Consider the following 56,943-nt stretch of genomic DNA (forward strand, 5'->3'; position numbering starts at 1 on the left):
ACGGCTGCGCCTGGCGGAGCGGGTCGTCGCCGACGAGGCGACCGTCGCCCGGCTCGTCGCGGCTGCCGCTGACGCACGCACGGCAGCCCAGGACGCCCGTGACGCCGAGCAGGACCTCGTCGCCCGGCGCCTCGAGCAGATGGCCGCCGAGCTCGCGGAAGGGCTCGTCGACGGGGACTCGTGTCCCGTCTGCGGCGCGCACGACCACCCGGCCCCGGCGACCGCCACCGCCCGCGTCACCGCGGAGGAGCTCGACGCCGCTCGACTGCGTCACTCGACCCTCGTCGCCGAGCACCAGCGCGCCGAGTCCACGGCCGCCAGCGCCCGAGCCCTGCTCGCCGACGCACTCGACACGCTGGGCGTCCAGGCCCCACGCGAGCTCGACCTCGAGGCAGAGGCCGCGCTGGTCGCATCGGCCGAGCAGCGGCGCGACGAGCTGCGGCATTCGGCCGGCGCACGAGCAGCGCTCGAGCGAACGCTCGCCGCCGCCCGGGCCGAGGTGGCGCGCGTCGACGAGGCCGTGGCGGCAGCGGGCCGCGCCCTCGCCAAGGCCACGACCCTCGTCGAGCAGGCGACCGAGGCACAGACAGCCGACGACGCCGCCATGTCGCAGCTCACGGAGTCGCACGCCGCGTGCCCGTGCTCAGGTGGCCCGGACACGGAGGCATTGGAGACGGACGTCGCGGGTCGAGCGCAACCCGCGGAGGTGGTCGCGCAGCGCCACCGCCGACTGGTCGATGAGGCCACGGGTTGGGCCGAGGCCGTCGAAGGCCACAGCACGGCCGTCGCGCGTCACGAGGAGGCCGTGGTCGCCGCAACCGCGGCTGCCGTCGAGGCCGGCTTCGAGTCCGTCGAGCAGGCCGCTCACGCCCTCGTCGCGCCGGCCACGCTCGAACGCCTGGGTGACCGGGTTCGCGACCACGACCGTGCCCGGTCGACGGCGCGGGCGGTCCTCGACGACCCGGAGGTGCAGGCTGCCGAGGCTGCCCCAGAGCCCAACCTCGACCTCGTCGTCGCGGCCGCACAGCAGGCCCGAACCGCGCTGCTCGAGGCGCAGTCGCTCCAGACGAGGGCGGCCTCCGCCGCGAAGTCCTTCGCGGCGGTTCGGGCGAGTCTCACCGCCGGCCTCGACGTCGCCGGGCCGATGCTCGAACGCCACCACCGGGTCAAGGACCTCGCCGACACCTTCGCCGGCGGCGGGATCAACAACACCCTGAGGATGCGCCTCACCTCCTACGTCCTGGCCGCGCGGCTCGAGAAGGTCGCCCAGCTCGCCAACGAGCGGCTGAGGGTCATGGGCGACGGCCGCTACCGGCTCGAGCACTCCGACCGGCTCGCCGCTCGCGGCGCCCGCAGCGGGCTCGGCCTGCGGGTCCTCGACCAGTGGACCGGCGTCACCCGTGAGACGTCGACACTCTCCGGCGGGGAGGCGTTCATGGCCTCGCTCGCCCTGGCGCTCGGCCTCGCCGACGCGGTGCGCGAGGAGTCCGGCGGGTTCGACCTCGGCACCCTGTTCGTCGACGAGGGGTTCGGGACCCTCGACGACGAGAGCCTCGAGCAGGTCATCACCGTCCTCGACTCGCTCCGTGAAGGCGGACGGGCCGTCGGTGTCGTCTCGCACGTCGGCGAGCTCCGCAGCCGCATCACGAGCCAGCTCGTCGTCCGCAAGACGGCCAGCGGCAGCACCGTCGCCGTCTCGACCCCTGGCGCCGAGAGCGCCGCCTGACCCCGGCACCCGAAGGGACCTTCATGGAGACACCACCCACTCCGGGACGGCACTCCACCGGGCCGGTCATCGTGGCGCTGACGATCCAGGACCGGGTGCGGTCCTTCCGGTTCTTCCAGGAGGTTCTCGACCTCGAACCCGTCGGCGAACCGGCCGACGACGGTGTCCCGGAGCCGCTCGTCCTGGCCGTCAACGATGCTGTCCACGTCATGCTCATCCCGCCCGGCGGGTTCGGCTACGTCATCGGAGCACGCCCGGTCGCCGAACCCGGCGTCACCGAGTGCATCCTCACGCTCCCCGTCAGCACGGCCGCCGAGGTCGATGCCGTGCTCGAGCGGGCCCGGGCGGCCGGAGCCGAGGTCGTCGCCGAACCCTCACGCTTCCCGTGGGGTCACCAGGGCACCTTCGCTGACCTCGACGGACACGTCTGGGCCGTGGCGTCGGCCTGAGCCGCACCGCGCGACCCCGAGGGGCAACGCGGCGCGGCGGCACGGCATACGGGGACGACTCAGTCCTCGAACGCCTCGGGCGGCGGGCACGAGCAGACGAGGTGGCGGTCGCCGTAGGCACCGTCGATTCGGCGCACCGGAGGCCAGTACTTCGCGAGCGGGTCGACGCCCTTGGGGAAGGCCGCCTCCTCCCGCGAGTAGTCGACGTCCCACTCCCCCGCGAGCGACAGCGCCGTGTGCGGCGCCCCCCGAAGGACGCTCGCGTCGGCGTTGCCGGCCGACCCCGCCGCGTCGATCTCCGTGCGGATCGCGACCATCGCGTCGCAGAAGCGGTCGAGCTCGGTCTTGTCCTCGCTCTCGGTCGGCTCGACCATGAGCGTGCCCGCGACGGGGAACGACATGGTCGGCGCGTGGAAGCCGTAGTCGATGAGGCGCTTGGCGATGTCGTCCACCGTGACACCCGTCGCCTTGGTGAGGGGGCGGACGTCGAGGATGCACTCGTGCGCGACGAGGCCGTCCTCGCCTGAGTAGAGCACCGGGTAGGAGTCGCGCAGGCGCGCTGCGACGTAGTTCGCGTTGAGGACGGCGACCTCGGTGGCCCGCTGGAGACCGGCCGCCCCCATGAGGCGCACGTAGGCCCACGAGATCGGCAGGATCCCGGCCGACCCGTAGGGGGCCGCCGACACCGGGCCGACTCCGGTCTCGGGACCGGCCTCAGGGTCGAGCGGGTGGTTGGGCAGGAACGGCGCGAGGTGCTCGCGCAGCGCCACCGGGCCGACGCCCGGGCCGCCACCCCCGTGCGGGATGCAGAAGGTCTTGTGCAGGTTGAGGTGCGACACGTCGGCGCCGAAGCGACCGGGCTGGGCGAGGCCGACGAGCGCGTTCAGGTTGGCGCCGTCGACGTAGACCTGGCCGCCGGCGTCGTGGACCATCGCGCAGAGGTCCTTGATGGTGTCCTCGAAGACGCCGTGCGTCGACGGGTAGGTCACCATGATCGCGGCGAGGTCGTCCCGGTGCTCCTCGACCTTGGCCTTGAGGTCGTCCATGTCGACGTTGCCGGTGATCGTGTCGGTCTTGACGACGACGACCTTCATGCCGGCCATGACGGCGCTGGCGGCGTTGGTGCCGTGCGCGCTCGCCGGGATGAGGCAGATGTTGCGCTCGGAGTCACCGCGCGAGCGGTGGTAGGCCGCGATGGCGAGGAGGCCGGCGAACTCGCCCTGCGACCCGGCGTTCGGCTGCAGCGAGACGGCGTCGTAGCCGGTGATCTCGCAGAGCCACTGCTCGAGCTGGTCGACAAGGGCACGGATCCCCTCGGTCTGGTCGAGCGGTGCGAACGGGTGGAGGTTGGCGAACTCGGGCCAGGTGATGGCGAGCATCTCGGTCGTCGCGTTGAGCTTCATCGTGCACGAGCCGAGCGGGATCATGCCGCGGTCGAGCGCGAAGTCGCGGTCGGAGAGCCGGCGCAGGTAGCGCAGCATCGAGGTCTCGCTGTGGTGGCTCGAGAACACCGGGTGGGTGAGGTAGTCCGAGGTGCGGTCCAGCGCCTCGCCCCAGCCGGGCTCGGCGATGTCGACTCGCGTCGGCTCGTCGACGCCGAAGGCCCGGGCCACGCCGGCGATGTCACCGAGGTCGGTCGTCTCGTCGACCGACACGATGACGGTGTCGGCGTCGTGGCGCCAGAGGTTCGTCCCCTGGGCCAGCGCGGCCGCGACGACCTCGTCGGCGCGCCCGGGCACGGTGACCGAGAGCGTGTCGAAGCGAGCACCCTCGGCCACGTCGACCCCGCCCTCGGACAGCGCGGCCGCGAGGGCCTCGGCGTGGGCGTGGATGCGCAGCGCGATCGCGCGCAGGCCACGCGGGCCGTGGTAGACGGCATACATGCTCGCCATGACGGCGAGGAGGACCTGCGCCGTGCAGATGTTGGAGGTCGCCTTCTCGCGACGGATGTGCTGCTCGCGGGTCTGGAGGGCGAGACGGTATGCCGGGGCGCCGGTGGCGTCGACCGAGACACCGACGAGGCGGCCGGGAAGGGTCCGCTCGAGGCCGGCCCGCACCGACATGTAGCCGGCGTGGGGGCCACCGAAGGCCATCGGCACGCCGAACCGCTGCGTCGTCCCGACGGCGATGTCGGCGCCCCACTCCCCCGGCGCGACGGCGAGGGTCAGCGCCATGAGGTCGGCGGCGGCGGTGACGAGGGCGCCCGCCTCGTGCGCGGCCAAGGCGAGGTCGCGGTGGTCGAGCAGCCGTCCGTGCAGGTCGGGGTACTGGACGAGGACGCCGAAGACCGCGCGACCGCCGGCCGCCTCGGTGAGGGCTTCTGCCGTGGAGACCCCGGACAGGTCGGCGACGACGAGCTCGATGCCGAGCGGCGTTGCGCGGGTCCGCATGACGGCGAGCGTCTGCGGGAAGACCGCCTCGTCGACGAGCAGCACGGCGTCGGACGCGGCCTTGCTCGAGCGGCGCATGAGCGTCATCGCCTCGGCTGCCGCGGTGGCCTCGTCGAGCAGCGACGCGCCGGCGGTCGTCAGGCCGGTGAGGTCGCTGACGACGGTCTGGAAGTTGAGGAGTGCCTCGAGGCGGCCCTGCGAGATCTCGGGCTGGTAGGGCGTGTATGCCGTGTACCAGGCCGGGTTCTCGAGGACGTTGCGCTGGATGACCGGGGGCACGACGGTGCCGTAGTAGCCGAGCCCGATCATCGAGGTGAGCACCGAGTTGCGTACCGCGAGGCCCCGCAGCTCCTTGACGACGGCTGCCTCGGACTCGGCGGGGGTGATGTCCATGCCCCCGGTCGCGCGGATGGCGTCGGGCACGGCGGTCGCGGTGAGGTCGTCGAGGCTCGAGCGGCCGATGGCCGCGAGCATCTCCGTCACGGCCTCGTCGTCGGGACCGATGTGGCGTCCGGCGAAGGCGGGCAGGTCGGTCGGGCTCAGCGTGGTGTCGGTCATGAGGTGAGGCTCCTGGCGCACGGGACGGGCACGGGCCTCCCCATCTGTCACGGGGGTGCCGCTCCAGAGGTGCCTGATCCGAGCGGTCCTTTGCGCCTGAGAGGTTCCGGGGAGTTTGCCCCTTCGGCGCCCCGGTCCCTCTCGGGCCGAGGACTCTCCCGCTCGGTGTGTGCGGCTCGCTCAGGGTAACAAAACGGTGCGTGCCCCGGAGGGCACGCACCGGTGTGCGGGTGGAGGCTGCGCTCAGGCGAGACGCGCGGCGCGGCGTGCGCTGAGCTCGTCGCCCGGGTGGGCGGCGGGGGCCTCGTCGCTGAGACGCTCGCTGGGCAGGTGCGAGAGGTCGCCCTCGACCTCGCGCCACACCTTGCCGACGGCGATGCCGAAGACGCCCTGACCGCCCTGGAGCAGGTCGATGACCTCCTCGTTGGACGTGCACTCGTAGACCGAGGCGCCGTCGCTCATGAGGGTGATCTGCGCGAGGTCGTCGACGCCGCGGTCGCGCAGCACCTGGACGGCGCCGCGGATCTGCTGGAGCGAGACCCCGGTGTCGAGGAGGCGCTTGACGATCTTGAGCGCGAGGATGTCGCGGAAGCCGTAGAGGCGCTGCGACCCGGACCCGGCAGCGCCGCGCACCGACGGCTCGACGAGCGAGGTGCGGGCCCAGTAGTCGAGCTGGCGGTAGGTGATGCCGGCCGCCTTGCACGCGGTCGGGCCGCGGTAGCCCATCTCCTCGTCGAGCTCGGGCAGGTCATCGGTGAACAGCAGGCCCTGCGCCGCAACCGGCACATGCCCCTTGGGGTTCTCTTCGATGGCGTTCACGCCGTCCTCCTGCTGTCCACGAAATGCGCTGTAACTACATGGTCGTCGTTCTCTGAGGGCGACGCTAGGGCTCGCGGAACCCCGGGTCAACTACCACTCGACCCTGACACCATGCGTGTCGTGTGTCACTTCAGTAACACTCACCCTCAACTCGACGGTTGGTCTCCTGTGTCGAAGTCGTCGGCGGAGACGTGGTCGAGGAACTCCTTGAACTTCTCGACCTCGTCGTCCTCCTGCTCCCCCGCCATCGCGACGCCCGCCTCGTCGAGCAGCTCCTCGGAGGTGACGATCTCGACGCCGGCCCGGAGGGCGAGGGCGATCGCGTCGGAAGAGCGCGAGTCGATGCTCGCGCCGCCGCCGGCCTGGCCGCCGTCGATCTCGAGCACGGCGTGGAAGACGCCCTCCTCGAGCGAGGTGATTCGCACGCGGTCGATCGAGTGACCCAGGTCGGTGAGCACGTTCTTGAGCAGGTCGTGCGTGAGAGGGCGCGGCGGGACCACGCCCTGCTGGGCGTAGGCGATGGCCGCGGCCTCGGCCGCGCCGACCCAGATGGGCAGGTAGCGGCTTCCGTCGCGCTCACGCAGGAGGACGATGGGCTGGTTCGTCGGCATCTCGACACGGACCCCGAGAACGTCCAGTGGCTTCACTGCTCCACCGTACGTCGTCAGGGACGGGCCAGACCACCCTTGACCAGCGCGGCGTGGAGCTGGAGGCACAGCCGGGCGACCTGGGCCTCGTCGGCGGCCCTCCCGTCGGCGCGCCGCGTGCTCATCGCCTGCTCGACGAGGCCCACCTCGCGGTCCGCGGCGGTGCGGAACGGACGCAGGTGCCGGGCCTCGATCCCGTATGCCGCGAGCCCCGCTGCCGCGTGCGTCGCCTGGAGGTCGGTGGCCGAGTAGTGGCCGTCGGCGTCGGGGCGCAGGATCCCGAACCCCTCGAGCGAGGTGACGACCTCGGTGTCGAGGCCGGTCGCCTTCGCGAGCTCGTCACGGGTGAGCCGGACCTCCTGCGTGCGGCGCAGCTCGCCGACGTCCGGCACGTCCGGGTCCGACGTGGGCTCGGGCGGCCGCGGCCGGGCGTCGGCCTCGGGAGCGGGCTCGAGTCCGCGGTCGATCGCGTCGAGGGACTCGCGGATGACCTTGAGCGGCCAGAAGCGGTCGCGTTGCGCGCGCAGGACGTAGCGCAGGCGCTCGACGTCCGACACGGCATACGTGCGGTAGCCGGCCGGAGTCCGGGCGGGCTCGACGAGACCCTCGGACTCGAGGAAGCGGATCTTTGAGATGCTGATCTGCGGGAACTCCTCGCGCAGCGCGTCGAGGACCTTCCCGATCGTCAGCGGCCGCTCAGCCCTGCTTGGCGGCATAGAAGACGAGCCGGTACTTGCCGATCTGCACCTCGTCGCCCGTCTGGAGGGTCGACTCGTCGATCCGCTCGCGGTTGACGTAGGTGCCGTTGAGCGAGCCCGCGTCCTTGACGACGAAGTGGCCGTCGGTCCGTTCGAACGTCGCGTGCTGGCGCGAGACCGTGACGTCGTCGAGGAAGATGTCGCTCTCCGGGTGGCGGCCCGAGGTGACGACGTCGTCGTCGAGGAGGAACCGGGCGCCCGTGTTGGGTCCGCGCAGCACGACGAGCAGGGCAGTCCCCGACCGGAGCGCCTCGACGGTCGCCTGGTCGGCGCGGGTGAGGACGTGCTCGCTCTCGTGGACGATGTCGGACTGCTCGAGACCCGGCACCGCCTGGAACTGCATCGTCGTCGACGACTCCGGCTCGCGCGCAGGGGTGTCGCGACTCTGGTCACTCATCGGTGCGGCTCCTCGTCTCGGGTCTCTGGAGGTTTCACCCTAGATGACCACTCGAGGGATGACTAGGCAAACGGCCCCGGGCGGGCTGGGAATCAGCTGAGCTGTTGCTGGTAGGCCTCGACGTCGAGGAGGCCGTCGACCGCGCTGGCGTCGCTCGGGCGCATCTCGTACATCCAGCCCTCACCGTAGGGGTCGGAGTTGACGAGCTCCGGCGAGGCGTCGAGCGCCTCGTTGACGGCGGTGACCTCACCGGCAAGCGGGGCGTAGAGGTCGCTCACCGACTTCGTCGACTCGACCTCCCCGCACGCGTCGCCCACGGCCACGGTGTCCCCGACGCCCGGCAGGCTGACGTAGACGACGTCCCCGAGAGCGTCCTGCGCGAACGACGTGATGCCGATGCGGACGGTGTCACCCTCAGCAGCGCGGACCCACTCGTGCTCGGCGGTGTAGCGCAGGTCGCTGGGGTACTCGAGGTCGCTCATCGGTGAACTCCTTCTGGTCCGTTCAGGACTTCGTGGGGCTGGGGATGGGTCGAGCGTACTGAGGCTCGGAAACGCTCTGCAACGCGGACACCGTGACCTCGTCCTTGGTCTCGATGCTCGCCTCGCCGCCCACGCTCCGGACGGTGTTGGTGACCCCTCCCGGGATCTCCATCGCCGACGCCAGAGTCGAGCCGTCACCGATCGCGGTGATGACGTAGGGAGCCGACACGTCCTTGCCGGAGATGGCGATGCCGCCCTCGCCGTCGGTGAAGTAGGTGTTGGCGACGATGCGCACGTCGTTGATCTCGACGGCCTCGGCGCCGGCGTCGCGCAGCTCCTGAAGGGTGTCGAGGAGCATCGGTGCGGTGACGCCGAACTCGGGGTCACGGATCGTGAGGACGATGCCGGGACCCTTCGCCGGTGCGGTGCCGGTGAGGATGGCGAGCGAGTCGAGTCGCTGCTGGGCCGCGCGGCGCGACTCGGTGAGGCTCGTCGTGTCGCTCTGCAGCCGGTCGCGCGAGAAGCGCAGCGTCTGGATCTCCTCGGCCAGGCGGGCGCCGTCCTGGTCGACGGTGTCGAGGATGCGGATGAGCTCGTCCTCGCGCAGGTCCTCGAGGCCCTCGATCGAGGTCTGCCGGACCTGCGCCGCGATGGCGAAGCCGAGGCCGATGGCCAGCAGGGTCGCGAGGACGTTCGCCTTCGTCGGCCGCGGCCGGGCCGCGAGACCGAGTCGGCGCCAGGCCCGCTCGGAGCTGTCCACGGGGCCGGCGGTGCCGGGGTAGGGCTGGGCGTCGTCGACCGGCTCTCGCTCTGCCGGCGACGGGACCGCAGGCTCCGGCTCCACCGTGGGGTCAGCAGGCTCCTGGGCAGCCCCGGGCGCGACCGTGTCCTCGACCGGTTCGGGCTCGACCTCGACCGCTGCGTCTGCGCTCGCCGGCGGGGCCACGTCCTCGACCGGCTCTGCTGCGACCTCGACCGGCTCTGTTTCGACCTCGACCGTCCCTGCGGGCTCACGAGGCTCCGGCTCGTCAGCCAGGGCGTCCGACACTGGCACGGGTTCCACGGCGGACACGGGTTCCGCGGCAGGCACGGGTTCCGTGGCAGGCACCGGCTCGGGCGTGGGCTCGCGCTCGAGGGGCGCACCGCCGTCGCCCGGTGGGTCCGAGACGGTGGGCTCGCCGTCCGGCTCGACGACCTCGCCCGGAGCTGCGTCGACGATCTCGCCCGGAGCTGCGTCGACGACCTCGCCGGGCGCTCCCCCGTCGCCCTCGGGCACCGGCGTGCCGACGACCGGCGCCTGCCGCGGCGGACCACCCGGGCGCGGCTTGCTGCGGTTCCTCTTCTTCTTGGGACTCATGACCGTCGGCTCACGCGTTGAAGAGGTGGCGACGGATCGAGGCGACGTTGGAGAAGATCCGCACCCCGAGGACGACGACGACGCCGGTCGAGAGCTGGCTGCCGACGCCGAGCTGGTCGCCGAGGAAGACGATGAAGGCCGCGACGACGACGTTGGACAGGAACGAGACGACGAAGACCTTGTCGTCGAAGATGCCGTCGAGCACCGCACGCACGGCACCGAAGACCGCGTCGAGGGCGGCGATGACCGCGATGGGGAGGTACGGCTGCAGCCACAGCGGCACTTCGGGCTGCAGCAGCACGCCGACGACGATGCCGACGACGAGACCCAGGGCGGGAATCACGAGGGTTCTCCTTCGGGCGAGGGCTGAGCTGCGCCGCCGAGCCTATCCGCGGGGGTCGCGGACCTGGTCCCGAGTGTCGCCGATGCCGGAATCGTGACCTCCCTGCGCACGACGGTGCTCACCCGGACGCCGAACGAGTTCTTGAGCGTCGAGAGGTAGGTGCCGCCGCTGCCGTCGGCGAAGGTCGCGGGCAGCGAACCCGGGTCGCCGATGGCGGTGATGACGTAGGGGCGCTTGAGTGGGCGGTAGTCGACGAGGATCGCCTCTCCTGCGAAGCGGATCGCCGCCGTCGTCGTGAGCCGCTGCCCGTTGACCGCGACCGCCTCGGCCCCGGCCTCCCACAGGCTGTTGGTGATGAGCTGGAGGTCGCGGGCGATGACCTTGCCGTCGCTGGACCCGCTGTCGCCCCGGGGGTCGGAGTTCGCCCCCTCGTCCGCGCTGCTCGGCGCGTCGTCGACCGTGACGACGAAGCCGGGGCCACGCACGGGCACCGCACCGGCGACGAGCGAGAGCCGCTGCACCTCCAGGGCCAGCTCCTCGCTGACGTTGCGCAGGGTCTCGGCGTCGAGGGCTGCGATCTCGGACCGCAGTGCCCCGGCCTGCGCGGCCTGCGCGTCGACGGCCGTCTGCTGGCGCTCGATCCGCTCGATGAGGCTGGACTTCGTGCGCTGCTTGGTCGTCTCGCTCCCCCGCAGCTGCATCGCGGCGATGCCGACGAGCGCGCCGATGACGACGAGGAAGACGACGAGCCTCGGCGAGCGCAGGCTCGTCGACCGGGAGAGCCCGGCCTTCTCGCGACGCTCGGCAGCCGCGGCGTAGCCGGGGTCGAGGGGCCGCTCGAGCATCGAGGTGATGAGCGTCATCGACGCGTCGGGGCGGCGCGAGCGGCGCTCCGCCGGCGGGATCGACGCGTGGCTCACGACGCCCTCCGCTGCGCGACGAGCCGGCCCAGCTGGACGGCATACAGGATTCCGGCGACCCAGTAGAGGACGGTGCCCCACCACGCGAATCCCCATCCAACGGGACGCATGAAGGTCGCGAGCCAGCCGTCACCGTCCGCCATGAGCAGCGCGGGGAAGGCGTAGAGGAGGTTGAACGTCGCGGCCTTGCCGATGAAGTGGACGGGCAGCCCGGTCCAGCCGTAGCGCTTGGCGATGAGGACGACGACGGCCATGAAGGCCTCGCGCGCGAAGAGGACGGCCACGAGCCACCACGGGATGATGTCGCGCCACGCGAGCCCGAGGAGCGTCGTCACGATGTAGAGGCGGTCCGCGATCGGGTCGAGGAGCTGCCCGACACGCGACACGAGGCCGTAGCGGCGGGCGATCTTGCCGTCGAGGTAGTCGGTGATCCCGGACGCCATGAGGATGACGAGCGCGATGGCGTCGTGCTCCGTGGCGATCGCCCAGATGAACGCCGGCACGCCGAGCAGCCGCAGTGCCGAGAGCGCGTTGGGGACGGTGAGGACGCGGTCGACAGGGGCGCTGTCGGTCCCCCGCACGCTCTCGCCGGCAGTCATGGGCTCACCCTATGTCGTCGTGTCTACAGTCAGGTCATGAGTTCCACTCTCCTGACGGGCGACGCGACGACCTGGCGACCGCGGCGCACCGGTGTCAAGTGGGGTGTGTACGCCGACGACGTGCTCCCCCTCTGGGTCGCCGAGATGGATGCCGAGCCGTGCGCGCCCGTCGTCGAGGCGGTCGACGCCGCGATGCGTCGTGGCGACACGGGCTACCCGCTCGGCGACGAGTTCGTCGAGGCTGCGGCGGCCTACGCCTCGGACACGTGGTCGTGGTCGGTCGACACCCGCCGCGCCTCGCCGGTGGCCGACGTCATGATCGGCGTCGCCGAGCTCCTGCGCGGCGTCACCGACCCCGGCGGTCCGGTCGTCGTGTCGTCGCCGGTCTACAACGCCTTCTTCGACTTCGTCGAGATGACCGGCCGCCGCATCGTCGACGCTCCCCTGACGACGGCCGGGCGGCTCGACCCCGAGGCGCTCGACCGCGCGTTCGGCGAGGCGCGGGCGGGGGGCGAGCGCACGGCATACGTGCTTTGCAACCCCCAGAACCCCACCGGCACGCTTCACACCCGCGAGGAGCTCGAGACGCTCGCGGCGATCGCGTCTCGCCACGACGTCACCGTCGTCGCCGACGAGATCCACGCGCCGATCGTCCACGACGGCGCGTTCACGCCCTACCTCACCGTCGACGGCGGGGAGCGCGGGGTGAGCCTGGTCTCGACGTCGAAGGCGTGGAACCTCGCTGGGCTCAAGGCCGCCGTCGTCGTCACCGGTGACGAGGCGCCGCCGGCCGCGACGCTGCACGAGGTGCACTCGCACGGCGCCAGCCACATCGGGCAGATCGCCGGCATCGCCGCGTGGACGCAGGGCCGCGAGTGGCTCGCGACCGTCACCGCGGAGATCGACGCGAACCGCACGCTGCTCGCGCGCCTCCTCGCCGAGCGGCTCCCGCAGATCCGGTATGCCGTCCCCGCCGCGACCTACCTGGCGTGGCTCGACTGCCGGGAGCTGGGGCTCGGGGACGACCCGGCCGCGGTGTTCCGGGAGCGTGGGCAGGTGGCGTTCTCGTCGGGTCCGTCCTTCGGCGCCAGCGGCCGCGGGTTCGTGCGGGTCAACCTCGCCACCTCCCCCGCGATCCTCACCGAGGCCGTCGACCGCGTGGTCGGGGCACTGGCGTGACCGACGCACCCGGCCCCGAGGTCACGCGCTGGCTCCTCACCGCGAGCGAGCGCGGCAACCCGCACACGACGATCGACGAGCCGCACCCGGGTGAGCAGGCGTGGTCGACCGGCAACTCGGTGCGTCCGCTCGTGGACGGCGCGAGCTACTTCGCCGAGCTGTTCGACACCATCGAGGCGACCCGCCCGGGTGACCTCGTCCTCTTCGCCGGCTGGCGCGTCGACGGGGACCAGCAGCTCACCGACGACCCGTCGAGCACCCTGCTCGAGGTGCTGGACCGGGCCGAGGACCGGGGCGTCCAGGTGCGTGGGCTCATCTGGCGCTCGCACACCGAGCAGATCGACTTCTCGGCCGAGGACAACCGCGAGGTCGCCGAGGAGCTGGCCGACGAGGACGACGAGCACGCCGAGGTGCTGCTCGACATGAGGGTGCGTCGTGGCGGCTCGCACCACCAGAAGTTCGTCGTGGTGCGCCACGGCGACGACCCCTCCCGCGACGTCGCGTTCGTCGGCGGGATCGACGTCGCGCACTCGCGGCGCGACGACTCAGGGCACCGGGGCGACCCGCAGCAGCAGGCGCTCGCCGACGAGTACGGCCCGAGCCCCGGCTGGCACGACGTCCAGTGCGCCATCACCGGGCCGGCGGTCGCCGACGTCGAGACGGTCTTCCGCGAGCGGTGGGACGATCCCTCCCCGCTGACCCCGGCGTGGCACTCGCGGCTGCGAGACCGGCTGAGCAAGGTCCAGCACGAGCCCACCCCGCTGCCCGAGCGCCTGCCGGCGCCACCCCCGGTCGAGGGCGGCACCCACGTCGTCCAGGTGCTGCGCACCTATCCCCACCGCCACCTGCGCCGGGCCTACCCGTTCGCGCCCAGGGGCGAGCGGTCGATCGCCCGGGCCCACCTCAAGGCGATCGAGCAGGCGCGCCACCTCATCTACCTCGAGGAGCAGTACCTCTGGTCCTCCACGGTGAGCCTGGCCCTCGCCGAGGCGCTCTCGGCCAACCCCGAGCTGCACCTCATCACCGTGCTCCCCCACCGCCCGGACCTCAGCGGCATGGCCGAGCTGCTCCAGCTCGAGGGGCGGTTCGAGGCGATCAAGCAGCTCACCGAGGCGGCACCGGACCGCTTCGCGGCATACGGAATCGAGAACCATGCGGGCTGGCCCGTCTACGTCCACGCCAAGGTCGTCGTCATCGACGACTGGTACGCGACGATCGGCTCGGACAACGTCAACCGCAGGTCGTGGAGCCACGACTCCGAGCTCGCTGCGCTCGTCGTCGACGACGCGGGCACCGACCACTCGCCGTTCGCCCGTTCCCTGCGGCTGCGGCTCGCCGCCGAGCACCTCGACCGCCCGTTGACCGGCCCCGAGCACGACGCCGCCATGGCCGACTGCGTGCCGGCGGCCGGGATGTTCGCGGCCTATGCGGAGGCGGGTGAGCGGCTTCGGGCGTGGCACGAGGGCGGGATGCTCGGGACGAGACCGTCCGGCCGGCTCCGACCCGTCAGGGAACCGGACATCGGCCGGTGGCCCCGCCGGGTGCTCGAGGTGCCGCAACGGCTCCTCGGCGACCCCGACGGGCGCCCGTTCGAGCTCCGTCGCAGGCACGACTACTGACCGTCGCCGCGCTTCGCGGAACCGATTCGGTGACGACGAGAGGCATGGGATATGGTTTCGTTCGCTCGCGCGGCAACGCGGGAGCGAGCCACGGGCTGTGGCGCAGCTTGGTAGCGCACTTGACTGGGGGTCAAGGGGTCGCAGGTTCAAATCCTGTCAGCCCGACCAGCTCCCCTGGGAGACCACGGACACGAAGGGCCCCTGCCGGACCATCCGGCAGGGGCCCTTCGTCGTGTCCGGGCCGAGCCCGAGCGTGCCGTGGCCGCTGCGCTGTCGCGCGCGCGAGGCTCAGGCGTCGACGACGACCTCGGGTCCGATCTCCTTGCCTGCCTCGGGGCGCGTGTCTGCCGCAGGTGGATCGACCTCGATGAGGGGCAGAACGAGGACGACGCTCGTCCCCTCCCCCTCGACGGAGTGCAGCTCGAGCTCGCCGTGGTGGGCCTCGACGATCGCCTTGACGATCGCCAGCCCGAGACCGGTGCCCGGGATCGCCTGCTGGGTGGCGTTGCTCGCGCGGTAGAACCGGGAGAACATCCGCTCCATGTCCGCCTCGGGGATGCCGATGCCCTCGTCCCGGCACTGGATGCGCACCCGCGTCGCCTCGAGGACGGCCGACACGGTGACGACCCCACCGGTGCGCGAGAACTTCACGGCGTTGCCGATGACGTTGGTGAGGGCCCGTCCGAGCTGGAGCGAGTCGCCGGACACCACGCACGGCTCGGGCATGTCGAGGACGTCGATGCGGACGTCGTTGCCCGACGCCTGCGGCTGGAGGTCCTGGGCGACGTCGCGCACGAGGGTGCAGAGGTCGACGGGGAGGAAGCTCGGGTCGAGCCCACGTGTCTCGATCCGGTTGAGCACGAGGACGTCCTCGATGAGTCCGCGCAGGCGCACCGTGTTGCGGTCGATGACGGCGAGGGCCTTCTGCTGCGCGGGGGCCACCTCGCCGAGGTCCCCGTCAGCGAGCATCTCGAGGTAGCCGGCGATCGAGGTGAGCGGCGTGCGCAGCTCATGGCTCACGGTGCCGACGAACTCGTCCTTCTGCCGGTCGAGGGACTCGAGTCGGGCCACGTGCTCGGCCTGCTGCCGCTGCCGCTCCTCCGCCAGGAACGCTCGAGCCGCGTATGCCGTCGCCTGCTGGAGCGCGGTGCGCTCGTGGGCGGTCCACTCCCTCGGCTCGGGCGCGACGAGCAGCATCGCCCCGATGACACCGTCCCCGACCCCCAGCGGGGTTCCGAGCAGCGCACCCATGGGCACCTGCTCGGCGATGCTGCGGAAGAAGGGCCACTGCCGGAGGTCGTCGTTGACGAAGTCCGAGGACTCGAGCAGCCGCCCGGAGAGCCAGAGGCCCTGGGCGACGCTCTCGCGCGTCACCGGAAGCTCGAGGACGACGCCTGCCTCGACGATGGCGCTTTCGGGCCAGCACGCGGCGAGCCGCCACGTCCCGGCGTCTCCCTTGGTCATCGAGTCCGTCGTGAAGATCGCGGCCGTGGTCCCGGTGGCCTCGCTGAGACTGCGTACGGTGAGCGCCAGGGCCTCCTCCGCCGAGACCCGCCCCCGGAGCGCGGTCGCGAGCTCGAGGGTTGCCTCACGCAGCCTGATGGCCTCGCCCTGGTCCTCCTCGAGGCGACGGGTCGTCTCGGTGAGGTGGTTGAAGTCGGCCGCCAGGCCGCGCACGTCGAGAGGGCCGTCGGCCTCGTCCGCGCGAGCGCCGCGGTCGCCGAGCCGCTGGAGGTGGACGACGTGACGGAGGGAGTCGATCGATCCGGTGAGGGACCTCGCGATGCGCCACCCGGCATACAGGGCGAGCGCCGACGCGACGATCCCACCACCGACGAGGAGGATGAGGGCGTCCTTGAGCTGGCTCGTCGAGGCCGCCCGGGTCTCGACCCGCTCCCTGCGCAGCTCCCGGCCGAGCGAGCCGTTGGCCGCGCGGACCCGGTCGAAGAGCTGCTTGCCGGTCCGCAGGTCGAGGTTGCCACCGGCCTCGAGCCGGGTCCGGCTGGCCTCGGCGTAGCGCCACCACTCCTCGATCCACTTCGCCTGCTCGTCGAGGGAGGATGACCAGCGGGCACTCTCGGGGCCGAGTGCCCTGCGCAGCTGCGTCTGGTAGGCGTTCGACCGAAGATGACCCCCGACATAGGGCTGCAGGAGGCCGATGTCGTTCGAGGCGTCGTAGGCCCGCAGACCGGTCTCGGCGTCGGTGAGCGTCTGGAGGAGTGTGGTGTTGGCGTCGGCGGCGGGTCCGAGGACCGTCGCGAGACGCTCGACCTGACGGTAGGCGCCGAGCACCGCCACGGTTCCCGTCACCATCGCCGCGAGCATGAGTCCGACGAGGAGGAAGACGAGCCGGCGCAGACGGCGGGTGACGGTGACGTCGTTGAGGAAGCTCACGGCTTCGACTCCTCACCGAGACCGACGCGGGTCATCGTGCCCCACACCTGCTTGCGGCCACGCAGGCTTGCCCACCACCCCTGCAGGCGCCACCAGGCCGTGAGCTGCCGGTAGCCGATGTTCTCGGCGATGGCGGCCATGAGCATCGTCCCGAGGTCACGCCAGCGGGCGTACTTGCGGAAGGTCATCTCCTCGAGCGTCATCGCTGCCAGGGTCACGAGGATCGCGTAGCCGTAGGCGATGAGCATGAAGAGGAGCGCGAACGGCACGTTGATGACGTCGAGGGCGAGGCCGAGGATGACCAGGAGCAGCCCCGCGAACTCGAGCAACGGCGCGATGAGCTCGAAGAGCCAGTAGTACGGGATGGCCAGCATGCCGACCTTGCCGTAGCGAGGGTTGAGCATCATGTGCTTGTACTTCCACAGCGTCTCCCAGAGGCCTCGGTGCCAGCGGGCACGCTGCTTCTGGAGCACCTTGGCGGTCGACGGCACCTCGGTCCAGCAGACCGGCTCCCCGACGAACTTCACGCGGTAGTCGCGACCCTCGCGCTGCAGGTGCTGGTGCACTCGCATGAGGACCTCGAAGTCCTCGCCGATGCTCTCGGTGTCGAGCCCGCCGACCTCCACGAGGATGTCGCGGCGGAAGACGCCGAACGCGCCGGAGATGAGGACGAGGGCGCCGAGACGGGACCATCCGGCGCGACCGATGAGGAAGGCCCGGAGGTACTCGACGACCTGGATGCGGGGCAGCAGCTGGCGAGGCATCCGGGGCTCGACGAGGCGCCCGGCGACGACGCGGCTGCCGTTGGCCGCGCGGATGACACCGCCGGTCGCGACCATCCGGGTGGGGTCGTCGGCGAAGGGGACGGTCACCGTGATGAGCGCGTCGGGGTCGAGGATGGAGTCGGCGTCGACGAAGACGCAGAGCTCGCCCGAGGCCGCGTTGATGCCGACGTTGACGGCGTCGGAGCGTCCCGAGTTCGTCTTGCGGATGATCGTCAGCGGGGTGCGGCCGTTGCGGGGCACGTGGATCGAGAGGATCTCGGCCTTGACCGGAAGCTCTCGCGGGATCTCGCGGTCGACCTCGACGAGGTCGAAGGCCTCCCTGAGCCGCTCGAAGGTTTCGTCGGTGCTGCCGTCGTCGACTCCCACGACCTCGTGCTGCGGGTAGCGGAGAGAGAGCAGTGACTGGATCGACTGGACGATGCCGGCCGCCTCGTTGTACATCGGCACCACGAGCGTCACCGGAGGCACGAACTCGCTCGCGACGCGCTCTTGGCGCCCGGTCTGCTCGACCCTGCGGAGGTGGTGGACGAAGTCCCAGGCTGCGAGGGCGATGAAGACGATGTACGAGGTGTTGATGAGGACGAAGTAGACGAGCACCGGCCACTGCGCGGCGGCGAGCAGCTCGATGACGACCTCGCGCAGACCCGGGATGATGCCGTCGACGCTCATACGACTCCCCTGTCGCTCGCGCGCAGGTCGAGCATCTGCAGCATGCCGGTCACCGCGGAGCGCGCCTCGGGCGCGACGGCCTCGTCGGCGGCCAGGTCGCGCAGGGCGCGCCGTCCGGCCTCGGTCTCGGCCAGTGCGGTGGCCGCACTGGTGGCGAGGAAGCGGTCGTCGTCGCCGAGCACCGAGACGAGCCCGGCGACGGCCACCTCCCCACCGAGCTCGCCGAGGGCCCGCGCCGCGGCCCGACGCACGACGGCGGGCTCGGACGGCGCGAGCAGCCCCACGATGACGTGCACGTCGGAGGGGCGGCCGACCGCTCCGAACGCCTCGGTCGCGCTGACCCTCACCGTGTGGTCGGGGTCGCTGGCGGCCATCTGGGCCAGGCGCGGTCCCGTGGCGAGGAAGAGGTTGTGTCCCGCGACCCCGGCTGCGACGTTGCGGACGCCGGGATCGTCGTCCTCGAGTCCCGAGACCACAGCCGCCTCGGCCTCGACGCCGAGCTGGGTCAGGGTGCTCAGGGCGACCGTCGCCGGCACACCCGGAGCCGAGCGCCGGCTGCGGACCGCTCGGAGCACGGCCCCTGCCGCCGACGGTCCCGCAGCCGGGCCGAGGGCGCCGATGGCGCGGGCGGCGACGATGCGGACCTCTCCGGACCGGTCGTCGAGCATGCGCAGCAGGTCGTTGGTGTGGGAGGCGTCGCGGAGCAAGCCGAGGATCCGGGTGGCCCGGGCCCGGCGGACGCTCGACGCGGCACCCAGGGCGTTGAGGGCGCTCGCGACTCCGTGGCGTTCGCGCAGCACCTCGACGAGGTCCTCCGCCGGTCTCCCTCGGACCTTGGTGAGCAGGTTGACCACGGCTCGGTCGAGGTCGTGACCGGCGGTGCGGTCCCGCACGAGGCGACGGCGCGCGTCCCCGGACTCGTCCTCCCCCGCACCGACGGCGAGCAGGTCCGCCCGCAGTGGGGCCAGCCGCTGTCTGCTCCGCTCGGCCCGGCGGGCGATACCCACCCGGCTGATGACCACCACGCCGGCCAGGACGACGCAGATCACGATGACCGCGACGAGCACCTCGTCGAGGAAGCCCTGCCCGATCGGCTGCTCGTCCCTCACTGAGAGCGGGCGAGGAGTGCGGCGACCCGGTGGACGAGCTCGCGCGGGCTGAACGGCTTGATGAGGTAGTCGTCCGCCCCCGTCGAGAAGCCCATGTCGACGTCCGTGTCGCGCGACCTCGCCGTGAGCAGGACGACGCGCACGTTCTTGAGCGACTCGTCGGAGCGGATCTCACGCAGCACGTCGATGCCGGAGAGGCCCGGCATCATGACGTCGAGGACCGCGAGCTGGGGAGGGTCGCGCCGGATGTCCTCGAGCGCCTCGACGCCGTTGGTCGTGGCACGGACCTCGTAGCCGGACTGGGTGAGCTTGAGCTCCACCAGGTCACGGATGTCGTCATCGTCGTCGGCGACGACCACTTGCACCGCTGTCGGTGACACGCGAACCCCTCTCGTCGGGCCACCAGTCTATAGTCCCGGACTAGTCCGTGCGCCTCAACAGGCCCAAGTGCGATGGCCCGTTCGGACCGGCCCGCCGCATCGTCGGCGACAGCCCGTCCGGACGTCGCGGTGCCGCGGACGAAAGGGTGTGGAGGGGAGGGGTCAGCGGCGAGAGCGCTTCTCGCGCACCCTCACCGACACCTCGATCGGCGTCCCCTCGAAGCCGAACTCCTCGCGCAGCCGGCGCTCGACGAAACGGCGGTAGCCCGCCTCGATGAAGCCCGACGCGAAGAGGACGAACCGCGGCGGGCGGGTCGACGCCTGCGTCGCGAAGAGGATGCGCGGCTGCTTGCCACCACGGACCGGGTGCGGGTGCCCCGCGACGACCTCGCCGAGGAAGGCGTTGAGCCGGCCTGTCGGGATGCGCGTGTCCCACGAGTCCAGTGCGGTGTCGAGGGCCGGCACGAGGCGGTCCATGTGACGACCCGTCGAGGCCGAGACGTTGACCCGCGGCGCCCACGGGATCTGGACGAGCTCGCGCTCGATCTCGCGCTCGAGGAAGTGACGACGCTCCTCGTCGGTGAGGTCCCACTTGTTGTAGGCGATGACGAGGGCACGGCCCGAGTCGACGACCTGCTGGACGACGCGGATGTCCTGCTCGGTGATCGGGACCGACGCGTCGATGAGCACGACGGCGACCTCCGCCTTCTCCAGGGCCGTCTGGGTGCGCAGGGACGCGTAGAAGTCGGCGCCACGCGTCTGGTGGACGCGGCGACGGATGCCGGCCGTGTCGACGAAGCGCCACGTCGTGCCGCCGAGCTCGATGAGCTCGTCGACGGGGTCGCGGGTCGTGCCCGCGACGTCGTCGACGACGACGCGGTCGGACCCGGCGAGCTTGTTGAGCATGGAGGACTTGCCCACGTTGGGGCGGCCGAGAAGAGCCACCCGGCGTGGCCCGCCGCGCTGGTAGGCGGCGACCGCCGACTTCTCCGGCAGCACGTCGAGGATCGCGTCGAGGACGTCACCGCTCCCCCGGCCGTGCAGTGCGGACACCGGCCACGGCTGGCCGAGGCCGATGTTCCACAGCGCGGCGGCGTCGGCCTCGGTGCGCTGGTCGTCGACCTTGTTGGCGACGAGGACGACGGGCTTGCCGGCCCGGCGAAGCAGCTTGACCACCGCCTCGTCGTCGTCGGTCGCGCCGACGACGGCGTCGACGACGAAGAGCACGGCGTCGGCGAGCTCGACGGCGATCTCGGCCTGCTCGGCGACACGGAGGTGGATGCCCTTGGCGTCGATGGCCCAGCCGCCGGTGTCGACGAGGGTGAACCGCCGGCCGGACCACTCGGCGTCGTAGGCGACGCGGTCACGGGTCACACCCGGCACGTCCTCGACGACGGCCTCGCGCCGGCCGATGATGCGGTTGACGAGCGTCGACTTGCCGACGTTGGGGCGGCCCACGACGGCGACCACCGGGACCGCGACCTCCTCCGCGTCCTCGCCGGCCTCGTCGTCGTCCCGGTCGACGAGCGCGAGGTCCTCGTCACTCAGCTCGAAGTCGTCCAGGCCAGCACGCAGGGCATGCGTGACGGACTCGTCCAGTGACCCGTCTGCGGTCACGGTCTCGTCGGTCTCGGGGGTGTTCATGCGCACCATTCTCCCAGAGGCCGCGCCGTGCTCCGTCCGCTCAGTCCCAGACGTCGGGCGCCACGTCGGTCGGCAGCGCGATGCCGTGCCGCTCGCTCGCCTCGCGCACGTGCCCGGCGAGCGAGACCCGGATCTCCTCCGCCGCCCGCTCGAGCCGCTCCCGACCCGGTATGCCGGCTGCCCTCGTGAGCGCGACCGGCTCGCCGAAGTCGACGACGAGGCGGCTGCGCAGCCGTGGCCACGACGACGCGAGGTCACCGGTGGCCCGGGTTCCGAGACACGCCACGGGGACGACCGTCGCGTGCCCCTGGAGGGCGAGCCAGGCGACACCCTTCTCCGCCCTCGCGAGGTCGCCCCGACCACGCCCGCCCTCGGGGAAGATGCCCACCACTCCGCCGCGCTCGAGGACCCCGAGCGCCGACGTCAGGGCCACGCGGTCGCCGCGTCCCTGCTCGAGTGGGATCTGCCCCGTGAAGTGGAGCAGCGGTCCCACACCGAGCTCGAACGTCGAGGCGAGGACGAGGAAGTGCGCCGGTCGAGGCGCCAGCCCGAGGACGACGGCGCCGTCGAGGTAGCCCGTGTGGTTCGCGGCGAGGATGACCGGACCGGCCGCGGGAACGTTGTGGGCAGCGGCCGCCCGCGCGGCATACAGGCTCTTGACGAGAACCCTGCCGACGCGCCGGCCGACGGTCGCCCGCCACGGCGCGGGACCGAGGCTTTCGTGCGTCACGGGCCGGAACGATAGTCCACCGCCGGTGGCACACGGCTGCGAACAAGCAGGGGCAGCCCTCGGGTCGTGGCGCGAGGCCCGCCGTGCTCAGCCGCGGGCGTGCGCGGCGAGCGATGCGACGACGGCGAGCACGGCCTCGACGCTCTCGTCGAAGTCGAGGTCGGAGGTGTCGACGGTGACGACCCCGTCGGCCGCCACGGTGAACTGCGAGACGGCGGAGTCGTCGCGGTCACGGCGCAGGACCTGGTCGCGCGTGGCGGCGATGGCCTCCTCGTCGACGGCGCCGTGGACCTCCGCGGAGCGCCGACGCAGCCGGGCCTCCTCGCTCGCGGTGAGGAGGAGCCGTACGAGGGCGTCGGGGGCGACGACGGTCGTGATGTCCCGCCCCTCGGCGACGACCCCGCCGGTCTCCTCGGCGATGGCGGCCATGCGGTCACGCTGCGCCTGCTGGAGGATCGGTCGGACGCCCGTGTTCGTGGCGACCTTGGAGACCTCGGAGCTGATGGCGGTCGAGCGGATGTCGGCGGTGACGTCCGTGCCCCCCACGACGACCCGCTGGTCCTCGGGGTCGGTCGACAGCTCGAGGGGCAGTGCCTCGGCGGCGACGACGACGGCGGCCTCGTCGGCGAGGTCGACGCCCTGGTCGAGGCACCACCACGTGAGCGCGCGGTACATCGCACCGGTGTCGAGGTAGCCGATGCCGAGGCGGGCGGCGACGGCCTTGGAGACGCTCGACTTGCCGGATCCGGACGGTCCGTCGATGGCGATGGTCAGCGGGGCGGAGTCGCTCGTCATGGCGGTCAGCCTAGGCGGTCGCGGTCGTGCTGCCGCACCCGTCGACGCTCAGCCGTGCAGGCGCCACCCACGCTGCTCCAGCCCCTCCGACAGCGACGCCGCCGCTCCCGGAACGACGTCGACCTCCGCGAGCCCGAACGCCTGCCCGAGACCGTGGTCGAGGTGGAACTCCTCGATGTTGGTCCCGATCTCACCGACGTCGGCGAAGAGCCTGCCGAGCTGTCCCGGCTCGTCCGGGATGAGGACGCGGACGGTGGTGTATGCCGTCGGCGCGGCTCCGTGCTTGCCGGGGATCCGCGCGTGGCCGGCGTTGCCCGCGGCGATGGCCCGGGCGAGGGTGCCCCGGGCGCCCGGTGCGTCGGCGTCGCTGCCGAGGGCGTCGAGGGCACGGATGACGCCGTCGAGGTCGGAGGCGAGCGAGGCGAGGACGTCGCGCACGGCGTGTGCGTTGCCCGAGAGGATCTGGGTCCACAGGTGCGGGTCGCTCGCCGCGATCCGCGTGACGTCGCGCAGGCCCTGTCCGGCCAGCGCCACCGACGAGTCGGCGAGGTGCTCGAGCCGCGCGGCGACGAGGCTGGCGACGAGCTGCGGGACGTGCGAGACCGACGCGACGGCGGCGTCGTGGTCGGCGGGGTCGAGGGTGACGATGGCGGCGCCGGCACTCGTGGCGACCGTGCGAACGAGCTCGACAGCGGCCGGGCTCGTCTCGGAGGTCGGGGTGAGGACCCACGCGCGCCCGTGGAAGAGGTCGTGCCGCCCGGCCACCGCACCGCTGCGCTCGCGACCGGCCATCGGGTGAGAACCGCAGAACCGGGTGAGGTCGGCGCCGCGCTCGCGCAGCACGTCGATGACCGCGACCTTGACCGAGGCCACGTCGGTGACGACCGCGTCCGGGAAGCGCTCGAGGGCGGACGCGACGCACGCCGCCGTGGAGTCCGGTGGGGTCGCGACGACGACGAGCTCGGGCTGCTCGGCGGCTTGTGTGCCCCCCAGGGGAGACGTCGTCTCCCCCGCACCGAGGTCGCGGGCGAGGGCGGCGTTCGTGGTGGAGATGTCCTCGAGGGTCACGGACCCGCCGGCGCGCGTCAGCGCGAGGCCGAGGCTCGTGCCGATGAGACCGGTGCCGACGACGTGGACGCGCGGCGGGACGGGCGCCTCGCTCACATCCCCGCCGCCGAGTAGAGCTCGCCGACCTCGCCCTTGGTGAGACGGCGGAACTTGCCGGGCTTGGTGTCGCCGAGACGGATCGGTCCGACCTGGGTGCGCACGAGCGACAGCACGGGGTGGCCCGCCTCGGCGAGCATCCGGCGGACGATGTGCTTGCGGCCCTCGTGGAGGATGACCTCGACGATCGCCTTGCCCGGTTGGCTGTCGACGACGCGGAACGAGTCGACCTGCACCGGCCCGTCCTCGAGCTCGATGCCCTCGCGCAAGCGCTTGCCGAGGTCGCGTGGGACCGGCCCGCGGATCTGGGCGAGATAGGTCTTGAGCACGCCGTACTTCGGGTGCTGGAGCCGGTGTGCGAGGTCGCCGTCGTTGGTGAGGAGCAGCAGGCCCTCGGTGTCGGCGTCGAGGCGGCCGACGTGGAAGAGCCGCTCCTTGCGGTCTCCGAAGTAGTCGCCGATGTCGATCCGCCCGAGCTCGTCGTTCATCGACGTCACGACGTTGAGCGGCTTGTTGAACGCGAGGTAGACCCGCGACTCGTCGAGCGTGACCCGCACGCCGTCGACGTGGACGACCTGGTCAGCGTTGATGCGCACACCGAGCTCGGTGACCACTTGGCCGTCGACCTCGACGCGGCCGTCGGTGATGAGCTGCTCGCACACCCTGCGCGACCCCACGCCCGCCGAGGCGAGGAGCTTCTGGAGCCGTATGCCGTCGGGGTCGTGGACGTCAACCGGCTTCGACCGAGGCCGGTCGGGCATCGAGGTCGGCTGGCTCTTCTTCGTCGTGCCGACGCCGCGGGGGCGACCGCCACCGGCGCCCGCACCCGGACCGGCACCGGCTCCCCGCGGACTGCCGGACGCGCCGCGGGCACCACCCTGCCCGGCACCGCGGCCACGGCCACCGGACGGCTTCTTCGCGGGTCCGCCGCGTCGGTTCTGCGGCGGGGTCATGACCGGCCGCTCTCTGCGATCTCGTCGAGCACGTCGACCTCCGGGAGGTAGGGAGCAAGGGCTGGCAGGTCGTCGAGCGACTGCAGGCCGAGCCGCTCGAGGAAGGTGGCGGTCGTGCCGTAGAGGTTGGCGGTCGACTCCTCGTCGGTGCCCACCTCCTCGATGAGACCGCGCGTGAGCAGGGTGCGGATGACGCCGTCGACGTTGACGCCGCGGACGGCCGCGACGCGAGAGCGAGAGACAGGCTGGCGGTAGGCGATGACGGCGAGCGTCTCGAGCGAGGCCTGGGTGAGCCGGGCCTGCTGGCCGTCGAGGAGGAACTTGCTCACGACCGGGGCGTACTCGGGACGGCTGTAGACGCGCCACCCGCCACCGACGTTGCGGAGGCAGAAGCCTCGCTGCTGCGCGGCATACCCCTCCTCGAGCTCGGCGAGGGCGGTCTCGACGTCGGGCACGGGGACCTCGAGGGCAGAGGCGAGGGCGAGCTCGGTGACCGGCTCGTCGACGACCATGAGGACCGCCTCGACAGCGCCGCGCAGGCCGCCCGGGAAGTCGCCCACGTCGAAGGCGAGCTGGTCCGGCGGCACCTCGTCGACGACGCCCTCCTCGCGGACGTCGTCCGGCGTCGTGTCGGTCAGGTCGATGTCACTCATGGTCAGCCTCTCGCTGATCGGTGTCGGTCGCCCCGGGGGCAGGACCGGAGTCGGTGTCGTCGGCGCTGCGCCCTGCGGCGTCCGCTGACGCGGCGTCCGACGAAGCGGCGTCCGCGGTGGCGGCGTCCGCTGCAGGCGCGTCGTCGTCGAACTCGTCGTCGACGTCGATGTCGCCCTCCATGGACCCGGTCCAGCGCACGGTGAGCTCACCGAGGGCCTCGGCCTGCTCGAAGGTGATGGCCGACTCCCGGAAGAGCTCGAGCAGGGCGAGGAAGCGGGCGACGATGACGAGGGTGCTGTCGGCGTCGCGCACGAGTGTCCGGAAGGACGACACGCCGTCGCGACGAAGCCTCTTGCCGATGATGGTCGCCTGCTCGCGGACGCTGACCGCCGGTGCGTGCAGGTGGCCGAGGCCGACCGTGTCGACCGGCTTCGGCGTGAGCGCGCCGGCGGCGATCATCGCGAGCTGCTCGGGCGTGACCGTCATGACGAGCTCGGGCAGGAGCTTGGCGAACTGCGGCTCGATGCCCGCCTGCCGCGGGGTCATCCGCGCGGCCGTCGCCATCCGCTCGTCGAAGGTGCGCGCGATGTCCTTGAAGGCGCGGTACTGGAGCAGGCGTGCGAAGAGCAGGTCGCGCGCCTCGATGAGGGCGAGGTCGTCCTCGTCCTCCGGCCCGACCTGCGGCAGCAGACGGGCGGCCTTGATGTCGAGCAGGGTGGCCGCGACGAGGAGGAACTCCGAGGCCTGCGAGAGGTCCCAGGAGTCGCCGCCCTTGGCCTGCTCGGCCTTGATGTGCGCGATGAACTCGTCGGTCACGCGCGCGAGGGCGATCTCGGTGATGTCGAGCTTGTGCTTCGAGATGAGGCCGAGGAGGAGGTCGAACGGCCCCGAGAAGACGTCGAGATGGACCTCGAAGGCCGTCGTCGCCGCCCGTCGCGTCAGGACGCCGCCGGGTGCCTCGGCCAGAGTGTCAGGCTGCTCCGCCACGGGCGATGAGCTCTCTCGCGAGCTGGCGGTAGGCGCCAGCGCCCTTGTGGGTGGAGTCGTAGGTCGTGATCGGCTCGGCCGCCAGGGTCGCGTCGGGGAACTTCACCGTCCGGCTGATGACCGTGTGGAAGACCCGCTCGCCGAAGTGCTCGACGACGCTCGCGACGACCTCCTTGGAGTGGAGGGTGCGCCCGTCGTACATCGTCGCGAGGATGCCGTCGACCTGGAGGCGCGGGTTGAGCCGGTCGGTGATCTTCTCGATCGTCTCGACGAGCAGGGCGACACCGCGCATGGCGAAGAACTCGCACTCGAGCGGGATGAGCACGCCGTGGGCTGCCGTGAGCGCGTTGACGGTGAGCAGGCCGAGCGAGGGCTGGCAGTCGATGAGCACGACGTCGTAGTCGTCGAGGACCGGGCGCAGCACGCGCGCGAGGATCTGCTCGCGGGCGACCTCACCGACGAGCTGGACCTCGGCGGCCGAGAGGTCGATGTTGGCAGGGATGACGTCGAGACCCTCGACCTTGGTGCGCTGGATGACGTCACGGATGTCGTGGCCGCGCTCGGTGAGCAGGTTGTAGACGGTGACGTCGAGCTGGTGCGCCGGGATGCCGAGACCCACCGACAGCGCGCCCTGCGGGTCGAAGTCGACGAGGAGGACCCGGCGGCCGTACTCGGCGAGTGCGGCTCCGAGGTTGATGGTCGTCGTCGTCTTGCCGACGCCGCCCTTCTGGTTGCACATCGCGATGACGCGTGCCGGGCCGTGGCTCGCCAGTGGCGGCGGCTCGGGGAAGGTCGGCAGTGGACGACCGGTCGGACCCGGCTGCCCCGCGGGCGGCTCGGTCCCGGGAAGGTGACCGCTGGCGCCGTTGGCCGAGGTCCCGAGGCCGTCGGACGTCTGCATTGAGGTCACCACGGCGTCGATGTCTGACGAATCCATCTCTCTCCCGGAACTGGCGTGCACGCGGTCAGCATCCCGCTGATCGCCACGACACTATCAGCGCGCACGCGGGTGGCTCTGTGCATAGACCTCGCGCAGCTGCTGCACGGTGACGAGCGTGTAGACCTGCGTCGTCGTCACCGACGCGTGGCCGAGGAGCTCCTGCACGACACGCACGTCCGCACCACCCTCGAGGAGGTGGGTCGCGAACGAGTGCCTCAGGGTGTGCGGCGACAGGTGACCCGGCAGCTGGGCCCGCTCGGCCGCTGCCCGCAGGACCGCCCACGCGCTCTGGCGCGAGAGTCGCGCCCCCCGCTGGTTGAGGAAGATCGCCGGGGTGCCCCTGCCCTTCGCCGAGAACGTGCTTCTCCCCCGGACGAGGTATGCCGTGAGCGCCTCCCTCGCGTACGACCCCAGCGGCACGAGCCGCTGCTTGCCGCCCTTCCCCTCGAGCCGGACGACGCCCGCCTCCACGTCGACGTCGTCGACGTCGAGCCCGACGGCCTCGGAGATGCGGGCGCCGGTGCCGTAGAGGACCTCGAGGAGGGCCCGGTCACGGAGCGAGGCAGGCGTGTCTCCGACCGACGCGGCCTCGAGCAGGCGCTCCACCTCGTCGAGGCTGATCGCCTTGGGGAGCCGCGACGGCGCCGGCGGAGGGCTCACGGCAGCAGTCGGGTCCGCGTCGACCTCCCCCTCGACGGCGAGGAAACGGTGCAGCCCCCGGACCGCGACGAGGGTGCGCGCCGCGGATGTCGCGGCGAGCGGCGGGTGTGCGTCGTCGCCCTCCCGCAGCCGCGCGAGGAACTCGCTGACGTGCCGCTCGCTCACCGACGCCGGGTCGTCGACACCGATCGAGACGAGGTATGCCGTCCACCTCCGCAGGTCGCGCCGGTAGGCCTTGAGCGTGTTGGCCGACACACCGCGCTCCACGTCGAGGTGCGTCAGCCAGGAGCGGACGGCTCGCTCGACCCCGTTCGCGACCCGTGCGTCCGCAAGTCTGGGGGTCATCCCGCCACACTGCCGGACGCAACGACAGAGCCCACCCTTGCGTCCGCAAGTCTGGGGGTCATGTCGTCATCTCTGCGGACGTCAGGAGGGGCCGGGCTCAGGCCAGGACCTCGGCGAGGTCACGGTGCTCCATGCCGTGGGCCTCCGCCACGGGTCCGCAGACGACGTCGCCGGCGTGCGTGTTGATGCCCAGCCCGAGACCCGGGTCCTTGCGCGAGGCCTCGAGCCAGCCGCCGTTCGCGAGGCGGACGGCATACGGGAGGGTGGCGTTGGTGAGCGCCCACGTCGAGGTGTTGGGCACGGCACCCGGCATGTTTGCGACGCAGTAGAAGACCGAGTTGTGGACCTCGTAGGTCGGGTCCGCGTGGGTCGTGGCCCGGGTGTCCTCGAAGCAGCCGCCCTGGTCGACGGCGATGTCGACGAGGACCGAGCCGGGCTTCATCTGCGAGACGAGCTCGTTCGAGACGAGCGTGGGGGCCTTGGCGCCGGGGACGAGGACGGCGCCGATGACCATGTCGGCCTCCATGACCTGCTGGCGGATCGCCAGGGTCGAGGACGCGAGGCCGTGGACGCGGTTGTTGTAGCGCCAGAAGCTCATGCGGAGCTTGTCGAGGTCGGTGTCCAGCAGGGTGACGTCGGCGCCCATGCCGAGTGCGATGTTCGCGGCGTTCTGGCCCGAGACACCGGCGCCGATGATGACGACCTTGGCGTTGGCCACACCGCCCACACCGCCCATGAGGACCCCGCGTCCGCCCTGCGGCTTGGTGAGCGAGTAGGCGCCGACCTGGGGCGCCAGGCAGCCCGCGACCTCGGACATCGGGTAGAGCAGCGGCAGCGCGCCGGAGGGCAGCTGGACGGTCTCGTAGGCGATCGACGTCGTGCGCCTGGCGACGAGCTCCTTGGTCAGCGGCTCATCCGCGGCGAGGTGGAGGTAGGTGAAGAGCGTGAGGTCCTCACGGAGACGGTGGTACTCCTCGGCGATCGGCTCCTTGACCTTCATCACCATCTCGGCCTCGCCCCAGACGTCGTCGGCGTCGTCGAGGATCCGAGCTCCCTGCGAGACGAACTCCTCGTCGGTGATGGACGACCCCAGCCCGGCGCCCTTCTGGATGAGCACCTCGTGCCCGTGCCCGACGAGCTCGTGCACACCGACCGGCGTGATGCCGACCCGGAACTCGTTGTTCTTGACTTCGCTGGGGATGCCGATGCGCACCGATGACTCCTTCGTCGTGGTCGCGGTGGATGTGCCGCAGTGCGAGTGTAGGACCCGTGAAGCTCTATGCAGACCTGCCCGGGCGACGCCTGCTCCAGATCCTCGTTGACGTCGGACTGCTCGTCTGGGTGGTGCTCTGGGCGGAGGTCGGGCGGCGCGTCCACGACGTGACGATGGGGCTCGCCGAGCCGGGACGGCGGCTGCAGGGGGCGGGTGCCGGGTTCCGCGAGAGGCTCACCGCGGCCGGCGACGGGGTGGACGACCTCCCACTGCTCGAGGACCGCATCGCCGGACCGTTCCGCTCCGCCGCCGGAGCCGGCACCGACATCGAGCGGGCGGGCAGTGACCTGGTCAACGCGGTGGAGCGCCTCGCCCTGCTCATCGGGTGGACGACGGCGCTCGTGCCGATCCTCGTCGTCGGTCTGTGGTGGGCCGTCGCCCGAGCGCGATTCGTCCGACGGGCCTCGTCGGCGCAGCGGTTCGTCGACGCCGACGACGACCTCGACCTCTTCGCGTTGCGCGCCATGGCCAACCAGCCGATGGCGGTGCTCGCGAGGGTGTCGGACGACCCCAGCGGGGCGTGGCGGCGCGGCGACCGCGAGACGATCCGGGCGCTGGCGCTGCTCGAACTCAGGGACTCGGGGCTGCGGCCGCCACGAGTGGCGTGAGGTCCTCGGTCTTCGGAGTCCAGGCGGCGGGGTCGGCGTCGACCTGCTCGCCCGAGCGGATGTCCTTGACCTGGTGCTCGACATCGCCGGACCCGGGGAACCAGACGAACGGGATCCCGCGTCGGTCGGCGTAGCGGATCTGCTTGCCGAACTTCGCCGCGCTCGGGGCGACCTCGCACGGGATGCCGCGGGCCCTCAGCGCGGCGGCGACGGCCGCGGACTCGCCCCGGCTCTCCTCCTCGACGACGGCGACGAGCACGGCCGCGGGCGTCGAGCGCGACGCCGTGACGAGCCCCTTGGACAGGAGCAGGCCCAGCAGGCGGGAGACGCCGATGGAGATGCCGACACCGGGATAGGTGGTCTTCCCGTCGCTCGCGAGGGCGTCGTAGCGTCCGCCCGAGCAGAACGAGCCCCACGACTCGTGCCCCTCGAGCTGGGTCTCGTAGACCGTGCCGGTGTAGTAGTCGAGCCCGCGGGCGATCCTGAGGTCGGCGACGAGCGCCCCGGGTGCGGTGTCGAGACCGGCGCGGATGACGGCGGCGAGGGCGTCGAGCCCTTCGTCGAGCACCGGGTGCTCGACGCCGAGCGCGCGCACGCGGTCGACGAAGGAGAGGTCCTCGGTGCGGATCCCGGCGAGCGCGAGGCACTGGTCGGCCTGCTCCTCGGTGCGGCCCGCCTCGACGAGCAGGGCCTTGACCTTCTCGGGCCCGATCTTGTCGAGCTTGTCGACGATGCGGAGCGTGCCCGCGACGTCCTCGATGCCGATGCCCCGGTAGAAGCCCTCGGGGATCTTGCGGTTGTTGACCTGGATCGTCATCCGGCCGATCGGCAGCCGGCGGAACACCTCGGCGACGACGAGCGGCATCTCCGCCTCGAAGTGCGGCGCGAGCTCGCCGACGTCGACGACGTCGATGTCGGCCTGCGTGAACTCGCGGTAGCGCCCCTCCTGGGGGCGCTCGCCACGCCACACCTTCTGGATCTGGTAGCGGCGGTAGGGGAAGGCGAGCCTGCCCGCGTTCTCGAGGACGAACCGGGCGAAGGGCACGGTGAGGTCGAAGTGCAGGCCGAGCTCGGGCTCTCGGGAGGAGCGCTCCCCCGGGGCGTCGGCGAGCCGGGTAACTCCGTAGATCTCCTTGTCGGCGTCACCGCCCTTGCCGAGCAGCCGGTCGACCGGCTCCACCGCGCGCGTCTCGAGCGAGGTGAACCCGTGCAGCTCGAACGTCTCGCGGATGACGTCGAGGAAGTGCTGCTCGACGATCCGCTCGGCGGGGAGGTACTCGGGGAAACCGCTCAGCTTGGTGACCTTCACGCGGTCAATCCTTGCAGGTACGGGTTGGTGCCCCGCTCCCGGCGCATCGTCGTCGCCGGTCCGTGCCCGGGCAGGACGAGCGTGGAGTCGGGCAGGGGCAGGACGACGTCGCGCAGGGAGCGCTGCATGGCCGCCCCGTCGCCACCCGGCAGGTCGGTGCGGCCGATGGAGCCGGCAAAGAGCACGTCGCCGCTGATCATCGTGCGGTCGAGCTCCTCCGGGGCACGGACGCCCTCCGGCAGCCGCTCGAACCCGAACATCACCGAGCCCTCCGTGTGCCCCGGCGCGTGGAGCACCTCGAGGTCGAGTCCGGCGAGCGTGAGCGCCTGCCGGTCGGTGACCTCGACGACGGTGCTCGGCTCACTCCACGTCGCCCGGGAGCCGAACTGCTGCTCGAGCATCCCGACGATGCCCGGGCTCGCCGACCCGAGCGGGTCGACGAGCCGGTAGCGGTCGTCCGAGTGGATGTATGCCGCGGTGTCGCCTCCGCAGACCGGCGTCACCGAGTAGACGTGGTCGATGTGGCCGTGGGTGAGCAGGACCGCGGTCGGCTTGAGCCGGTGCTGGGTGAGGACCTCGCGCAGGGTCTCCTCGATCCCGATGCCCGGGTCGACGACGACGCATTCCTCCCCCTCCCCGGGAGCGAGGACGTAGCAGTTGGTGCCGAAGGCCGCGGCGGGGAAGGCGATGGTCAACACACCGGAGAACCCTAGTCGGGTGAGCACACGGCATACCGGCTCCCTAGACTGCGCCGGGTGACGAAGAAGCAGGAGCGCGACCGGGCCCGGCGCAGGTGGCAGAAGCAGCAGGCGACGCTGGCGGCGAGGGCCGAGCGGCGCGACCGCACCAAGCGGGTCGCGGCGATCGTCGCGACGGTCGCCGTCGTGGCCGCGCTCGTCGGCGGTCTCGCCGTCGCGCTCAAGCCGGAGGAGAAGGAGGAGGCCGCCCCGTCGACGACGGTGGCCGGCTGTGAGCAGCCGCCCGCCCCGCTCGGCACCGCGGCCAAGCTCGAGCTGCCCGACAAGGCAACCGCCAAGGCGACGACGTGGACGGCGACGCTCACGACGAACTGCGGTGACATCGTCCTCGACCTCGACGGCGCGAAGGCGCCCCAGGCCGTCGCGTCCTTCATCCAGCTCGCGAAGGCCGACTACTGGCTCAACTCCCCCTGCCAGCGACTCGGCGTCGGCGAGGGCTTCAAGCTGCTCCAGTGCGGCGACCCGACCGGCACCGGCTCGGGCAACCCCGGCTACGGCTTCGGGGTCGAGAACGCGCCGAAGGACGGGACGTACCCGCGCGGCACCGTCGCGATGGCGCGGACGCAGGACCCGGTCAAGGGCAACGGCGGCCAGTTCTTCCTCGTCAACGGCGAGACGACCCTGCCGGACCCGAACGGATACACGATCTTCGGCACGATCACCAAGGGTTTGGATATCGTCGACAAGGTCGCCGCAGCGGGTGTCCAGCCCGGCGGCGAGTCGGAGACCATCGGTGCCCCCAACGCACCCATCAGCATCCTTCGGGTTGCGGTGACTGAGAAGAAGGCATAGCCGTGAGCGACGAGACGACGAGCACCACCCCCGCGGACGGCCCCGTGGAGGAGCAGGCCCCTGAGGCCACGCCCGACGCCACGGCGGAGGTGACGACCCCGCAGACCGAGCAGGCCGCCTCTGGAGCGGAGGCCGAGGCTGTCGAGTCACCCGCTCCGACCGAGGAGACGGCTGCCGCCGAGGAGACGGCTCCGGCCGAGGAGACGGCTCCGGCCGAGGAGACCGCTGCGGCGGCTGGGCCCCGCGCGGTGGAGCCCGAGCCCGCCACCTCCGTGCCGACTCCCGCGACCCCCGCCACCACGGAGCCCGACGTCACCGGCACGCCCGCCGCTGTCGAGGAGACTCCGGCCGCCCAGGAGCCGTCCACAGCCGAGCCGGCCGCGGTCGACCCCGAGCCCGCCACCTCGATGCCGACGCCGGCGACGCCTGCCCCTGCACCGGCGGCTCCTGCACCTGCGGCGCCGAAGCCGGCCGTGCCCTCCCCCGCTGCGCTCGCGTCGCGGATGGCCGCCCGTCCCACCCCGCCGGTGACCCCGGTCGTCCACGAGCACTCGGACTCCGCGCGCTTCGGCCGCGTCGACGACGAGGGCCACGTCTTCGTCACCGTCGGTGAGGAGGAGCGCGAGGTCGGCTCCTACCCCGGGGCGACGCCCGACGAGGCACTGCAGTACTTCGCCCGCAAGTACGACGAGATCGCCGCCTCCGCCGAGCTGCTGGAGCAGCGGCTCGCGAACCCGGACGTCTCCTCGAAGGAGGTCGGTGAGGGCCTCAGCACGCTCAAGGAGCACCTCGCCGAAGCCCACGTCGTCGGCGACCTGGCCGCGCTCGACGCTCGCGTCGCCGCGATCGAGACCGGCCTGGTCACCAAGCGCGAGACCGAGCAGGCTGCCCGCGCCGAGGCCCGTGCCGCGGCCGCCGCCGAGCGCGAGGCGATCGTCTCCGAGGCCGAGGCCATCTCGGGCCAGGACCCGGAGCAGACGCAGTGGAAGCAGAGCGGTGAGCGGATGCGTGCGCTGCTCGAGCAGTGGAAGCAGCACCAGCGCAGCGGGGCCAAGCTCGACAAGCCGACCGAGAACGCCCTCTGGCAGCGCTTCAGCCACGCCCGCAACCACTTCGACAAGGGCCGCCGCAGCTACTTCGCGCAGCTCGACTCCTCGCGTGCCGAGGCCCGCGGCACCAAGGAAGCCCTCGTCAAGGAGGCCGAGGTCCTCGCCACGAGCAAGGACTGGGGCCCGACCGCCCGTGCCTTCAAGAACCTCATGGACCAGTGGCGCCAGGCCGGCCGTGCCTCGCGCGCCGAGGACGACGCCCTGTGGGAGCGCTTCAAGACCGCGCAGGACGCCTTCTTCAACGCCAAGGACGAGGTGGCCGCCGCCGAGGACGAGGAGTTCCGTGCGAACCTCGCCGTCAAGGAGGAGCTGCTCAAGGAGGCCGAGCAGATCCTGCCCGTGACCGACCTCGACCAGGCCAAGGCACAGCTGCGCGTCATCCAGGACAAGTGGGACGCCGCCGGCAAGGTGCCGCGCGCCGACATCGACCGGACCGAGAAGGCCATCCGCCGGATCGAGACGGCCGTGCGGGAGCAGGAGGACCAGAAGTGGAAGTCCTCCAACCCCGAGGTCGCGGCCCGCGCCAACTCGCTCGTCACCCAGCTGCGCAGCTCGATCGAGTCGCTCGAGGCCGACCTCGCCAAGGCCACCGCCTCCGGCAACGACCGTAAGGTCAAGGACCTCACCGCCAAGCTGGAGTCGCAGCAGGCCTGGCTCGCCCAGGCCGAAGCCGCCAACTCCGAGTTCGGCTCCTAGCCCGGCTCAGTTCGCCCCTTGCGTACGTCGTGCACGTCGCGCTGAGGGTCTTCGGTCGACGCAGTCCATCCGACCTGCGCGCGCTGAGCGCGCTCCGGTCTTCCGCCAGGCCCAGCCAGCGCCGACCGAAGACCCTCATCGCTCCTTGAGGGACGCGCGGCTTCCGCACCCATGGGGGCCAGCTCTGACTCTGGGCGCCTGGCATGACGTACCTGAGGGGCACTCAGGCGACTCTTCAGGAGCGCGCGGGTCCGTGGGCGGCGATGGTGGGTCTGGCGGCGGGTCCCACGCTCTGCGTGGGCGCTGGGAGTGCGCGCAGCGCGCGAGCGGCGGATGGATCTCGTCGCCCACGGACCCGCGCGCGACGTCACGTGACCCGCGCGATCCCACGGAACGCGCGACGTGACCTGAGCACCGCCCCTCGGGTCAGGGGCTGGATCGGCTGCGGAGAAACTACGTCTGGGTGATGCGGTAGGCGTCGAAGACGCCGCCGACGTTGCGCACGGCCTTGATGACGTGGTCGAGGTGGCTCGGGTCGCCCATCTCGAACGTGAACTTGAGGCCTGCGACGCGGTCGCGCGAGGTCTGCACCGAGGCGCTGAGAATGTTGACCCCGCTCTCGGAGAGCACGCGCGTGACGTCCGAGAGCAGGGCGGACCGGTCGAGCGCCTCGACCTGGAGCTGCACGAGGAAGACGCTGTTGGCGGTCGGCGCCCACTCGACGTCGATGATCTTGTCCTGCTGGCTGAGCAGCGAGGCGGCGTTGGTGCAGTCGCGGCGGTGGACCGAGACACCCATGCCGCGGGTGACGAACCCGAGGATCTCGTCGCCCGGGACCGGGGTGCAGCAGCGGGCGAGCTTGACCCAGACGTCGGACATGCCCTTGACGACGACGCCGGGGTCGCCGGCGCGACGGCGGCGGTTCAGGACCGGCCGGGGCATCGTCATCTCGGCGAGGTCGTCGCTGGCCTCCTCGCCGCCCTGGGCGGCGACGAGTCGGGCGACGACGTGCTGGGCGCTCACGTGGCCCTCGCCGATCGCGGCATAGAGGCCATCGATGCCGCTGAGCCGCAGCTCCTCGGCGACGCCGGTGAGGGACTCGACCGACGACAGGCGGGCGAGCGGCAGGCTGCGCTTGCGCATCGCCTTGACGAGCGCGTCCTTGCCCTGGTCGATCATCTCCTCGCGTCGCTCGCGGGTGAACCAGTGCCGGATCTTGTTGCGGGCGCGGGCCGACTTGACGAAGGTGAGCCAGTCGCGCGACGGGCCGGCGCTGTCGGCCTTCGAGGTGAGGATGTCGACGGTGTCGCCGTTGTCGAGACGGGACTCGAGCGGCACGAGGCGGCCGTTGACCTTGGCTCCGATGGTGTGGTGGCCGACCTCGGTGTGCACGGCATACGCGAAGTCGACGGGCGTCGAGCCCGCGGGGAGGCCGACGAGCTGTCCCTTGGGGGTGAAGACGTAGACCTCGCTGGCGTTGATCTCGAAGCGCAGCGACTCGAGGAACTCCCCCGGGTCGGCGGTCTCCTTCTGCCAGTCGAGGAGCTGGCGCAGCCACGCCATGTCGTTGGCGCCGGTGTGGCTCGTCGACGGTTGGTCCGCTCCCGCCGGGCCCTTCTCCTTGTACTTCCAGTGGGCCGCGACGCCGTACTCGGCACGGCGGTGCATCGTGTGGGTGCGGATCTGGATCTCGACCGGCTTGCCCTCGGGACCGATGACCGTCGTGTGCAGCGACTGGTACATGTTGAACTTCGGCGTCGCGATGTAGTCCTTGAACCGGCCGGGCACCGGCGTCCACCGTGCGTGCATCGCGCCCAGGGCGGCGTAGCAGTCGCGCACGGTGTCGACGAGGACGCGGACGGCGACGAGGTCGTAGATCTGCTCGAAGTCGCGGCCGCCGACGATCATCTTCTGGTAGACGGAGTAGTAGTGCTTGGGCCGGCCGGTGACGGTGGCCTTGAGTCGCGCAGCACGCAGGTCGGACTCGACGCTCTCGCGCACGGTCGCGAGGTACTCCTCACGCGCTGGTGCGCGCTCGGCGACGAGCCGCACGATCTCGTCGTAGACCTTCGGGTAGAGGGTCTGGAACGAGAGGTCCTCGAGCTCCCACTTGATCGTGTTCATGCCGAGGCGGTGCGCCAGCGGGGCGTAGATCTCGAGCGTCTCGCGGGCCTTGCGCTGCGCCGACTCCTTCGACACGTAGCGCCACGTGCGGGCGTTGTGGAGGCGGTCGGCGAGCTTGATGACGAGGACGCGGATGTCGCGGGCCATCGCGACGACCATCTTGCGCACGGTCTCGGACTGCGCGGCCTGCCCGTAGGTGACCTTGTCGAGCTTGGTCACGCCGTCGACGAGCATGGCGATCTCGGCGCCGAAGTCCTTCTCGAGCTGGTCGAGGCCGTAGTCGGTGTCCTCGACGGTGTCGTGCAGCAGGGCTGCAGCCAGCGTGGGCGGCGTCATGCCGAGCTCGGCGAGGATCGTCGTCACGGCGAGCGGATGCGTGATGTAGGCGTCGCCGCTCTTGCGCATCTGGCCCTCGTGGGCGCGCTCGGCGACCTCGTAGGCGCGCTCGATGACCGAGACGTCCGCCTTGGGGTGGGTCACCCGAACGGTCGTGAGCAGCGGCTCGAGGACGGGGTGGGCGGACGGACGCGACGACCCGAAGCGGGCGAGGCGGGCACGCGCGCGGGCGCGGTTGGAGCCTGCTGCCCCACTGCGCACCGGGATCGGCGTGGTCTCCTCTGCCATGGACGGAGTCTAGGCGTCCCCCGGGCCGCCCACGACATGCAGGGAGTGCACCGGGCGCGCACCCATCGCCTCACGCCCTCCGAGGAAGGCGAGCTCGACGACGGTCGCGAACTCGACGACCTCCGCACCGCAGTCGTCGAGCAGGTCCCACGCGGCGATCGCGGTGCCGCCGGTGGCGAGGACGTCGTCGACGAGCAGCACCCGCTCCCCCGGTTCGACGGCATCGGCGTGCACCTCGATCGTCGCCGAGCCGTACTCGAGGTCGTAGGTGCGCTGCACCGTCTCGCCCGGCAGCTTCCCCGCCTTGCGGACCGGGACGAAGCCGACCCCGAGCTCGTGGGCCAGCGCCGCTCCGATGATGAAGCCGCGCGCCTCGACGCCGGCCACCGAGTCGAGACGGGAACCCGATTCCGTATGCCGTGCCGCCAGCGCGCGGACCACCTCGCCGAACGCCGCGGGGTCGCCGAGGAGCGGGGTGATGTCCTTGAAGACGACCCCCGGCTTCGGGAAGTCGGCGACGTCCCGGAGCCGGCTCTCGACGAGGTCGCTGATCGCGCCCGGGTCGGTCATCGGGTCACTTGCGACGCGACTTGGGTGCGCGCTTGGGTTGGTTGCGCGGGCCCGACTGCGCGTACTTGTGCACCTGGCGACCGGTGATCGTCGCCGACTCCTCGTCGGTGGCCCTCGGGACCGAGTCGACGGACTCGTTGGCAGCGTGGCCGTCGGCCTCGGCCAGGGCGACTCCGCCGCCCTGCGTGGCGCCGACGCCGACCGGCGCAGCGGCGCGCTCCTTGGCGCGCTTGGCCTCCGAGCGGGCTGCGCGCTTGTCGAGCTCGACGACGGCGGCGTCCTTGCGACGCAGGCTCACGAGGAGCGGGGTCGCGAGGAAGATCGACGAGTAGGCGCCGACGAGGATGCCGATGAAGAGGACGAGCGCGAGGTCGAGCAGCGTGCCCGGGCCGAGGAAGAGCGCGCCGACGACGAGGACCGCGAGGATGGGCAGGATGCCGATGGCGGTCGTGTTGATCGAGCGGACGAGCGTCTGGTTGACGGCGAGGTTGGCCGCCTTGGCGAAACTCATCCGACCGTTGGCGAAGGCCTCGTTGGTGTTCTCGCGCACCTTGTCGAAGACGACGACGGTGTCGTAGATGGAGTAGCCAAGGACGGTAAGGAAGCCGATCATCGTCGCCGGCGAGACCTCGAAATTGCTGAACGAGTAGATGCCGACGGTGATGACGAGGTCGTGGGCCAGCGCGATGAGCGCGGCCGCCGCCATCTTCCAGTTGCGGAAGTAGATCGCCAGGACGGCTGCGACGAGTAAGAGGAAGATGACGAGGGCACGCAGGGCCTGCCTCGTGACCGAGTCACCCCACGATGGGCCGATGAAGGTCGCGCTCACCTGGCCGACGGGCACGGAGAACGTCTCGGCGAGCTGGCCCTGCACCTCGGCGCTCTCGGCTGCGTCGAGGCGCTCGGTCTGCACGCGGACCGTGCCGGTCCCGAGCTTGGACACGCGCACGCCTTGGGAGTCGTCGGCCGCGCCGAGCGCCTCCCGGGCCATCGACTCGTAGTCGGCCGGGACCGACGTGCCCGTCACGCGGAACTCGGAGCCACCGCTGAACTCGAGGCCGAGGTTGAGCTTGTTGATGCCCAAGCCGGCGACCGCGATCGCCATGAGGACGAGCGAGACGATGTAGAACGTCCGCCGCTTGGGGACGACCGGGATCGAGCGCTTGCCGGTGTAGAGGTCGTTGCCGAGGTCCGAGAACTTCACGACGCACTCCCTTCGCCGCCCGCGACGCGGGGCGGGTTCGTCGTGAACCGGCCGCGGCCGGCATACGAGGTCTTCTTGACGGCACCGAGCTTGTCGGGGTCGAGACCCGACATCGGGTGCCCCCCGCGGAAGAACTTCCGGCGGGCGAGCAGCGTGACGAGCGGGTGCGTGAAGAGGAAGACGATGAGGATGTCGAGCAGGGTCGTGAGGCCGAGCGTGAACGCGAAGCCGCGCACGCTCGAGCTCGCGAGGACGTAGAGGACGATCGCCGCGAGGAAGTTCACACCGTCGGCGATGAGGATCGTGCGCTTGGCGCGGTCCCAACCGGTGGCGACGGCGCTCTCGAGCGAACGGCCCTCGCGCAGCTCGTCACGGATGCGTTCGAAGTAGACGATGAACGAGTCCGCGGTGAAGCCGATGGCGACGATGAGGCCGGTGACGCCGGCCATGTCGAGCCGGTAGTTGTGCGACCAGCCGAGGATCGTGATCGCGAGGTAGGTGAGGACACCAGCCGCGAGGATCGAGGCGATGGTGACGAACCCGAGCACACGGTACTGGAGCAGCGAGTAGATCGTCACGAGGAGCAGGCCGACGAGGCCGGCCCAGAGGCCGTAGCGGAGCTGCTCGCTGCCGAGCGTGGGGCTGATCTGGTCGCGCGTCTGCAGGTCGAACGAGATCGGCAGGGCGCCGAACTTCAGCTGCTGGGCGAGGTCGCGGGCCTCCTCGATGCCGAAGCCGCCGGTGATGCTCGCCTTGCCGTTGGGGATCGCCTCGTTGAAGGTCGGCGCGACGATGACGCGCGAGTCGAGGGTGGCCGCGAGCTGGTTCTGCGGCTGCTGCAGCGGCACCATCTTGCGCGAGATGTCGGCGTACTGCTTGGCGCCCTCGCCGTTGAGGTTGAGCTGGATCTCGACGGTGCTGGTCTGCTGACCGTTCTGGCCGACCTGGTAGCCCGCGCTGGCGTCGCTGATCTTGTCGCCGGAGACGACGACCGGGCCGAGGATGTACTTGGCCGCGCCGTCGGCGTCACACGTGACGAGGGGCTTGGTGTCGTCGTCGACGAGGTCCTCGAGCGCACCCTCCTTCGAGCAGTCGAGCGCGGTGAAGGCTGCGGTGAGCTCGGGGGTGATCTGGTCGAGGCTCAGCGGGTCCTTTGCGCCCGTGGCGCCACCGGACGCGCTGGGGCTCGGCGAGGCGCTGGGGCTCGCCGCCGGGCTGGCGGGGGCGGAGGGCGAGGCCGAGGGGCTCGGCTCGGCGGCGAAGGCACCGGGCACGGCGGAGTTGTTGGTCGACGAAGACGGCGCCGGGCTGGCGACGGGCGCGCTGGCTGAGGGCGAGGCACTGGGCGCCGGGACCGCGGAGCCGCTCGGGCTCGGGCTGGCCGAGCTGCTCGGCGAGGCCGACGGCTCCGGCTGGGGCGAGCCGGCGGCGATCGCGAGGACCGGGCGGAACTGGAGCTGGCTGGAGCGCTGGATCGCGTCCTCGGTGCTCTTGTCGGGGGTGCCGGGCATCGACACGACGATGTTGCGACCACCCTGGGTCGTCACCTCGGCGCCGGCCACACCGCCGGCGTCGACGCGCTGGACGATGATGTCGCGCGCCTGGCTGATCTGCTCGGGCGACACCGTCTTGTCACCGGTGAGGCGCGGCTGGAGGATGATCTGCGTCCCGCCCTCGAGGTCGAGGCCGAGCTTGGGGGCATAGGACCCGTTGCTGAACTGGTTCGCACCGAAGAGCAGGCCCATGAGGGCGATCGTGAGGACCGCCATGCCGGCGAGGGCACGGCGGGCGAAGGTCGCGTGGCTCATCTGTGCCATGTCAGCCCACCTCGGGGGTCGCGTCGGGGCGCGGGCCCTCGTCGGTCCCAGCGGGACGCTCGGCACCCGGCTGCTTCATGCCGACCGCGCGGCGGTCGACGCGCACCTGCACGCCCGGGGCGATCTCGAGGGTCGCGACCGTGTCGTCGAGAGCGACGACCGTGCCATAGAGGCCAGAGGTCAGGACGACCGCGTCGCCGACGCCGAGACCCGACTGGAATGCCTGGACCTCACGACCCCGCTTGCGCTGGGTGAACATGAGGAACGCCAGCAGCAACAGGGGCAGGGCGAGCACGAGCAGGTTGCCGAGGCCGGCACCGGAGTTCATGAGAAGTCCTTCGAGTGGGGTGTGCGCACCGCATGCTGCCGGGCGCGTCAGCGGCCCGGTCGACGCCGGGCAACCGGGTCAGCATAGGTGACGTGGTCACTCTCGCCAACGCGCCACTCCCCGGTCGAGTGCCCTCCCGAGGTCGTGTCCGAACCGCAACCTCGTATGCCGTCCGCGCACCTGCCGATCACGGCGCGCCTCGCCGCCCCGCGCAGGTGAGAGGCCTGCGCTCAGCCGCCGAGGCGGCCCGGGCCGTCGGTCAGCGGCAGGACGTCCTGGGTCGCGACGTCGCGTGGTGGGGTGAGCCCGAGGTGCGACCACGCCTTCGGTGAGGCCGCGCGGCCGCGCGGCGTGCGCACCATGAAGCCCTCGCGCACGAGGTAGGGTTCGGCGACGGTCTCGACGGTGTCGGACTCCTCGCCCACGGCGATGGCGAGGGTGGACAGCCCAACAGGACCGCCACCGAAACGGCGGCACAGCGCGTCGAGCACGGCGCGGTCGAGGCGGTCGAGGCCCGCGTCGTCGACGTCGAAGAGGCTGAGCGCCTCGTGGGCCGCCTCGAGGTCGACGTGTCCGGACCCGTGGACCTGGGCCCAGTCGCGCACGCGGCGCAGGAGCCGGTTGGCGATGCGTGGTGTGCCACGGGACCGGCCGGCGATCTCGGAGATGCCGGACTCGTCGGCGTCGACGTCGAGCAGCCCGGCGGATCGGCGCAGGATCGTCGTGAGGTCGGCGGCGTCGTAGTAGTCGAGGTGCCCGGTGAAGCCGAACCGGTCGCGCAGCGGCGCGGGCAGCAGCCCCGACCGCGTCGTCGCCCCAACGACGGTGAACGGCGGCAGCTCGAGCGGGATCGCCGTCGCTCCCGGGCCCTTGCCGACGATGACGTCGACGCGGAAGTCCTCCATCGCGAGGTAGAGCATCTCCTCGGCCGAGCGCGACATGCGGTGGATCTCGTCGAGGAAGAGCACCTCCCCCTCGTCGAGCGAGGACAGGACGGCGGCGAGGTCACCGGCGTGCTGGATCGCCGGCCCGGACGTGATCCGGATCGGGCGCTCGAGCTCGGCCGCGACGATGAGCGCGAGCGTCGTCTTGCCGAGGCCGGGAGGACCGGACAGGAGGATGTGGTCGGGCACGCTCCCCCGGCGCCGGGCCGCCTCGAGGACGAGCGAGAGCTGGTCCCGCACCCGCGTCTGCCCCGGGAACTCGGCCAGCCGCTTGGGTCGCAGGGCCGCCTCGACGACGCGCTCGTCGTCGGAGTCGGCTCCGGCGTCGACGATCCGGGCGGTCGCGTCGAGCGACCCGTCGTCGGCGCGCCATGCGCCGTCGTCGCTGCCGTCGGACTCGACGATGTCGGAGCGGAAGCCACGCGTCGAGCCGCCCAGGTCGTCCTCGCTCGTCGCGGTGCGTCGTATCACCGGCCCGCTCATCGCCCGAGCTCCCGCAGCGCCATGCGCAGCAGCGCGGCCACGGAGGCATCCGGGTCCGCCGAGGACGAGACCGTCGACACGGCGTCGGCAGCCTGCTTCGAGGACCAGCCGAGACCGACGAGGGCCTCTGCGACCTGGTCGCGGCGGGCGTCGCCGGAGGGCGCGGCCGCGGCGGTGACGTCACCGCCCGCGGTGGCGGACGGCATACCGACCTTGTCCTTGAGCTCGAGGACGAGGCGCTCGGCGCTCTTCTTGCCGACGCCGGGGATCTTGGTCAGGGTCGCGACGTCACCGGTCGTCAGGGCCGCGCGGACCTCGTCGGGTGTGAGGACCGAGAGCATCGCGAGGGCGAGCCGCGGGCCGACGCCGGAGACGGTCTGGACGGTCTCGAACATGTCGCGCTCCCCCGCCGACCCGAAGCCGAAGAGGGTGAGCGAGTCCTCGCGGACCACGAGCGTCGTCGAGACGGTGACCTCGGAGCCGGTGCGGAGGTCGGCGGCCGTGCGTGGGGTGGTGTGGACCAGCATGCCCACTCCCCCGACCTCGACGACGAGGCGGTCGAGGCCGACGTGGGCCACGCGACCGGAGAGCGACGAGATCATCGGGCGCCCGCCTTGGCGAGGGCGTCGAGGCGCGCGGTCGCGGCGCCACGCCACAGGTGGCAGATCGCGAGGGCCAGCGCGTCGGCGGCATCGGCCGGGCGCGGGGGCGCGGCGAGCTTGAGGATCCGGGTCACCATCGTCGTCACCTGCGCCTTGTCGGCGCGGCCGGAGCCGGTGACCGAGGCCTTGACCTCGGTCGGGGTGTGGAAGACGACGGGGATGTCGCGCTTGCCTGCGGTGAGCAGGGCGATGGCGGTGGCGTGGGCGGTGTTCATGACCTGGGTGACGTTGGTGTCGGCGAAGACCCGCTCGACCGCGAGCACGTCGGGCTCGAAGCGGTCGAGCCAGCCCTCGAGCTCACGCTCGAGGAACATGAGGCGCTGCGACGGCTCGGCGCCGGAAGGGGTGCGGACCACGCCGACGGCGACCATGGACGCCCGCCCGGCGCGGCCGTCGACGACCCCGAGACCGCACCGGGTGAGGCCGGGATCCATGCCGAGAACGCGCACGCGCGCCGCCTTCCGAGAGAACCGAACAGGTGTTCGGTGCCACGCTACACAGCGTGTGGGAAGGCGGCGCGCAGCAACACGCGGTCGCTCAGTCCTCGGCCTCGAGCTGAGCGAGGACCTCGTCGGGGATGTCGCCGTTGGCGAAGACGTCCTGGACGTCGTCGGAGTCCTCGAGCGCCTCGATGACGCGGATCATCTTCTTCGCACCCTCGAGGTCGAGCGGCACCTGGAGGTTGGGCACCCACGAGGCCTCGGCCGAGTCGTAGTCGATGCCGGCGTCCTGGACCGCCTTGCGCACCGCGACGAAGTCGGTCGCCTCGGAGATGATCTCGAAGGACTCGCCGAGGTCGTTGACCTCGTCGGCGCCGGCCTCGAGGACGACCTCGAGGATGTCGTCCTCGGTCTTGTCGCCCTTGGGCACGACGACGACGCCCTTGCGGTCGAAGACGTAGGCCACCGAGCCCGGGTCACCGAGCTGGCCGCCGTTGCGGGTGAGCGCGGTGCGGACCTCGGCGGCGGCGCGGTTGCGGTTGTCGGTGAGGCACTCGATGAGGATGGCGACACCGCCGGGCGCGTAGCCCTCGTAGGTGATCGTCTCCCAGTCGGCGCCGCCTGCCGTGGCACCGGAGCCGCGCTTGACCGCGTTGTCGATGTTGTTGTTGGGCACCGAGCTCTTCTTCGCCTTCTGGATGGCGTCGTAGAGCGTCGGGTTGCCGGTCGGGTCACCGCCGCCCGTGCGGGCCGCGACCTCGATGTTCTTGATGAGCTTCGCGAAGAGCTTGCCGCGCTTGGCGTCGATGGCGGCCTTCTTGTGCTTCGTGGTCGCCCATTTGGAGTGGCCGGACAAGGTGTCTCCTCGTGCTGTCAACGTGCAGGTCCGGCGTCGATCCTATGTCGTATGCCGTCCGCTCCCGTCCGCGTCGTGCCGCGCCCCCTTGTGTCCGGCAAGCTGACGGCATACCCACCACGTTGCCGGACACAAGCGTGAGGTGAGCTGCAACGTCCGGCACGGTGACGGCATACCCACCACATTGCCGGACGCACGGCTGAGGTGAGGGGGACCTCAGGCGTGGCGGACGATGTCGACGAAGAGCTGGTGGAAGCGGTGGTCGCCCGTGACCTCGGGATGGAAGCTCGTGGCGACGAGGTTGCCCTGCCGGACCGCGACCGGGTGGTCCGCTCCCCCGACGTGGACGCTCGCGAGGACCTGCACGCCCTCCCCCACCTCCTCGACCCACGGGGCCCGGATGAAGACTGCCCTCACCGGCTCGGGTCCGAGCTCGCGAATGCGCAGGTCCTCCTCGAAGGAGTCGACCTGGCGGCCGAACGCATTGCGGCGCACCGTGATGTCGAGGCCGCCGAGGGTCTGCTGGTCGCGGTGGCCGTCGAGGATGCGCTCGGCGAGCATGATCATGCCGGCGCACGACCCGTAGGCGGGCAGGCCCGCGTGGAGCCGCTCCACGAGGGGGTCGCGCAGCTCGAAGATCCGGCAGAGCTTGTCCATCGTCGTCGACTCGCCGCCGGGGATGACGAGCCCGTCGATCGCCGCGACCTCGCTCGGGCGCCGGACGGGGATCGCCGTCGCGCCCGCCGACTCGAGGGCGCGGACGTGCTCACGCACGTCGCCCTGGACGGCGAGGACTCCGATGGTGGGGTGCGCGGTCACGCCGGAATCGTACGGCGGCGCGACGCATGGGCCGGACGCCGCCTAGCGTGACCTCCGTGCCCGTGACGATCCGTGCCCGCCGTCCCGACGACCTGCCGTCCCTGGTCGCGTTGCTCGGCGCGCAGCAGGCCGCGACCTCCTATCCGCAGCGCTGGCCGCTCCCCTTCCCGCCGGAGGAGTTCGTCGTGCGCCCCGGCGAGCTCGCCTCGTGGGTCGCGGTCGAGGGTGAGGAGGTCGTCGGCCACGTGTCGGTGACCGACCTGTCCGTCGGCCGCATGGGCGAGGAGTGGGTCGCCGCGACCGGGCTGCCGGCCGAGGGGCTGGCCGAGGTGTCGGTCCTCTTCGTCGCGCTCGACCGCCACGGCTCGGGCATCGGCGGCCTCCTGCTCGACACCGCGCTCGCCGAGATCCGGCGTCGTGGCCTCTCCCCGATGCTCGACGTCGTCGGCGAGGACACGAGCGCCGGCGAGTTCTACCGGCGCCGGGGGTGGCGCACCGTCGGCACGGCCCGCCCTCCCTGGCTGCCCGACCACCGACCGGACCTGGCGTTCATGCTGCTGGAGGATGAGAGGGTCGGGTCATGACCGACGACTCCACCGCGCGCCTCGCAACGCGGGCCCGAGAGCTCGACGCCGAGCACGTGTCGACCGACCGCCGCAACGCCTTCGTCCTTCCCGACGGGGTCGTCTACCTCGACGGCAACTCGCTCGGAGCCCTCTCCGTCGCCGCCCGCGAGGCGACACGCGACGCCGTCGAGCGCCAGTGGGGCGAGCAGCTCATCCGGGCCTGGAACGACTCCGAATGGTGGACCGCCCCCGAACGGGTCGGGAACCGCATCGCCGAGCTCGTCGGCGCCCCCGCAGGCACCGTCGTCGTCGGCGACTCGACGACCGTGAGCCTCTACAAGGCGGTGCACGCCGCAGCCCGGATGCGCCCGGAGCGCCGGGTCGTCCTCACCGACCCCGACTCCTTCCCCACCGACGTCCACGTGACCCGTGGCGTGTGCGAGCAGCTCGGCCTCACCCTCGAGCTCGTCTCCCCCGGCGACGCCGTGGCCCGGCTCGAGGGCTCCGACGACGTCGCCCTCGCGTCCTACTCGCAGGTCGACTACCGCACCGGCGAGCTGTGGGACCTCGCGACGATCACGGCCGCCGCGCACGACGCGGGCGCCCTCTCGTGCTGGGACCTCTGCCACTCCGCGGGCGTCGTCGAGGTCGGGCTCACGGCGGGTGGTGCGGACTTCGCCGTCGGCTGCGGCTACAAGTACCTCAGCGGTGGCCCCGGCGCTCCGGCCTTCGTCTTCGTCGCACCCGAGCACCTCGCCGACTTCACCAACCCGATCCTCGGGTGGAACGGCCACGCGACGCCGTTCGCGATGTCGCCGGACCACGTCGCCGCCGACGGCATCACCCGGGCCCGCGTCGGGACTCCCCCGGTGCTCGGGATCGCCGCGCTGGAAGGTGCGCTCACGGCATACGACGGGTTGGACGTCGGGGACGTGAGGCGACGTTCGCTCTCGCTCACCGCGTTCTTCGTGGAGTGCCTCGGCGGCCTCGGGGTCGACCTGCCGGTCGTCACGCCGGCCGACGACGCGCGGCGCGGCTCGCAGGTCAGCCTGCGGCACCCCGACGCGTATGCCGTGGTGCAGGCGCTCATCGCGCGCGGAGTCATCGGGGACTTCCGTGAGCCCGACATCGTGCGGCTCGGGTTCGCCCCGCTCTACCTCTCGCACGAGGACGTGCTCGCGGCAGCGGTCCTCCTGCGCGACGTCCTCGACGGGCGCGAGTTCGAGCGGGCCGAGTTCGCAACGCGCGCAGCGGTCACCTGAGCGGGAGAGGATGGGGGCATGGCACGCAGAGCACCCGTGGAGGACGTCGGCGACGCCGACCTCGAGGTCGAGGAACGACGGACCACCGCCGCCGGCGTGCCGGCCGTGGCGCGTGCCCTGCAGATGTCGGTCGAGCAGATGGGGACGGTGCGGTCGGCGCGCACCCTGCTGAGGCTCAACCAGGACAAGGGTTTCGACTGCCCGGGCTGCGCCTGGCCCGACCCCGCTCCCGGTGAGCGGCACGTCGCCGAGTTCTGCGAGAACGGCGCCAAGGCCGTGGCCGAGGAGGCGACGCTCCGCCGGGTCGGTCCCGACTTCTTCGCCGAGCACTCGATCGACTCGCTCCGGGAGCGGTCCGACCACTGGCTCGGGCAGCAGGGCCGGCTCACGACGCCGATGCACAAGCCGGTGGGGGCCGTGCACTACGAGCCGGTGACGTGGGAGCGGGCGCTCGAGATCGTCGCCCGGCACCTGCGCGAGCTCGACAGCCCCGACGAGGCGATCTTCTACACCTCCGGCCGCACGAGCAACGAGGCCGCGTTCGTCTACCAGCTCTTCGTGCGCGAGCTCGGCACCAACAACCTGCCCGACTGCTCCAACATGTGCCATGAGTCGAGCGGCACGGCGCTGCTCGAGACGATCGGCATCGGCAAGGGCACGGTGTCGCTCGACGACCTCGTCGCCGCCGACCTCATCGTCGTCGCTGGGCAGAACCCGGGGACGAACCACCCGCGCATGCTGTCGACGCTCGAGGCCGCCAAGGAGCGCGGGGCCCGCGTCGTCTCGGTCAACCCGCTGCCCGAGGCCGGGCTCCAGACCTTCCGCAACCCGCAGACGGTGCGCGGTGTCGTGGGCAGCGGGACGCCGCTGGCCGACCGGCACCTCGCGATCCGCCTCGGCGGTGACCAGGCGCTCTTCCAGGCCGTCGGCCACCTGCTCGTCGAGCGCGGGGCCGTCGACCGCGACTTCGTCGACGCGCACACGAGTGGGTTCGAGGCGTATGCCGCGGCACGGGCCGAGATCGACTGGCCCACCACCCTGCTCGCCACCGGCCTGACCGAGGACGAGATCCGCGCCTTCGCCTCCGAGCTCGAGGCGGCCGACCGGGTCGTCGTCTGCTGGGCGATGGGCATCACGCAGCACCGGCACGCGGTCGCGACCATCCAGGAGATGCTCAACGTGCTGCTCCTCGGCGGGCACATCGGTCGAGAGGGTGCCGGCGTCTGCCCCGTGCGCGGCCACTCCAACGTGCAGGGCGACCGCACCATGGGCATCTTCGAGCGCCCGGCCGACGGGTTCCTCGACGCCCTCGACGCCGAGTTCGGCATCACCTCGCCGCGCGAGCACGGCGTGGACTCGGTCGAGGCGGTCCGGGCCCTGCGCGACCGGCGGGCCAAGGTCTTCTTCGCCATGGGCGGCAACTTCGTCCGGGCGATGTCGGACTCCGAGGTCACGGAGTCGGCGCTCGAAGCGGCCGAGCTCACCTGCCACGTCTCGACCAAGCTCAACCGCTCGCACACCGTGACCGGGCGCGAGGCGCTCATCCTCCCGACGCTCGGGCGCACCGAGCGCGACGACCAGCTCACCGGCGAGCAGGTCGTCACCGTCGAGGACTCGATGGCGATGGTGCACGCGTCGCGCGGGCGGCTCGCCCCCGCGAGCGACACCCTGCTCAGCGAGGTCGCCATCGTCTGCGAGCTCGCCCGCCGCACGTTGCCTGCGTCGCAAGTGGACTGGGCCGGGCTGCGGGGTGACTACCGGCGGATCCGCACGCACATCTCTCGGGTCGTCCCGGGCTTCGACCGGTTCGAGGAGCGGATCGCCGAGCCGGGCGGGTTCCGGCTGCCGCTGCCGCCCCGCGAGCGGGAGTTCCAGGTGGAGGGTGGCCGAGCGCGGTTCACCGTCAACGCGCTCGAGTTCCCGGCGTGCCCGCCTGGGCGGCTGCTGCTCCAGACGATCCGCAGCCACGACCAGTACAACACCACGGTCTACGGCCTCGACGACCACTACCGCGGGGTCAAGGGCGGGCGCCGCGTCGTCCTCGTCAACGCCGACGACCTCACCGAGCTCGGGCTCGCCGACGGCCAGGTGGTCGACATCGTGTCCGAGTGGCGGGGCGTCGACGGCGCCGACGAGCTCACCGAGCGTCGGGCCGAGGAGTTCCGGGTCGTCTCCTACGCCACGGCCAGGGGATGCGCCGCCGCCTACTTCCCCGAGACCAACGTGCTCGTCCCCCTCGACTCGACCGCGAAGGGCAGCAACACGCCCACCTCGAAGTCGGTCGTCGTCCGTCTGGAGCCGCGCTGATGGGCCGCGTCACGTCACGGCACAAGGTCGTGCGGATCGACCTCGACGGCGAGGTCACCCGCTCCATCGACACCGTGGCCGGCGAGGAGCCGCTCGAGGTGCGGGTCAACGGCGAGACGTTCACCGTGACGATGCGCACCCCCGGGCACGATGTCGACCTCGCCCATGGGCTGCTCCGCGCGGAGGGCGTCGTCACCCGGCGCGAGGACGTCGTCTCGGCGCGGTTCTGCTCCGACCTCGACACGCTCAACGTCGTCAACCTCGAGGTACCCGACCGCGGTGACGCACTCGCCGCGACGTCGACGCGCAACCTCGCCTCGCTCGGCGGGTGCGGGCTGTGCGGAACCACCGCGGTCGACGCGGTGGACGCCGTCGTGACGGTCCGCCCGCCGGAGGTCGTGTGGGAGGCGGCGACAGTGGCCGCCGCGCTCGACGAGCTCCAGGCACGGCAGTCCCTGTTCGCGAAGACGGGTGGGGCGCACGGCGCCGGTCTGGCCGTGGTCTCCGGCGGTCAGCCGTTGGCTCTCGTCCGCGAGGACGTCGGGCGGCACAACGCCGTCGACAAGGTGCTCGGCGGGGCGCTCGTGGCGGGAGTGCCCACCGAGGGTGGGCTGCTCGTCGTGTCGAGCCGGGCGAGCTTCGAGATCGTGCAGAAGGCCGCCGTGTCCGGGGTGGCGGTCCTCGCCTGCGTGTCCGCTCCGTCGTCGCTGGCGATCGAGGCCGCGGACCGGCTTGGGGTCACCCTCGTTGCCTTCGCCCGCGACCGGCGGATGAGCGTCTACACGCACTCGCACCGCATCCCCCACTGATGCCCATTAGCACCGGGTGACCGACGTCATCCGTGCACAACTCGCCAATTCCTCCCGTTGCGCACGCGGCGTCCCCGTACCGAACGAGGGGAATTGGTGAGTTGGGTGCGTCAGGCGGGGTCGATGGTCGCGCCGGCCTGGTGGAGCAGCCAGAGCAGCTCGTCTGCGTGACGGCGCTGCCCGGCGTTGCGCAGGTCGTTGCCGATGGGGACCATGATCGGCTCGTGGCTCACCGTGAGGTTGAGCCGTCCGGTCTGCTCGGAGTCGATCCACACCTCGGCCTGCGAGAAGACGCTGTGCAGGCCGGCGCGCAGGTGGGTCACCGGCACGATCCACGTCGGGGTCGCCACCCCGGCGACGTGGAAGCCGAACCAGCCGTTCTCGAGGCGGACGACACCGCTCTCGCCGTCCTGCTCGCGGTAGCCCCGCGGGGTGACCCGGGCGTTCCACTGGCCGATCGGGGGCGCGCCCACCGTCGAGGGCGCGCGGCCCGCAGCCCACGCTGCGGGCGCCGTCGTCAACGGGACTCGCGGCACCCGTGACCTGACGTAGACGCCGAGGAGCACGAGCCCGACGATGACGGGGAGCAGCGTCCCGAAGAGGCCGAACCCACCGAAGAGCCACTCGGCCGGCTCGGGCAGCACCGAGCCGTCGATGCCACTGCCCACCGTCGTCATGGCGAGAGGCTAGCGGCGGCGGGCCGCCGTCCCGGGGCGTTTGGACGAGACCGCGAACGCCGGACCGCCGCCGCGTCCCGGGGCGGGACAGCGACGGCGGTCGGAGAGGTCGACGAGGTCGCGATGCGGTCCGAGGCGGACCGCGGCGTCACCAGCCGCGCTCGGCGAGCCGGTGCGGCTCGGGGATCTCGTCGACGTTGATGCCGACCATCGCCTCGCCGAGCCCGCGAGACACCTTGGCGATGACGTCGGGGTCGTCGTGGAAGGTCGTCGCCTTGACGATCGCCTCGGCACGCTGGGCCGGGTTGCCGGACTTGAAGATGCCGGAGCCCACGAAGACACCCTCGGCGCCGAGCTGCATCATCATCGCCGCGTCGGCCGGGGTCGCGATGCCACCGGCGGTGAAGAGGACGACGGGGAGCTTGCCCGCCTGCGCGACCTCCTTGACGAGGTCGAACGGGGCCTGCAGCTCCTTGGCCGCGACGTAGAGCTCGTCCTCGGGCAGGCCGTGCAGACGGAGGATCTCGGCGCGGATCTTGCGCATGTGGGTCGTGGCGTTGGAGACGTCGCCGGTGCCGGCCTCGCCCTTGGAGCGGATCATCGCGGCACCCTCGGTGATGCGGCGCAGGGCCTCGCCCAAGTTGGTCGCGCCGCAGACGAAGGGCACGGTGAACTGCCACTTGTCGATGTGGTTGGCGTAGTCGGCCGGGGTGAGGACCTCGGACTCGTCGATGTAGTCGACGCCGAGGGACTGGAGCACCTGGGCCTCGACGAAGTGGCCGATGCGGGCCTTGGCCATGACGGGGATCGAGACGGCCTCGATGATGCCGTCGATCATGTCCGGGTCGGACATGCGGGACACGCCACCCTGCGCCCGGATGTCGGCCGGGACCCGCTCGAGGGCCATGACGGCGACGGCGCCGGCGTCCTCGGCGATCTTGGCCTGCTCGGCGTTGACGACGTCCATGATGACGCCGCCCTTGAGCATCTCGGCCATGCCGCGCTTGACCCGTGTCGTGCCGGTGTGGGAGGTGGTCGTGGGCACTGCGGCTGCGCTCTTCTCGACGGCGCTGTTCTCACTCATGCGCGCAAGTGTAGGACTGCCTCAGTCGAGCACCGAAGGGGGAAGCTCGTCGTCGAGGTCGACCGGTTGCGGGAGGGCTGCGTGCCCCGCGAGACGGAAGAGCCGCACCACGGCCTTGGCCCGCACGCGCCTCACCTCGCGGACGGCGTCGTTGTGGAACCGGCGGGCCAGCTGGACCCGCAGGGCGGTCGACTCGACCCGCGCCAGGGCAAGTGCTCCGGGGCTGTCGGGATCGCGGCGCAGGTCCTGCACGGTGTCCTCGGCGAGCACCGCGCGCAGCGCCTCGGTGAGGTTGGTCTCGGTCCCTTCGCGGCCGGCGAAGGTCTGGCCGTCGAGCGGGTCGTGGCTCAGCGGGTGGTGCGTGTGCCGTTCGAGGGCCTCGCTCGCCGCGTCGGCGAGGAGCAGCGAGGTGGCGGGGTCGACCGCGCCGCTCGTCGCGAGCTCGAGGGTGGCCTCCGCCCGGCGCACGAGCTGGGCGTCGAGCGCCGAGACGGCCCCTTCGACCTTGGCATGGAGCCGGTCGAGTCGCGACGCCGAGTACGACAGGTACCACGCCACCGCGAGGAGGACGAGCGCGACGATCGTCGCGACCTGGAGGACGTCGATGTCGGTCATCAGGCTTCACCTCTCGTCGGCCAGCGCAGGCGGCCCAGCAGCCCGGACCGGAGTGCGGACTCCACCGGGGAGTGGTCGGCGCCCTCGATGACGGTCTCGTAGACGGCCATGACCCGTTGGGCCACGACGTTCCAGTCGAACGACCGGGCCCGCCGGAGCCCGAGCTCGCGCAGTCGAGCGCGCTCCTCGGGGTCGCCGACGAGCCCGACGACCGCCTCCCCGAGGGCCGCGCTGTCGCCGTTGGGGAAGGTCCGCCCCGCCGGCCCGTCGCCGAGGACGGCCGTGAACGCCTCGAGGTCGCTCGCGAGGACGGGTGCGCCCGCGGCCATCGCCTCGACGAGCACGATGCCGAAGCTCTCACCGCCGGTGTGCGGGGCGACGTAGAGGTCCGCGGAGCGCAGCAGCGCCACCTTGTCGTCCTCGGAGACGGCGCCGAGGAACTCCGTCGCCGCCCGCACCCGAGGGTCGAGACCCGCCGAGATCTCCTCGACGTCGCCCGGACCCGCCACGACGAGCCGCACGCCCGGAAGCGCGTCGAGGATGCCGGGCATCGCGGCGAGGATCACCGCCAGGCCCTTGCGCGGCTCGTCGATCCGGCCGAGGAAGGCGAGGACCGGTCGGGCGGGCGTGCCCGACCACCGAGTCGTGGCCCCGTCGGGGCGGAAGCGGCTCGTGTCGACGCCGTTGGGGATGATGTAGGCGTCGCCACCCAGGTGGCGCCGCACCGTGCGCCGGGCCTCCTCCGACACCGCGATGCGCGCCCGGATCTTCTCGGTCGAGGGGCGCAGCAGCGGGTTGGCCGCGTGCATCGCGCGGGAGCGCAGGTTCGACGTGTGGAAGGTCGCGACCACGGGTTCGGTCGAGGCCCACAGCGCCATGAGCGAGGCGCTCGGCGTGATCGGCTCGTGCAGGTGGAGGACGTCGAAGTCGCCGTCCTCGAGCCAGCGGCTCACTCGCGACGACGTGACCGGCCCGAACGTGAGGCGCGCGACGGACCCGTTGTAGCGCACCGGCACCGCGCGACCGCAGGACGTGACGTATGCCGGCAGCTCGGCATCCGGGTCGTCGACCGGTGCGAGGACGCGCACCTCGTGGCCCTCGGCGAGGAAGAACTCGGCGAGGTCGCGCACGTGGAACTGCACGCCGCCCGGGACGTCGAAGGCATAGGGACAGACGATCCCGATCCTCATGACGCACCCGCCCGGGCGAGGCGCTCGGGGTCGAGGTCCTTGGTGAAGACGGCCTGGAGCATGTGCCAGTCGGCGGTCGACGTGCGCACGGTCTCGCCGAGTGCGTCGGCGCACTCCTGCGTCATGGCGGCGACCTTCTCGCGGGTCGTGCCCGTGGCCGGGACGGCGACCGGCTCGTGGAAGGTGATGATGATCCCCCAGCCGCTCCCCCGCCGCTCGTGCCGGATCGACACGGGGTGCAGCGGGCGGCGCCCGGCCAGCGCCAGCGCTGCGGGGCCCGCTGCCATGCGGGCCGGCTCGCCGCAGAAGTCGACCTCGACACCGTCGCGCGACAGGTCGCGGTCGGCGAGGAGCGGGATGAGGCCGCGGGCGCGGGCCGCGTCGCGCAGCAGCGGGAAGGGCGCCGGGCCACCCGTGAGTGGGTGGATGGTCATCCCGAGCCCGGTGCGGAAGGCGAGGAACTCCTCGAAGACCTCCTCGGGCTCGAGCCGCTCGGCCACGGTCGTCACCGGTCCGAGGTGCACCGCTCCCCAGGCCCCGGCGAGGTCCCAGTTGCCGAGGTGGCCGAGGAAGCACACGACGGACCCGCCCTCGCCGAGCACCTCGCGCACCGGCCCGTCACCCTCGACGCGCACCCGCGTGGCGAGCTCGGCGGGCGTGAGCACGGGAAGCCGGAAGGCCTCGCAGTAGTAGCGCATGTAGGCCCGCATCCCCTCGCGCACGAGGGCGTCGAGGTCCTCGTCACCCAGCTCGGGCCGGACCGTCGCGTAGTTCTCGCGCAGGCGCGCCGCGCCTCCGCGGGCGACGGTGAGGTCCGCGATCCGGTCGAAGAGCGCGTATGCCGCGCGCTCCGGCATACGACGGATGAGGGACCAGCCGACCCGGAAGCCGGCCACGGTCACGGCGTCGGTGGCCCGGGAGACCAGGGCTGCGGGGAGCGGGGTCACGCGACGTCGAGCGCCTGCCGGCGGACCTCGAGCATCCGCTGCACGACCGTGATGAAGCTCGCGAGGGCGAGCAGCGCCAGCACGATGGTGAGGAAGACCTCGGGGAGGAACCAGCCCACGAGACCGGTCGTCACGAGGACCGCGACGAGCCGCTCGGCACGCTCGGCGATGCCGACGTTGGCGGTCATGCCGAGCCCCTCCGCGCGGGCCTTGGCGTAGGAGACGACCATGCCGAGGATGAGGCAGGTGAGGGCGAGGGCGGCCATGATGCCGGCGCGCACCTCGAGGGCGCCGCCCGGCCGGAGCAGCTGGCCACCGGCATAGAAGAGGACAAGCCCCCCGAAGATCGAGGCGTCGGCGACCCGGTCGAGCGTCGAGTCGAGGAAGGCGCCCCACGTGCTCGAGCGGCCGGAGCCGCGCGCCATGATCCCGTCCACGGTGTCGGAGAAGACGAAGGCCGTGATGACGAGCGTGCCGACGAGGAACTCGCCACGCGGATAGAACACGAGCGCACCCAGGCTCACGCCGAGAGTGCCCACGATCGTCACGACGTCGGGGCTCACCCCGAGGCGGACGAGCAGCGAGGCGAGCGGCGTGAAGAGCTTCGTGAAGAAGGGGCGCGCGTACTTGTTGAGCATGGTGGCGTCAGCCTAGTGGGCGACGCTCACTCCCCCGGCCAGGCCGCCGCGAGTCGGGAGCGCGCGTCCTCGAGCAGGACGGGCAGGGCCTTGGTCTGCCCGACGACCGGCAGGAAGTTCATGTCGCCGCCCCAGCGCGGGACGATGTGCTGGTGCAGGTGCGCGGCGACGCCGGCGCCCGCGACCGCGCCCTGGTTCATGCCGATGTTGAACCCCTGCGGACCCGACGAGGCCTCGAGCGCGCGCACGGCCGACTTGGTGAGCCGGGTGAACTCGGTCGTCTCGTCATCGGTGAGGTCGACGTAGAGGGAGACGTGGCGGTAGGGGCAGACGAGGACGTGACCGGGGTTGTAGGGGAAGAGGTTCATGACGACGTAGCAGTGCTCGCCGCGGTGGACGATGAGCCCGTCCTCGTCGTCGCGCTCGGGGGCGGAGCAGAAGGGGCAGCCGTCGCCGGCCTCCTTCGAGGGCCGCTCCCCCGTGATGTAGGCCATGCGGTGAGGCGTCCAGAGCCGGTCGAAGCCGTCGGGCACGCCGACCAGCTCGTGCTCGGCCTCGGTCGGGATGTCGTCGCCGGGCCGCTCGTCCGTCATGCACCGATCCTAGACACGGGCTGCTCGGCCCCCACCGGCCCGGTCCGTCGTGGAGGAGCTCGGCGCCACGACCCCTGCACCGGGACGCCGAACCCCCTCCACCACCTCAGACGTGCGCGGGGGCGCGGAGGTTGTGTCCGACGTGCACCGAGTTCGCGGTTCGTGGGGATCTGCCACGGGAGAGGGGTTCCGTTGTGGCTTCTCGCCAGTCGCGCAGGCGGCGCGGCCCGGTCGATGACGCGTATGCCGTCAGTCGCGGTCTTCGGGCACCTGCCACTCGAGGCGGTCGTCCGCCGGCGGGAGGAACCCGGCGCGCTCGTAGAGGGTGCGTGCCTCCGGCGCCGCGATGAGCTGCACGCGGTTCACCCCGTTGTCCATGCACCACTG

55 protein-coding genes, 1 tRNA gene and 1 riboswitch (1 of these 57 only partly in view) are annotated in these 56,943 nt (G+C 71.8%); of the genes, 12 read left to right on the top strand and 44 right to left on the bottom strand.

All coding sequences use genetic code 11. From position 1 onward, the window contains the following. Positions 1-1,726, top strand: a 1,726-nt coding sequence (locus N798_RS07570; protein ID WP_035947515.1) for an SbcC/MukB-like Walker B domain-containing protein, incomplete at its 5' end; no start/stop codon positions are given. 23 nt (positions 1,727-1,749) lie between these two features. Next, positions 1,750-2,175: a VOC family protein gene (locus tag N798_RS07575; RefSeq protein ID WP_188450328.1), complete on the top strand. Its 426-nt coding sequence runs from the start codon at positions 1,750-1,752 to the stop codon at positions 2,173-2,175. 59 nt (positions 2,176-2,234) lie between these two features. Here the strand turns inward: N798_RS07575 and gcvP are convergent, their stop codons facing one another. From gcvP to N798_RS07625, 10 genes are all read right to left on the bottom strand, one after another. Beyond that, on the bottom strand, positions 2,235-5,123 hold the full coding sequence (gene gcvP, locus N798_RS07580; protein ID WP_035947516.1) for an aminomethyl-transferring glycine dehydrogenase: 2,889 nt from the start codon (positions 5,121-5,123) through the stop codon (positions 2,235-2,237). Between the two features lie 73 nt (positions 5,124-5,196). Next, a riboswitch (glycine riboswitch) is annotated at positions 5,197-5,294 on the bottom strand. A 72-nt stretch (positions 5,295-5,366) separates the two neighbouring features. After that, positions 5,367-5,942, bottom strand: a complete 576-nt coding sequence (locus N798_RS07585; protein ID WP_035947517.1) for a MerR family transcriptional regulator — start codon at positions 5,940-5,942, stop codon at positions 5,367-5,369. Between the two features lie 146 nt (positions 5,943-6,088). Further along, positions 6,089-6,589: a bifunctional nuclease family protein gene (locus N798_RS07590; RefSeq protein WP_035947518.1), complete on the bottom strand. Its 501-nt coding sequence runs from the start codon at positions 6,587-6,589 to the stop codon at positions 6,089-6,091. Positions 6,590-6,606: 17 nt separating this feature from the next. Continuing rightward, the gene (ftsR, locus tag N798_RS07595; RefSeq protein WP_035947520.1) at positions 6,607-7,305 is read right to left on the bottom strand and encodes a transcriptional regulator FtsR; all 699 of its coding nucleotides are present in this window, start codon (positions 7,303-7,305) and stop codon (positions 6,607-6,609) included. Further along, positions 7,286-7,744: an FHA domain-containing protein gene (locus N798_RS07600; RefSeq protein ID WP_035947522.1), complete on the bottom strand. Its 459-nt coding sequence runs from the start codon at positions 7,742-7,744 to the stop codon at positions 7,286-7,288. Before N798_RS07600 ends, ftsR begins: the two co-directional genes overlap by 20 nt. Positions 7,745-7,836: 92 nt before the next feature. Further along, on the bottom strand, positions 7,837-8,226 hold the full coding sequence (gene gcvH, locus N798_RS07605) for a glycine cleavage system protein GcvH (RefSeq protein ID WP_035947523.1): 390 nt from the start codon (positions 8,224-8,226) through the stop codon (positions 7,837-7,839). Positions 8,227-8,248: 22 nt separating this feature from the next. Beyond that, on the bottom strand, positions 8,249-9,583 hold the full coding sequence (locus N798_RS18685; protein WP_229708258.1) for a DUF881 domain-containing protein: 1,335 nt from the start codon (positions 9,581-9,583) through the stop codon (positions 8,249-8,251). Positions 9,584-9,593: 10 nt separating this feature from the next. Beyond that, the gene (locus tag N798_RS07615; protein ID WP_035947524.1) at positions 9,594-9,926 is read right to left on the bottom strand and encodes a small basic family protein; all 333 of its coding nucleotides are present in this window, start codon (positions 9,924-9,926) and stop codon (positions 9,594-9,596) included. Further along, positions 9,923-10,846, bottom strand: coding sequence for a DUF881 domain-containing protein (locus tag N798_RS07620; RefSeq protein WP_229708257.1), 924 nt, complete (start codon positions 10,844-10,846; stop codon positions 9,923-9,925). The genes N798_RS07615 and N798_RS07620 overlap by 4 nt, the downstream gene beginning before the upstream one ends. After that, the gene (locus tag N798_RS07625; protein ID WP_052117037.1) at positions 10,843-11,445 is read right to left on the bottom strand and encodes a CDP-alcohol phosphatidyltransferase family protein; all 603 of its coding nucleotides are present in this window, start codon (positions 11,443-11,445) and stop codon (positions 10,843-10,845) included. The genes N798_RS07620 and N798_RS07625 overlap by 4 nt, the downstream gene beginning before the upstream one ends. Positions 11,446-11,481: 36 nt before the next feature. Here N798_RS07625 and N798_RS07630 point away from each other — a divergent pair, with 36 nt between their 5' ends. The 3 genes from N798_RS07630 (at position 11,482) to N798_RS07640 (ending at position 14,411) form a co-directional block, all read left to right on the top strand. Next, positions 11,482-12,624, top strand: coding sequence for a MalY/PatB family protein (locus N798_RS07630; protein ID WP_035947525.1), 1,143 nt, complete (start codon positions 11,482-11,484; stop codon positions 12,622-12,624). Next, positions 12,621-14,243 (top strand): phospholipase D-like domain-containing protein, encoded by a 1,623-nt coding sequence (locus N798_RS07635; protein ID WP_035947526.1) that lies wholly within the window; start codon positions 12,621-12,623, stop codon positions 14,241-14,243. Before N798_RS07630 ends, N798_RS07635 begins: the two co-directional genes overlap by 4 nt. 91 nt (positions 14,244-14,334) lie before the next feature. Continuing rightward, a tRNA-Pro gene (locus N798_RS07640) sits at positions 14,335-14,411 on the top strand. Positions 14,412-14,531: 120 nt separating this feature from the next. On the opposite strand, the gene N798_RS17280 is transcribed toward N798_RS07640, so the two are convergent. From N798_RS17280 to ald, 14 genes are all read right to left on the bottom strand, one after another. Further along, complete coding sequence (locus tag N798_RS17280) at positions 14,532-16,637, bottom strand: ATP-binding protein (RefSeq protein ID WP_052117038.1); 2,106 nt, start codon at positions 16,635-16,637, stop codon at positions 14,532-14,534. Beyond that, positions 16,634-18,091 (bottom strand): glycosyltransferase family 2 protein, encoded by a 1,458-nt coding sequence (locus N798_RS07650; RefSeq protein WP_035947528.1) that lies wholly within the window; start codon positions 18,089-18,091, stop codon positions 16,634-16,636. The genes N798_RS17280 and N798_RS07650 overlap by 4 nt, the downstream gene beginning before the upstream one ends. Continuing rightward, positions 18,088-19,200, bottom strand: coding sequence for a HEAT repeat domain-containing protein (locus N798_RS17285; protein WP_052117039.1), 1,113 nt, complete (start codon positions 19,198-19,200; stop codon positions 18,088-18,090). Before N798_RS17285 ends, N798_RS07650 begins: the two co-directional genes overlap by 4 nt. Beyond that, on the bottom strand, positions 19,197-19,580 hold the full coding sequence (locus N798_RS07660; RefSeq protein ID WP_035947529.1) for a response regulator transcription factor: 384 nt from the start codon (positions 19,578-19,580) through the stop codon (positions 19,197-19,199). The genes N798_RS17285 and N798_RS07660 overlap by 4 nt, the downstream gene beginning before the upstream one ends. A 162-nt stretch (positions 19,581-19,742) precedes the next feature. Continuing rightward, on the bottom strand, positions 19,743-21,224 hold the full coding sequence (gene der / locus N798_RS07665; RefSeq protein ID WP_035947598.1) for a ribosome biogenesis GTPase Der: 1,482 nt from the start codon (positions 21,222-21,224) through the stop codon (positions 19,743-19,745). 40 nt (positions 21,225-21,264) lie between these two features. Beyond that, positions 21,265-21,954: a lysophospholipid acyltransferase family protein gene (locus N798_RS07670; protein WP_035947530.1), complete on the bottom strand. Its 690-nt coding sequence runs from the start codon at positions 21,952-21,954 to the stop codon at positions 21,265-21,267. Between the two features lie 87 nt (positions 21,955-22,041). Continuing rightward, a complete protein-coding gene (gene cmk, locus N798_RS07675) occupies positions 22,042-22,749 on the bottom strand; it encodes a (d)CMP kinase (protein WP_035947531.1) in 708 nt (235 codons plus the stop codon). A gap of 48 nt (positions 22,750-22,797) precedes the next feature. Then, on the bottom strand, positions 22,798-23,913 hold the full coding sequence (locus N798_RS07680) for a prephenate dehydrogenase (RefSeq protein WP_035947532.1): 1,116 nt from the start codon (positions 23,911-23,913) through the stop codon (positions 22,798-22,800). Further along, the gene (locus N798_RS07685; RefSeq protein WP_035947533.1) at positions 23,910-24,866 is read right to left on the bottom strand and encodes a pseudouridine synthase; all 957 of its coding nucleotides are present in this window, start codon (positions 24,864-24,866) and stop codon (positions 23,910-23,912) included. The genes N798_RS07680 and N798_RS07685 overlap by 4 nt, the downstream gene beginning before the upstream one ends. Next, complete coding sequence (gene scpB, locus N798_RS07690; protein ID WP_035947535.1) at positions 24,863-25,519, bottom strand: SMC-Scp complex subunit ScpB; 657 nt, start codon at positions 25,517-25,519, stop codon at positions 24,863-24,865. Before scpB ends, N798_RS07685 begins: the two co-directional genes overlap by 4 nt. Further along, positions 25,512-26,507, bottom strand: a complete 996-nt coding sequence (locus N798_RS07695) for a segregation and condensation protein A (protein WP_229708255.1) — start codon at positions 26,505-26,507, stop codon at positions 25,512-25,514. Before N798_RS07695 ends, scpB begins: the two co-directional genes overlap by 8 nt. Next, complete coding sequence (locus N798_RS07700) at positions 26,491-27,408, bottom strand: ParA family protein (RefSeq protein ID WP_052117041.1); 918 nt, start codon at positions 27,406-27,408, stop codon at positions 26,491-26,493. Before N798_RS07700 ends, N798_RS07695 begins: the two co-directional genes overlap by 17 nt. Positions 27,409-27,501: 93 nt before the next feature. Beyond that, entirely contained in the window at positions 27,502-28,452 is a 951-nt protein-coding gene (gene xerD / locus N798_RS07705) for a site-specific tyrosine recombinase XerD (protein ID WP_035947537.1), read from the bottom strand. A 97-nt stretch (positions 28,453-28,549) separates the two neighbouring features. After that, entirely contained in the window at positions 28,550-29,665 is a 1,116-nt protein-coding gene (gene ald / locus N798_RS07710) for an alanine dehydrogenase (RefSeq protein ID WP_035947540.1), read from the bottom strand. Between the two features lie 56 nt (positions 29,666-29,721). Between ald and N798_RS07715 the strand changes: the two genes are divergently transcribed. Continuing rightward, the gene (locus N798_RS07715) at positions 29,722-30,333 is read left to right on the top strand and encodes a hypothetical protein (RefSeq protein ID WP_035947541.1); all 612 of its coding nucleotides are present in this window, start codon (positions 29,722-29,724) and stop codon (positions 30,331-30,333) included. Here N798_RS07715 and hisS read toward each other — a convergent pair. Both hisS and N798_RS07725 read right to left on the bottom strand, forming a co-directional pair. After that, positions 30,296-31,642: a histidine--tRNA ligase gene (gene hisS / locus N798_RS07720; protein ID WP_084100297.1), complete on the bottom strand. Its 1,347-nt coding sequence runs from the start codon at positions 31,640-31,642 to the stop codon at positions 30,296-30,298. The genes N798_RS07715 and hisS overlap by 38 nt on opposite strands. After that, on the bottom strand, positions 31,639-32,340 hold the full coding sequence (locus tag N798_RS07725; RefSeq protein ID WP_035947544.1) for an MBL fold metallo-hydrolase: 702 nt from the start codon (positions 32,338-32,340) through the stop codon (positions 31,639-31,641). Before N798_RS07725 ends, hisS begins: the two co-directional genes overlap by 4 nt. Before the next feature lie 57 nt (positions 32,341-32,397). On the opposite strand from N798_RS07725, the gene N798_RS07730 reads away from it, so the two are divergent. Together N798_RS07730 and N798_RS07735 are read left to right on the top strand one after the other, a co-directional pair. Beyond that, complete coding sequence (locus tag N798_RS07730) at positions 32,398-33,192, top strand: peptidylprolyl isomerase (protein ID WP_035947546.1); 795 nt, start codon at positions 32,398-32,400, stop codon at positions 33,190-33,192. A 2-nt stretch (positions 33,193-33,194) separates the two neighbouring features. Beyond that, positions 33,195-34,997 (top strand): DUF349 domain-containing protein, encoded by a 1,803-nt coding sequence (locus N798_RS07735; protein ID WP_035947547.1) that lies wholly within the window; start codon positions 33,195-33,197, stop codon positions 34,995-34,997. 453 nt (positions 34,998-35,450) lie between these two features. On the opposite strand, the gene N798_RS07740 is transcribed toward N798_RS07735, so the two are convergent. From N798_RS07740 to pdxT, 10 genes are all read right to left on the bottom strand, one after another. After that, complete coding sequence (locus N798_RS07740) at positions 35,451-37,745, bottom strand: RelA/SpoT family protein (protein WP_035947548.1); 2,295 nt, start codon at positions 37,743-37,745, stop codon at positions 35,451-35,453. Positions 37,746-37,754: 9 nt separating this feature from the next. Next, positions 37,755-38,315, bottom strand: a complete 561-nt coding sequence (locus tag N798_RS07745) for an adenine phosphoribosyltransferase (RefSeq protein WP_035947549.1) — start codon at positions 38,313-38,315, stop codon at positions 37,755-37,757. 4 nt (positions 38,316-38,319) lie between these two features. Next, positions 38,320-39,519: a protein translocase subunit SecF gene (gene secF / locus N798_RS07750; protein ID WP_035947551.1), complete on the bottom strand. Its 1,200-nt coding sequence runs from the start codon at positions 39,517-39,519 to the stop codon at positions 38,320-38,322. Next, positions 39,516-41,336 carry a protein translocase subunit SecD gene (secD, locus tag N798_RS07755; RefSeq protein ID WP_035947553.1) on the bottom strand — a complete coding sequence of 607 codons (1,821 nt, stop codon included), beginning with the start codon at positions 41,334-41,336 and terminating at the stop codon, positions 39,516-39,518. The genes secF and secD overlap by 4 nt, the downstream gene beginning before the upstream one ends. A 1-nt stretch (position 41,337) precedes the next feature. Then, positions 41,338-41,664 (bottom strand): preprotein translocase subunit YajC, encoded by a 327-nt coding sequence (gene yajC, locus N798_RS07760; RefSeq protein WP_052117042.1) that lies wholly within the window; start codon positions 41,662-41,664, stop codon positions 41,338-41,340. A gap of 230 nt (positions 41,665-41,894) precedes the next feature. Next, positions 41,895-43,013, bottom strand: a complete 1,119-nt coding sequence (gene ruvB / locus N798_RS07765; protein WP_035947602.1) for a Holliday junction branch migration DNA helicase RuvB — start codon at positions 43,011-43,013, stop codon at positions 41,895-41,897. Positions 43,014-43,087: 74 nt separating this feature from the next. Further along, entirely contained in the window at positions 43,088-43,693 is a 606-nt protein-coding gene (gene ruvA / locus N798_RS07770) for a Holliday junction branch migration protein RuvA (protein WP_035947555.1), read from the bottom strand. Then, positions 43,690-44,202: a crossover junction endodeoxyribonuclease RuvC gene (gene ruvC / locus N798_RS07775; RefSeq protein ID WP_035947556.1), complete on the bottom strand. Its 513-nt coding sequence runs from the start codon at positions 44,200-44,202 to the stop codon at positions 43,690-43,692. The genes ruvA and ruvC overlap by 4 nt, the downstream gene beginning before the upstream one ends. Positions 44,203-44,290: 88 nt before the next feature. Next, positions 44,291-45,049, bottom strand: coding sequence for a YebC/PmpR family DNA-binding transcriptional regulator (locus tag N798_RS07780; protein ID WP_035947557.1), 759 nt, complete (start codon positions 45,047-45,049; stop codon positions 44,291-44,293). A gap of 216 nt (positions 45,050-45,265) precedes the next feature. Next, positions 45,266-45,868: a pyridoxal 5'-phosphate synthase glutaminase subunit PdxT gene (pdxT, locus tag N798_RS07785; RefSeq protein ID WP_035947558.1), complete on the bottom strand. Its 603-nt coding sequence runs from the start codon at positions 45,866-45,868 to the stop codon at positions 45,266-45,268. 56 nt (positions 45,869-45,924) lie between these two features. Between pdxT and N798_RS07790 the strand changes: the two genes are divergently transcribed. The 4 genes from N798_RS07790 to fdhD are packed head-to-tail and all read left to right on the top strand — an operon-like array spanning position 45,925 to position 50,812. After that, a complete protein-coding gene (locus N798_RS07790; protein ID WP_229708253.1) occupies positions 45,925-46,452 on the top strand; it encodes a GNAT family N-acetyltransferase in 528 nt (175 codons plus the stop codon). Then, positions 46,449-47,696: a kynureninase gene (kynU, locus tag N798_RS07795; RefSeq protein ID WP_035947560.1), complete on the top strand. Its 1,248-nt coding sequence runs from the start codon at positions 46,449-46,451 to the stop codon at positions 47,694-47,696. The genes N798_RS07790 and kynU overlap by 4 nt, the downstream gene beginning before the upstream one ends. Positions 47,697-47,714: 18 nt before the next feature. Further along, positions 47,715-50,003 carry an FdhF/YdeP family oxidoreductase gene (locus tag N798_RS07800; RefSeq protein WP_035947562.1) on the top strand — a complete coding sequence of 763 codons (2,289 nt, stop codon included), beginning with the start codon at positions 47,715-47,717 and terminating at the stop codon, positions 50,001-50,003. After that, positions 50,003-50,812: a formate dehydrogenase accessory sulfurtransferase FdhD gene (gene fdhD, locus N798_RS07805; RefSeq protein WP_035947563.1), complete on the top strand. Its 810-nt coding sequence runs from the start codon at positions 50,003-50,005 to the stop codon at positions 50,810-50,812. The genes N798_RS07800 and fdhD overlap by 1 nt, the downstream gene beginning before the upstream one ends. Before the next feature lie 110 nt (positions 50,813-50,922). Here fdhD and N798_RS07810 read toward each other — a convergent pair whose 3' ends face one another. From N798_RS07810 to N798_RS07845, 8 genes are all read right to left on the bottom strand, one after another. After that, on the bottom strand, positions 50,923-51,489 hold the full coding sequence (locus N798_RS07810; RefSeq protein ID WP_035947564.1) for a hypothetical protein: 567 nt from the start codon (positions 51,487-51,489) through the stop codon (positions 50,923-50,925). Positions 51,490-51,637: 148 nt separating this feature from the next. Then, positions 51,638-52,573, bottom strand: a complete 936-nt coding sequence (pdxS, locus tag N798_RS07815; protein ID WP_035947565.1) for a pyridoxal 5'-phosphate synthase lyase subunit PdxS — start codon at positions 52,571-52,573, stop codon at positions 51,638-51,640. Positions 52,574-52,594: 21 nt separating this feature from the next. Next, positions 52,595-53,188, bottom strand: a complete 594-nt coding sequence (locus tag N798_RS07820; RefSeq protein ID WP_035947567.1) for a hypothetical protein — start codon at positions 53,186-53,188, stop codon at positions 52,595-52,597. Next, positions 53,188-54,378, bottom strand: coding sequence for a glycosyltransferase family 4 protein (locus N798_RS07825; protein ID WP_035947568.1), 1,191 nt, complete (start codon positions 54,376-54,378; stop codon positions 53,188-53,190). Before N798_RS07825 ends, N798_RS07820 begins: the two co-directional genes overlap by 1 nt. Beyond that, positions 54,375-55,325, bottom strand: a complete 951-nt coding sequence (locus tag N798_RS07830; RefSeq protein WP_229708252.1) for a phosphatidylinositol mannoside acyltransferase — start codon at positions 55,323-55,325, stop codon at positions 54,375-54,377. The genes N798_RS07825 and N798_RS07830 overlap by 4 nt, the downstream gene beginning before the upstream one ends. After that, positions 55,322-55,963 carry a phosphatidylinositol phosphate synthase gene (pgsA, locus tag N798_RS07835; protein WP_035947569.1) on the bottom strand — a complete coding sequence of 214 codons (642 nt, stop codon included), beginning with the start codon at positions 55,961-55,963 and terminating at the stop codon, positions 55,322-55,324. Before pgsA ends, N798_RS07830 begins: the two co-directional genes overlap by 4 nt. Before the next feature lie 26 nt (positions 55,964-55,989). Further along, positions 55,990-56,556: an HIT family protein gene (locus tag N798_RS07840; protein WP_035947570.1), complete on the bottom strand. Its 567-nt coding sequence runs from the start codon at positions 56,554-56,556 to the stop codon at positions 55,990-55,992. Positions 56,557-56,805: 249 nt separating this feature from the next. Beyond that, a protein-coding gene (locus N798_RS07845) for a GNAT family N-acetyltransferase (protein WP_052117044.1) crosses the window boundary here: on the bottom strand, positions 56,806-56,943 show its 3' end. It continues 330 nt past the right edge of the window; the window shows 138 of its 468 coding nt (coding positions 331-468); its start codon lies beyond the right edge, outside the window; its stop codon occupies positions 56,806-56,808.

The sequence above is a fragment of the Knoellia flava TL1 genome, from assembly GCF_000768675.1.
GTDB classification, from domain to species: Bacteria; Actinomycetota; Actinomycetes; order Actinomycetales; family Dermatophilaceae; genus Knoellia; species Knoellia flava.

Bases quoted from the DNA above. Each gene is read 5' to 3' on its own strand.
- N798_RS07575 (WP_188450328.1), top strand. From the start codon at position 1,750: ATGGAGACACCACCCACTCCGGGACGGCACTCCACCGGGCCGGTCATC.
- gcvP (WP_035947516.1), bottom strand. From the start codon at position 5,123: ATGACCGACACCACGCTGAGCCCGACCGACCTGCCCGCCTTCGCCGGA.
- ftsR (WP_035947520.1), bottom strand. From the start codon at position 7,305: ATGCCGCCAAGCAGGGCTGAGCGGCCGCTGACGATCGGGAAGGTCCTC.
- N798_RS07600 (WP_035947522.1), bottom strand. From the start codon at position 7,744: ATGAGTGACCAGAGTCGCGACACCCCTGCGCGCGAGCCGGAGTCGTCG.
- gcvH (WP_035947523.1), bottom strand. From the start codon at position 8,226: ATGAGCGACCTCGAGTACCCCAGCGACCTGCGCTACACCGCCGAGCAC.
- N798_RS18685 (WP_229708258.1), bottom strand. From the start codon at position 9,583: ATGAGTCCCAAGAAGAAGAGGAACCGCAGCAAGCCGCGCCCGGGTGGT.
- N798_RS07625 (WP_052117037.1), bottom strand. From the start codon at position 11,445: ATGACTGCCGGCGAGAGCGTGCGGGGGACCGACAGCGCCCCTGTCGAC.
- N798_RS07630 (WP_035947525.1), top strand. From the start codon at position 11,482: ATGAGTTCCACTCTCCTGACGGGCGACGCGACGACCTGGCGACCGCGG.
- N798_RS07650 (WP_035947528.1), bottom strand. From the start codon at position 18,091: ATGAGCGTCGACGGCATCATCCCGGGTCTGCGCGAGGTCGTCATCGAG.
- der (WP_035947598.1), bottom strand. From the start codon at position 21,224: ATGAACACCCCCGAGACCGACGAGACCGTGACCGCAGACGGGTCACTG.
- cmk (WP_035947531.1), bottom strand. From the start codon at position 22,749: ATGACGAGCGACTCCGCCCCGCTGACCATCGCCATCGACGGACCGTCC.
- N798_RS07685 (WP_035947533.1), bottom strand. From the start codon at position 24,866: ATGACCCCGCCGCAGAACCGACGCGGCGGACCCGCGAAGAAGCCGTCC.
- scpB (WP_035947535.1), bottom strand. From the start codon at position 25,519: ATGAGTGACATCGACCTGACCGACACGACGCCGGACGACGTCCGCGAG.
- N798_RS07700 (WP_052117041.1), bottom strand. From the start codon at position 27,408: ATGCAGACGTCCGACGGCCTCGGGACCTCGGCCAACGGCGCCAGCGGT.
- xerD (WP_035947537.1), bottom strand. From the start codon at position 28,452: ATGACCCCCAGACTTGCGGACGCACGGGTCGCGAACGGGGTCGAGCGA.
- N798_RS07740 (WP_035947548.1), bottom strand. From the start codon at position 37,745: ATGGCAGAGGAGACCACGCCGATCCCGGTGCGCAGTGGGGCAGCAGGC.
- N798_RS07745 (WP_035947549.1), bottom strand. From the start codon at position 38,315: ATGACCGACCCGGGCGCGATCAGCGACCTCGTCGAGAGCCGGCTCCGG.
- secD (WP_035947553.1), bottom strand. From the start codon at position 41,336: ATGGCACAGATGAGCCACGCGACCTTCGCCCGCCGTGCCCTCGCCGGC.
- yajC (WP_052117042.1), bottom strand. From the start codon at position 41,664: ATGAACTCCGGTGCCGGCCTCGGCAACCTGCTCGTGCTCGCCCTGCCC.
- ruvA (WP_035947555.1), bottom strand. From the start codon at position 43,693: ATGATCTCGTCGCTCTCCGGTCGCGTGGCCCACGTCGGCCTCGACCGC.
- kynU (WP_035947560.1), top strand. From the start codon at position 46,449: ATGACCGACGACTCCACCGCGCGCCTCGCAACGCGGGCCCGAGAGCTC.
- N798_RS07800 (WP_035947562.1), top strand. From the start codon at position 47,715: ATGGCACGCAGAGCACCCGTGGAGGACGTCGGCGACGCCGACCTCGAG.
- fdhD (WP_035947563.1), top strand. From the start codon at position 50,003: ATGGGCCGCGTCACGTCACGGCACAAGGTCGTGCGGATCGACCTCGAC.
- N798_RS07810 (WP_035947564.1), bottom strand. From the start codon at position 51,489: ATGACGACGGTGGGCAGTGGCATCGACGGCTCGGTGCTGCCCGAGCCG.
- pdxS (WP_035947565.1), bottom strand. From the start codon at position 52,573: ATGAGTGAGAACAGCGCCGTCGAGAAGAGCGCAGCCGCAGTGCCCACG.
- N798_RS07820 (WP_035947567.1), bottom strand. From the start codon at position 53,188: ATGACCGACATCGACGTCCTCCAGGTCGCGACGATCGTCGCGCTCGTC.
- N798_RS07825 (WP_035947568.1), bottom strand. From the start codon at position 54,378: ATGAGGATCGGGATCGTCTGTCCCTATGCCTTCGACGTCCCGGGCGGC.
- pgsA (WP_035947569.1), bottom strand. From the start codon at position 55,963: ATGCTCAACAAGTACGCGCGCCCCTTCTTCACGAAGCTCTTCACGCCG.
- N798_RS07840 (WP_035947570.1), bottom strand. From the start codon at position 56,556: ATGACGGACGAGCGGCCCGGCGACGACATCCCGACCGAGGCCGAGCAC.